44 protein-coding genes and 1 riboswitch (1 of these 45 running past the window's edge) are annotated in these 57,671 nt (G+C 65.6%); of the genes, 30 read left to right on the top strand and 14 right to left on the bottom strand.

Going from position 1 to position 57,671, the window contains the following annotated elements:
* Positions 1-251: 251 nt before the first annotated feature.
* The 3 genes from I6F38_RS23695 to I6F38_RS23705 all read right to left on the bottom strand — a co-directional run bounded on the left by I6F38_RS23695 (position 252) and on the right by I6F38_RS23705 (position 3,624).
* Positions 252-1,466, bottom strand: a complete 1,215-nt coding sequence (locus I6F38_RS23695; RefSeq protein ID WP_225161998.1) for an MFS transporter — start codon at positions 1,464-1,466, stop codon at positions 252-254.
* 117 nt (positions 1,467-1,583) lie between these two features.
* Positions 1,584-2,828: an MFS transporter gene (locus tag I6F38_RS23700; protein ID WP_225161999.1), complete on the bottom strand. Its 1,245-nt coding sequence runs from the start codon at positions 2,826-2,828 to the stop codon at positions 1,584-1,586.
* A gap of 304 nt (positions 2,829-3,132) precedes the next feature.
* Positions 3,133-3,624 (bottom strand): type II toxin-antitoxin system HicB family antitoxin, encoded by a 492-nt coding sequence (locus I6F38_RS23705; RefSeq protein ID WP_225162000.1) that lies wholly within the window; start codon positions 3,622-3,624, stop codon positions 3,133-3,135.
* Positions 3,625-3,847: 223 nt separating this feature from the next.
* Here I6F38_RS23705 and I6F38_RS23710 point away from each other — a divergent pair, with 223 nt between their 5' ends.
* Positions 3,848-4,495: a methyltransferase domain-containing protein gene (locus I6F38_RS23710; RefSeq protein WP_225162001.1), complete on the top strand. Its 648-nt coding sequence runs from the start codon at positions 3,848-3,850 to the stop codon at positions 4,493-4,495.
* Between the two features lie 52 nt (positions 4,496-4,547).
* Here the strand turns inward: I6F38_RS23710 and I6F38_RS23715 are convergent, their stop codons facing one another.
* The gene (locus I6F38_RS23715) at positions 4,548-5,222 is read right to left on the bottom strand and encodes a DUF938 domain-containing protein (RefSeq protein WP_225162002.1); all 675 of its coding nucleotides are present in this window, start codon (positions 5,220-5,222) and stop codon (positions 4,548-4,550) included.
* Between the two features lie 265 nt (positions 5,223-5,487).
* On the opposite strand from I6F38_RS23715, the gene soxX reads away from it, so the two are divergent.
* From soxX to I6F38_RS23755, 8 genes are all read left to right on the top strand, one after another.
* Positions 5,488-5,772, top strand: a complete 285-nt coding sequence (gene soxX, locus I6F38_RS23720) for a sulfur oxidation c-type cytochrome SoxX (RefSeq protein ID WP_225162054.1) — start codon at positions 5,488-5,490, stop codon at positions 5,770-5,772.
* A gap of 33 nt (positions 5,773-5,805) precedes the next feature.
* Positions 5,806-6,300, top strand: coding sequence for a thiosulfate oxidation carrier protein SoxY (soxY, locus tag I6F38_RS23725; RefSeq protein WP_168859289.1), 495 nt, complete (start codon positions 5,806-5,808; stop codon positions 6,298-6,300).
* A gap of 21 nt (positions 6,301-6,321) precedes the next feature.
* Complete coding sequence (soxZ, locus tag I6F38_RS23730) at positions 6,322-6,633, top strand: thiosulfate oxidation carrier complex protein SoxZ (RefSeq protein WP_057021236.1); 312 nt, start codon at positions 6,322-6,324, stop codon at positions 6,631-6,633.
* Entirely contained in the window at positions 6,630-7,490 is an 861-nt protein-coding gene (gene soxA / locus I6F38_RS23735; RefSeq protein WP_225162003.1) for a sulfur oxidation c-type cytochrome SoxA, read from the top strand. The genes soxZ and soxA overlap by 4 nt, the downstream gene beginning before the upstream one ends.
* Positions 7,487-7,801 carry a hypothetical protein gene (locus tag I6F38_RS23740; RefSeq protein ID WP_225162004.1) on the top strand — a complete coding sequence of 105 codons (315 nt, stop codon included), beginning with the start codon at positions 7,487-7,489 and terminating at the stop codon, positions 7,799-7,801. The genes soxA and I6F38_RS23740 overlap by 4 nt, the downstream gene beginning before the upstream one ends.
* A gap of 34 nt (positions 7,802-7,835) precedes the next feature.
* Positions 7,836-9,584 carry a thiosulfohydrolase SoxB gene (gene soxB / locus I6F38_RS23745; protein ID WP_225162055.1) on the top strand — a complete coding sequence of 583 codons (1,749 nt, stop codon included), beginning with the start codon at positions 7,836-7,838 and terminating at the stop codon, positions 9,582-9,584.
* Positions 9,581-10,018, top strand: coding sequence for a hypothetical protein (locus tag I6F38_RS23750; protein ID WP_225162005.1), 438 nt, complete (start codon positions 9,581-9,583; stop codon positions 10,016-10,018). The genes soxB and I6F38_RS23750 overlap by 4 nt, the downstream gene beginning before the upstream one ends.
* Positions 10,019-10,375: 357 nt before the next feature.
* Positions 10,376-11,416 (top strand): MBL fold metallo-hydrolase, encoded by a 1,041-nt coding sequence (locus I6F38_RS23755; RefSeq protein WP_225162006.1) that lies wholly within the window; start codon positions 10,376-10,378, stop codon positions 11,414-11,416.
* A gap of 199 nt (positions 11,417-11,615) precedes the next feature.
* Here the strand turns inward: I6F38_RS23755 and I6F38_RS23760 are convergent, their stop codons facing one another.
* From I6F38_RS23760 to I6F38_RS23770, 3 genes are all read right to left on the bottom strand, one after another.
* Positions 11,616-12,362, bottom strand: coding sequence for an ABC transporter substrate-binding protein (locus I6F38_RS23760; protein ID WP_225162056.1), 747 nt, complete (start codon positions 12,360-12,362; stop codon positions 11,616-11,618).
* Positions 12,363-12,631: 269 nt separating this feature from the next.
* A complete protein-coding gene (locus I6F38_RS23765; protein WP_225162007.1) occupies positions 12,632-13,405 on the bottom strand; it encodes an ABC transporter ATP-binding protein in 774 nt (257 codons plus the stop codon).
* The gene (locus tag I6F38_RS23770; RefSeq protein WP_168858598.1) at positions 13,402-14,445 is read right to left on the bottom strand and encodes an iron ABC transporter permease; all 1,044 of its coding nucleotides are present in this window, start codon (positions 14,443-14,445) and stop codon (positions 13,402-13,404) included. Before I6F38_RS23770 ends, I6F38_RS23765 begins: the two co-directional genes overlap by 4 nt.
* Positions 14,446-14,557: 112 nt before the next feature.
* Positions 14,558-14,756: riboswitch (cobalamin riboswitch) on the top strand.
* Positions 14,757-14,864: 108 nt separating this feature from the next.
* Here I6F38_RS23770 and I6F38_RS23775 point away from each other — a divergent pair.
* From I6F38_RS23775 to I6F38_RS23785, 3 genes are all read left to right on the top strand, one after another.
* Positions 14,865-17,147 carry a TonB-dependent receptor gene (locus I6F38_RS23775; RefSeq protein ID WP_225162008.1) on the top strand — a complete coding sequence of 761 codons (2,283 nt, stop codon included), beginning with the start codon at positions 14,865-14,867 and terminating at the stop codon, positions 17,145-17,147.
* Between the two features lie 112 nt (positions 17,148-17,259).
* Positions 17,260-17,433, top strand: coding sequence for a hypothetical protein (locus I6F38_RS23780; RefSeq protein WP_225162009.1), 174 nt, complete (start codon positions 17,260-17,262; stop codon positions 17,431-17,433).
* Between the two features lie 224 nt (positions 17,434-17,657).
* Positions 17,658-18,632, top strand: a complete 975-nt coding sequence (locus tag I6F38_RS23785) for an ABC transporter substrate-binding protein (protein WP_225162010.1) — start codon at positions 17,658-17,660, stop codon at positions 18,630-18,632.
* Positions 18,633-18,649: 17 nt separating this feature from the next.
* On the opposite strand, the gene I6F38_RS23790 is transcribed toward I6F38_RS23785, so the two are convergent.
* Positions 18,650-19,897 carry a hypothetical protein gene (locus I6F38_RS23790; protein ID WP_225162011.1) on the bottom strand — a complete coding sequence of 416 codons (1,248 nt, stop codon included), beginning with the start codon at positions 19,895-19,897 and terminating at the stop codon, positions 18,650-18,652.
* Positions 19,898-20,122: 225 nt separating this feature from the next.
* Here I6F38_RS23790 and I6F38_RS23795 point away from each other — a divergent pair, with 225 nt between their 5' ends.
* Positions 20,123-21,361 (top strand): MFS transporter, encoded by a 1,239-nt coding sequence (locus I6F38_RS23795; RefSeq protein WP_225162012.1) that lies wholly within the window; start codon positions 20,123-20,125, stop codon positions 21,359-21,361.
* 28 nt (positions 21,362-21,389) lie between these two features.
* On the opposite strand, the gene I6F38_RS23800 is transcribed toward I6F38_RS23795, so the two are convergent.
* A complete protein-coding gene (locus I6F38_RS23800) occupies positions 21,390-21,842 on the bottom strand; it encodes a helix-turn-helix domain-containing protein (RefSeq protein ID WP_028335315.1) in 453 nt (150 codons plus the stop codon).
* Positions 21,843-21,918: 76 nt separating this feature from the next.
* On the opposite strand from I6F38_RS23800, the gene I6F38_RS23805 reads away from it, so the two are divergent.
* Entirely contained in the window at positions 21,919-23,739 is a 1,821-nt protein-coding gene (locus I6F38_RS23805) for a chloride channel protein (RefSeq protein ID WP_225162013.1), read from the top strand.
* Between the two features lie 168 nt (positions 23,740-23,907).
* A complete protein-coding gene (locus tag I6F38_RS23810; protein WP_225162014.1) occupies positions 23,908-25,626 on the top strand; it encodes an amidohydrolase family protein in 1,719 nt (572 codons plus the stop codon).
* A 333-nt stretch (positions 25,627-25,959) separates the two neighbouring features.
* Here the strand turns inward: I6F38_RS23810 and I6F38_RS23815 are convergent, their stop codons facing one another.
* Positions 25,960-27,288 (bottom strand): MFS transporter, encoded by a 1,329-nt coding sequence (locus I6F38_RS23815; protein ID WP_225162015.1) that lies wholly within the window; start codon positions 27,286-27,288, stop codon positions 25,960-25,962.
* 222 nt (positions 27,289-27,510) lie between these two features.
* Between I6F38_RS23815 and I6F38_RS23820 the strand changes: the two genes are divergently transcribed.
* The 5 genes from I6F38_RS23820 to I6F38_RS23840 all read left to right on the top strand — a co-directional run bounded on the left by I6F38_RS23820 (position 27,511) and on the right by I6F38_RS23840 (position 33,149).
* Complete coding sequence (locus I6F38_RS23820; RefSeq protein ID WP_225162016.1) at positions 27,511-28,272, top strand: class I SAM-dependent methyltransferase; 762 nt, start codon at positions 27,511-27,513, stop codon at positions 28,270-28,272.
* Between the two features lie 36 nt (positions 28,273-28,308).
* Positions 28,309-28,962 (top strand): ABC transporter ATP-binding protein, encoded by a 654-nt coding sequence (locus tag I6F38_RS23825; RefSeq protein WP_225162017.1) that lies wholly within the window; start codon positions 28,309-28,311, stop codon positions 28,960-28,962.
* On the top strand, positions 28,959-31,418 hold the full coding sequence (locus I6F38_RS23830; protein ID WP_225162018.1) for an ABC transporter permease: 2,460 nt from the start codon (positions 28,959-28,961) through the stop codon (positions 31,416-31,418). The genes I6F38_RS23825 and I6F38_RS23830 overlap by 4 nt, the downstream gene beginning before the upstream one ends.
* Positions 31,408-32,493, top strand: a complete 1,086-nt coding sequence (locus I6F38_RS23835) for a lipocalin-like domain-containing protein (RefSeq protein WP_225162019.1) — start codon at positions 31,408-31,410, stop codon at positions 32,491-32,493. The genes I6F38_RS23830 and I6F38_RS23835 overlap by 11 nt, the downstream gene beginning before the upstream one ends.
* A 266-nt stretch (positions 32,494-32,759) precedes the next feature.
* Entirely contained in the window at positions 32,760-33,149 is a 390-nt protein-coding gene (locus I6F38_RS23840) for an MAPEG family protein (protein WP_225162057.1), read from the top strand.
* 383 nt (positions 33,150-33,532) lie between these two features.
* On the opposite strand, the gene I6F38_RS23845 is transcribed toward I6F38_RS23840, so the two are convergent.
* The 3 genes from I6F38_RS23845 to I6F38_RS23855 all read right to left on the bottom strand — a co-directional run bounded on the left by I6F38_RS23845 (position 33,533) and on the right by I6F38_RS23855 (position 39,378).
* Positions 33,533-34,723 (bottom strand): ABC transporter substrate-binding protein, encoded by a 1,191-nt coding sequence (locus I6F38_RS23845; RefSeq protein WP_225162020.1) that lies wholly within the window; start codon positions 34,721-34,723, stop codon positions 33,533-33,535.
* A 267-nt stretch (positions 34,724-34,990) separates the two neighbouring features.
* Positions 34,991-38,164, bottom strand: coding sequence for a multidrug efflux RND transporter permease subunit (locus tag I6F38_RS23850; protein ID WP_028344243.1), 3,174 nt, complete (start codon positions 38,162-38,164; stop codon positions 34,991-34,993).
* Positions 38,161-39,378, bottom strand: coding sequence for an efflux RND transporter periplasmic adaptor subunit (locus I6F38_RS23855; protein WP_225162058.1), 1,218 nt, complete (start codon positions 39,376-39,378; stop codon positions 38,161-38,163). Before I6F38_RS23855 ends, I6F38_RS23850 begins: the two co-directional genes overlap by 4 nt.
* Positions 39,379-40,209: 831 nt before the next feature.
* Between I6F38_RS23855 and I6F38_RS23860 the strand changes: the two genes are divergently transcribed.
* The 5 genes from I6F38_RS23860 to I6F38_RS23880 all read left to right on the top strand — a co-directional run bounded on the left by I6F38_RS23860 (position 40,210) and on the right by I6F38_RS23880 (position 50,670).
* Entirely contained in the window at positions 40,210-48,192 is a 7,983-nt protein-coding gene (locus I6F38_RS23860; RefSeq protein WP_225162021.1) for a cadherin domain-containing protein, read from the top strand.
* Positions 48,193-48,530: 338 nt separating this feature from the next.
* A complete protein-coding gene (locus I6F38_RS23865; RefSeq protein WP_225162022.1) occupies positions 48,531-49,031 on the top strand; it encodes a tail fiber protein in 501 nt (166 codons plus the stop codon).
* Positions 49,032-49,043: 12 nt separating this feature from the next.
* Positions 49,044-49,568 (top strand): tail fiber protein, encoded by a 525-nt coding sequence (locus I6F38_RS23870; RefSeq protein ID WP_076834878.1) that lies wholly within the window; start codon positions 49,044-49,046, stop codon positions 49,566-49,568.
* Positions 49,569-49,580: 12 nt separating this feature from the next.
* Complete coding sequence (locus I6F38_RS23875; protein ID WP_057021215.1) at positions 49,581-50,114, top strand: tail fiber protein; 534 nt, start codon at positions 49,581-49,583, stop codon at positions 50,112-50,114.
* Between the two features lie 7 nt (positions 50,115-50,121).
* Positions 50,122-50,670: a GNAT family N-acetyltransferase gene (locus I6F38_RS23880; protein WP_225162023.1), complete on the top strand. Its 549-nt coding sequence runs from the start codon at positions 50,122-50,124 to the stop codon at positions 50,668-50,670.
* On the opposite strand, the gene I6F38_RS23885 is transcribed toward I6F38_RS23880, so the two are convergent.
* The gene (locus tag I6F38_RS23885; protein ID WP_225162024.1) at positions 50,652-50,957 is read right to left on the bottom strand and encodes a hypothetical protein; all 306 of its coding nucleotides are present in this window, start codon (positions 50,955-50,957) and stop codon (positions 50,652-50,654) included. The genes I6F38_RS23880 and I6F38_RS23885 overlap by 19 nt on opposite strands.
* A 502-nt stretch (positions 50,958-51,459) precedes the next feature.
* On the opposite strand from I6F38_RS23885, the gene I6F38_RS23890 reads away from it, so the two are divergent.
* From I6F38_RS23890 to I6F38_RS23910, 5 genes are all read left to right on the top strand, one after another.
* The gene (locus tag I6F38_RS23890; RefSeq protein WP_225162025.1) at positions 51,460-52,614 is read left to right on the top strand and encodes an iron-containing alcohol dehydrogenase; all 1,155 of its coding nucleotides are present in this window, start codon (positions 51,460-51,462) and stop codon (positions 52,612-52,614) included.
* A gap of 87 nt (positions 52,615-52,701) precedes the next feature.
* Positions 52,702-54,252: an AMP-binding protein gene (locus tag I6F38_RS23895; RefSeq protein ID WP_225162026.1), complete on the top strand. Its 1,551-nt coding sequence runs from the start codon at positions 52,702-52,704 to the stop codon at positions 54,250-54,252.
* 81 nt (positions 54,253-54,333) lie between these two features.
* Positions 54,334-55,071, top strand: a complete 738-nt coding sequence (locus tag I6F38_RS23900; protein WP_225162027.1) for a DUF2270 domain-containing protein — start codon at positions 54,334-54,336, stop codon at positions 55,069-55,071.
* 71 nt (positions 55,072-55,142) lie between these two features.
* Positions 55,143-56,030, top strand: a complete 888-nt coding sequence (locus tag I6F38_RS23905) for a TauD/TfdA family dioxygenase (protein WP_225162028.1) — start codon at positions 55,143-55,145, stop codon at positions 56,028-56,030.
* Between the two features lie 415 nt (positions 56,031-56,445).
* A protein-coding gene (locus I6F38_RS23910; protein WP_225162029.1) for an ABC transporter substrate-binding protein crosses the window boundary here: on the top strand, positions 56,446-57,671 show its 5' portion. It continues 370 nt past the right edge of the window; only the first 1,226 of its 1,596 coding nucleotides appear in the window; the start codon lies at positions 56,446-56,448; its stop codon lies beyond the right edge, outside the window.

Below are 57,671 nucleotides of genomic sequence, written 5' to 3' on the forward strand. Positions count from 1 at the left end.
TGTTCACCCGTCGAGCACTCGCCACCATCGACCAGCCTCCGCCCATCAATCCCAGCCACCGCAAATGCAGAACATCCCCAAACCAGATGGAGTTCTGCTATGGATGACGTTCCCCGGACAGCCCTGCCCTGAAAGGGGGAAGGTCGGGATGGGGGTCAGCCGCAGGCGATGTTGCAAGCGGAGAGAGCAGATCCCCACCCGCTTTGCTCTGTGAGCAAAGCGACCTCCCCTTTTCAAGGGGAGGTGGAAAGCTACTTCCCTTTCGCCATGATCGTCGCCGCCGCGATCAGCTCCAGGCCAATGCAGCCGTAGAACGGCAGCGTGTAGCTGCCCGAGAGATCGCGCAGCAGCCCGACCACGCCGGGGCCGAAAGCGTAGGTGATCTGGTTGATCGCGGTGATCAGGCTGACCAGCACACCGAACGCACGCGGATCGAACTCGCGCTGCACGATCAGCGCCGGCAGCGTGATCAGATTGCCGACCGAGAAGCCGAACAGCGCGCAGGCGGCGATCTGCGCCGCGTCATTGTGCACATTGATGATGACGGCGAGCGCGACCGCCTGGCTGACAAAGGACAGCGCCGATGCCAGCCGCTGGTTGAGCCGGTCGATCACGAAGGAGAACGAGACCCGCCCGACCACGGCCATCGCGGTCAGGAGCGCCATCGCCACCGTGGCGCGCTCGCGGCCGATCACCTGATCGAGATAGGCGATCAGATGCACGATGAAGCCGACCTGGGCGAACAGCACCAGCGCGAAGGCAATCGAGACCGAGAGGAAGCGGATGTCGCGCAGCGCCCGCGCGCGCACCTGGGTCGCCGACGGCGCGTCGGCAGCGGCGGCCGTGACCGCGTGCAGATGCACCGGCGGTTGCCCGACGAAGATCAGGATGACAGGCACCATCACCACGATCAGCAGCCCCGCGGCCGCGATCATCGCGCCGGAGAAGCCGAAAGCGCCGATCCCCGCCACCAGCAGCGGAACGCCGACGATGCCGCCGAAGCTCGCGCCGTTCAGCGCCAGGCTGATCGCCATGCCGCGCTTCTTGTCGAACCACAGGCCGAGCGTGTTGGTGATGATGCCGAGGCTGGTGCCGGCCCAGCCGAACGCCAACAGCGCATCGGCAAGATAGAGCTGCCAGGGTTCGCGCACCTCGCCGATCGCAACCGCCGCGATCGCCATCGCGAAGGTTCCGGCGATCAGGCAGCCGCGCGCGCCGAACGCCTTGATCGCCTCGCTGACGAAGGCGACCAGCGCGGCGCCGAACAAATAGAAGAAGGTCGTGCCCGACGAGATCAGCGATGCCGGCCAGCCGTGCAGCCGCTGCAGCTCGGCGACATAGACGCTCTGGCCGTAGAAGCCCAGTCCCCAGCCGAAGGTCGCAAGCAGGAAGCAGACGACGACGATGCGCCAGCCTTCGTAGCCAAGCGAGGATTCGTCTGATAGCGTGGGTGAGGATGCGTCCATTTCTTGCTCTTGCTTCCGACATCGTCATGACCGGTTTTATCCGTTCTCACGATGTAAGGAGCCGTGCAAGCCGGTCACTTCGAAACGGATCGAAGTGTCAGCAACTGGCAGCAGGAATTAGATGTTGGGATCCGGGATTTCTTCCACCGCGCGCAATTTCGTACGTCGCTTGGCGAATGAAGCGAACGAGAGCACGGCAAGACCGAGCAGCACAGGCGGGAACACTACCCAGTTGACGGCATTCCAGCCGTAATGCGCGAGCAGCTGGCCCGACGAGAACGAGCCGATCGCCATCATGCCGAACACGAGGAAATCGTTGAACGCCTGCACCTTGTTGCGTTCCTGCGGCCGGTGCGTTTCCAGCACCAGCGCGGAAGCGCCAACAAAGGCGAAATTCCAGCCGATCCCGAGCACGAACAGCGTCGCCCAGAAGTGCGGCGCAGTGACGCCTGACAGTCCGATCATCGCGGCGACCGCCTCGAGCGCCAGCCCGAGCGCGACGATCACGGGCGCGCCGAACCGCGCGATCAAGGAGCCCGTGAAGAAGCTCGGGCCGTACATCGCAACGATGTGCCACTGAATGCCGAAATTGGAATCACTGACCGACAGCCCGCACATCTTCATGGCGAGCGGCGCCGAGGTCATCACCAGATTCATCATCGGATAGGCGATCACGCCGCACAGCGCCGCGGCAATGAAGCGCGGCTGCCTGGCGATCTCGAGCAGCGGGCGGCCGCCATGCAGGTCCGCCGCCGCAGGTTTCGGCGCGTCGACGCCCGAGAGCACCGCCATCGCCACCAGCGCGACCAGCGCCTGCATCACGAAGGAGAACGCGAACAGATAGGGCGGCCAGATGTCCATGGTCCATTGCACGAGCTGCGGCCCGAGCACGCCGGCGAACACGCCGCCGGCCATCACCCAGGACACCGCCTTGGGCCGGAACGCGACACTGGCGCCATCGGCGGCGGCAAATCGGTAGGACTGCGCGACGGCGCCGTAGAGCCCGCCGACGAAGGTCGCGCCGCAGAACAGCCAGAACGATGAATGCAGGATCGCCCAGGCGCCGAGCGCGCCGGTCAGCGTGCCGCAGAAGGTGCCGATGATGAAGGCGACGCGTCGTCCGTAGGCGCGCGAGATCGCACCGGTCGGCAGCGTGCCGGCGGCAAGCCCGAGCACATACATCGAGAGCGGCACCGTCGCGAGCGAGACGTCGGGCGCCAGCGTCGCGCCGACGATCGAGCCGGTGGCGAAGATCACCGCCGAATTGGCGCCGGTCAGCGCCTGCGCCGCCGCAAGCCGCCACACATTGCTGCGCGCCCGCGCGTCGTCGCTCGCCTCATCCGCAGCTGTCACGTCAATCATCGGTGGTCCCGCCCCGAAGCCCCGGCGGGAGCCCCCAATCGGGCGCACTATGGAGAGCGGGTCGAGGCCGATCAACCGGCGCAAACGGACGTACGCCATGCAGGAGGCGCACGGGGGGATCGCTTGCTCTCACAGAGTGACGTCACAGCAGCCCGGCACTTCTATCAGTACCGTCATCCTGAGGAGCGCGTAGCGCGTCTCGAAGGATGCACGGCCAACAGCCGGACCGTCGCCCCTTCGAGACGGCCGCTCTGCGGCCTCCTCAGGGTGACGGTGAGAGAGCTGTCGCTCGATGATCGATCGCCTACCGCGCCGGCTTCTTGCCAGGCCGCTTCTCGGCGCGCAGCGCGCCGGTCTTGTGCACCTTGGAGCGTGGCCCGACGAGGTGCGGCTTGTGAACGTGCCATTCAAGCGCAAGCGTCGCGGCGAAACCGAAAAAGCTGGAGCGGCTCATGCCGAGTCCGGCGGCATGCTTGTCGATCCGTGTGATCAGGCTCTTCGGCAAATAGACGTTGACGCGCTCGGACGGGTCGGGCGGATCGACGCCGACCATGAAGAATGCTGCAACGTCCGAGCCCTTCGGCGGCACGATGCGCTCGATCGGGGTCGGCTCCGGCAATGGCTTGCCCTGCTCGACCCAGCCGTCGACGGTTTGCGCCAGCGTTTGCTCGGCGCGCTCGATCGCGTCTTCCTGCGATCGTCCCGCGGCGACGCAGCCGGGAAAATCCGGAAACCACGCCCCGAACGCGCCGCGCGGACCGCGCTCCAGCACGGCCGGATAAAGCCGTCTCTTCATTCTGGCCTCCGTCGCCGCAGTATGCTATTTCACACACCTCGGTGTGTCAAATCACACAACACGCGACATCGTGGGAGCGCGCGGCAATGGACCCGCAAGCCGAACTCCGCATCGTCCGCGCGGCCTATGCCAAGCAGATCCTGGCCGACGCCAACACCATCAATCCGCGGCTGACGGAGGCCTTCGCCGCCATTCCCCGCGAGGACTTCGTCGGCCCGGGACCATGGATGATGCTGCGCTGGTGGAGCCGCGACTATGCGCCGACGCCCGATGCCGACCCGGTCTATCTCTCTACACCAACGATCTCGTCGCCTTGCGCCCCAAGCGGCGTCTCAACAACGGCCAGCCCTCGCTGCATGCCTATCTCATGCACCAGGCCGCACCTACCGCCGGCGAGCACGTGGTGCATATCGGTACGGGCACGGGGTACTACACCGCGATCCTCGCGCATCTGGTCGGACCGTCCGGCCGCGTGACCGGCATTGAATACGATCCGGACCTTGCGGCAGACGCTCGCGCCAATCTCGCCGCTTACGCAAATGTCGAGATCATCCAGGGCGACGGCACACAGGTCGCGTTCGAGTCCGCCGACGTGATCTATGTCAACGCCGGCTGCACCCGGCCTGCCACGCGATGGCTCGATGGGCTCGCCGCCGGCGGCCGCCTGATCCTGCCGCTGACTTCGGATGAGGGATTCAAGGGCGGCGCGCCGGAGCAGGTGGCGCGATCCGGCGCCGTGTTCCGGATCCGGCGCGAGGAGGCAGTCATTCCGCCGGGACGAGACGTCCGAAAAAACGCTCGCCGAAGCCTTCGCCCGCGGCGGCTGGCAGAAGGTGACGCGGCTCTATCGCGACGCCGGGATCCCCGATGAACGTTGCTGGCTGCGTGGGCCAGGCTGGTGCCTGGCTTACGATTGAGTGCGGCTACTCGCGGGCAAAGACCAAAATCATGTTGTTGGCCGGCATCTCGAAGCTGCCGGCGAGCTTGAGCCCGACGCGCTCCGCAAGCGTCTCGAGATCGGCGATATCGCGCACCCCCCACTCGGCGTCGCGCTCGCGCAGCGACGTGTCGAACACGGCATTGCTGAGCGCGGTATGCTTGCCGCCGCGCTTGAACGGGCCGTAGAGCAACAGCCGGCCGTCGGCGCGCAGGTGCCGCGCGGCGCCGGCGAACAGGCCCTCGGCCACGCGCCACGGCGCGATGTGGATCACATTGGCGCAGAAGATCGCGAGCAGTTTGTCCGGACCTTTGCCGTCCGGCGGCGCCGGCGACCAGGCCGGGTCGGACAGATCGATCGGCTGCGGCGGCCGGATGTTGGGAAGGGCGGCATGCGCGCGCCAGGCCTCGATGCTGCGCAGGTGCGCCGCATGGAGGTCGCTCGGCCACCAGGTGATGTCGGGCGTCTGACCGGCGAAATAGACGACATGCTGGCCGGTGCCGCTGCCGGCTTCCAGCACGTCGCCGGATTGGCCGGCGAGGTGACCTTTCAGAACTGCCCAGATCGGCTGATGGTTGCGATGGAACGCCGGCGCATCGAGCCGCCCGTCCGCCTCGACCAGCCGGCCGTCCTTGCCGAACTCCGCCACGAATTCCGCCACCGCGCTTCTCCCTACGCCTCAGCCGCATCTCAACCGCACAAACGTGACAGGCGGAAGGCGCAGGACATGCGCTCCAGTGCCGGACTGCCCCTGTGGCATTAACCCCGTCGCAACGCGCCTATTCTCCGTGTTGCCAGCCGATGGCCTTTGTGCTTTCCACTCTTTATATTGCGATGGGATCATCGAGATTGAAGCCCGGGAAACGTCCTTGATCGCCACTTTCTCCAAGCCAGCCTTCGTCCTGGCGCTGCTGGCAGGCACCGCCATGGCCGCGCAGGCCCAGTCCGCCGCCGAGGGACAGAAGCTCGCCTTCGACCGCGGCAAGGGCAATTGCCTGACCTGCCACGTCATCAAGGGCGGCGACCTGCCCGGCACGATCGGCCCCGAGCTGAGCGGCCTGAAGGCCAAATACGGCCGTGACGAGCTGATCGCGATCGTGACCGACGAAACCAAGCGCAATCCGCAGACGGTGATGCCGCCGTTCGGCCGAAACCGGATTTTGAGCGAGAAGGAAATCGACGCGGTGGTGGACTTCCTGCAGACGCTGTGACGCCGCGACCGTCGCTTGAGGAGATTTTTTTCGATGAACATCACGACCACCGAATTTTTCAAAGCGCGCCGCATGGTGCTGAAGGGCGCCGGCATCGCCGCGCTGATCGGCCTCGGGGGCATTCCGTTCGACGTGCCGCAGGCGCTCGCCGCCGCCAACGACAAATATCCCGAAGACGCATTCAAGCAGAAGAACGAGGCCGACGCGATCAAGGCGCTCTATGGCAAGACCGCCGAGCCGTCGGACAAGATCAAGATGGATGCGCCGGAGATCGCCGAGAACGGCGCGGTGGTGCCGATCTCCGCCACCACGACGCTGGCCGACGTCACCTCGATCTCGTTTCTGGTGAGCGAGAATCCGATCTCGCTGGTCGCCTCATACAGGATTCCGGCCGGCACGCTGCCGACCGTCTCCAACCGCATCAAGATGGCGAAGACCAGCAACGTCACCGCGATCGTCGAGGCCGGCGGCAAGCTCTACAGCGCCAAAAAGGAAATCAAGGTCACCGTCGGCGGCTGCGGCGGCTGAGTTCAATCAAGGGATAATCAGATGGCATCGAGCATTCGCGTGCGCGCCACGTCAAACGGCGACACCACCGAGGTGCAGGCGCTGATCCAGCATCCGATGGATTCCGGCTTCGTCAAGGACGCCAAGGGCGAGATCATTCCGCCGCATTTCATCCAGCAGCTCACCTTCGAATATGACGGCAAGCCGGTGTTCGTCGCCGACTGGGGCGGCGGCGTCTCCAAGGACCCCTATGTCAAGTTCGCCTTCAAGGGCGGCAAGAAGGGCGACGATCTGAAGGTCAGCTGGGTCGACAACAAGGGCGCGACCGACACCGCCACGGCGAAGATTCAATGACGCGGCGCCTCGCAATCCGCGCAACACTCGCCACGTTCGCGCTCGGCGTGCTGGCGTTCGCGCCGGCCGCGCGCGCAGCCGACACCGTCGATCCCGCCGCCGACAAGGCCGCGTTCCAGAAATTCTTCACCAGCAAATTCCCCAAGCTGAAGCTCGAGGATTTCGTCAACGGTCCCTATTCGATGAATGAGGATCTGCACAGGCAGTGGGAGGAGAAGGAGCAGTTTCCGCCCTACGAGTTCTCGCTCGAAGCCGGCAAGGAGATGTTCGCAACGCCGTTCAAGAACGGCAAGACCTACGCCGACTGCTTCCCGAACAAGGGCATCGGCATCCGCCAGAACTATCCCTATTTCGACGAGAAGGAAGGCAAGGTCGTCACGCTCGAGCTCGCGCTCAACCGCTGCCGCGAAGCCAATGGCGAGGCGCCGTTCTCCTATGTGAAGGACGACATGGCGGCGCTCACCGCCTACATGGCCTTCACCTCGCGCGGCAAGCCGATGGACATCAAGATCCCGAACGATCCGCGCGCGCTCGAGGCCTATCAGAAGGGCAAGGAGTATTTCTACACCCGCCGCGGCCAGCTCAATTTCTCCTGCGCCACCTGCCACATCCAGAGCCCGGGCGAACGGATCCGCGCCGAGGTGCTGGCGCCGGCGCTCGGCATCCTGAACGCGATGCCGATCTACCGCTCGGAATGGAGCGGCATGGGCACGACCAGCCGCCGCTTCACCACCTGCAACAGCCAGATCCGCGGCGTGCCGCTCAATCCGCAGGACGACGAATACCGCAACCTCGAATACTATTTGTCCTATGTCAGCAACGGGCTGCCGATTTCGGGTCCGGGAGCACGGCCATGAGCGCGGCCATCAAAGCTGTCCTCGCAGCATCAGCCCTGCTGATCGCAACTACGAGCGGCACCCTCGCCGCCTCCGAAGCCGACTACAAGGCCGCCTACGCCGCCGCCGAAGCCGCCAACAAGGAAGCAGGCAGCCTGCGCAACCAGTGGACCACCACCGCCTCGACACTATCTGCCGCAAAAAAGGCCGGTGAGGCTGGTGATTTCGATACCGCAGTCGCCAAGGCCAAGGAAGCCGAGGCACTGGCAAAGGCCTCGATCTTCCAGGCCACCAGCGAAAAGGAACGCTGGAAGGACATGGAAGTTCGTTAAAAGCGCGCAGGCCAGGGGCCGCGCGGAGAGAATGATGATCATCCGCCGCCGGGAATTCCTGAAAGCTGCGGCCGCCGCAACGCTGACGGCCGGCCTGCCGCGCCTTGCGCGCAGCGCCGATACCGCCAGCGTCTACGACCTCGAGCGGTTCGGCAACGCCCGCATCCTGCACATGACCGACACGCATGCGCAGCTGAAGCCGGTGTTCTTCCGCGAGCCCGGCGTCAATCTCGGTGTCGGCGCGATGGCCGGCCAGCCGCCGCACCTCGTCGGCAAGGCGTTCCTCGACCGCTTCGGCATCCGGCCCGACAGCGCCGACGCCTACGCCTTCACCTGCGTCGAATTCGAGAAGGCCGCCGGCCGCTTCGGCCGGCTCGGCGGCTTCGCCCACCTGAAGACGCTGGTCGACAAGCTGCGCGCCGATGTCGGCGAAAAGCGTTCGATCCTGCTCGACGGCGGCGACCTCTGGCAGGGCTCGGCGCTCGCCAATGCCATGAACGGCGTGGACATGGTGGAGGCCGCCAATCTGCTCGGCATCGAGGCGATGACCGGGCACTGGGAATTCACCTATGGCGAGCAGGTGCTGCGCGACAACCTCTCCCGCTTCAAGGGCGAGTTCCTGGCGCAGAACGTGTTCCTGACCGAGGAAGCCGCGTTCAACGACGCCAAGGCGTTCGACCCGGCCTCTGGACGGGTGTTCAAGCCGTCCTTCATCAAAGAGATCGGCGGCCATCGCGTCGCGATCATCGGCCAGGCCTTCCCCTACGTGCCGATCGCGCATCCGAAGCGCTTCACGCCGGACTGGAAGTTCGGCATCCGCGACGAGGAGCTGCAGAAGCTCGTCGACGGCCATCGCAACAACGACAAGGTCGAGGCGGTGATCCTGCTGTCGCATAACGGCATGGACGTCGACCTCAAGCTCGCCAGCCGCGTCACCGGCATCGACGTCATTCTCGGCGGCCACACCCACGACGCGATCCCGATCCCGATCACGGTGACCAATGCCGGCGGCGTCACGCTGGTGACCAATGCCGGCTCCAACGGCAAGTTCATCGGCGTGCTCGACCTCGATCTTGCCAAGGGGAAGGTCGCCAACGTCCGCTACCGGCTGCTGCCGGTGTTCGCCGAACTGCTGAAGCCCGATCCTGCGATGCAGACGCTGATCGACAAGATGCGCGATCCGCATGTCGACGAATGGAACAACAAGCTCGCCTCGGCCGACCGGCTGCTCTACCGCCGCGGCAATTTCTCCGGCACCGTCGACCAGTTGATCTGCGATGCGTTGCTGAACGAGCTCAACGCCGAGATCGCGCTGTCGCCGGGCTTCCGCTGGGGCATCACCACGCTCGCCGGCCAGCCGCTGACCATGGAAGACGTGCTGTCGGAAACCGCGATCACCTATCCGGAGACCTACGTCGCCAAGATGACGGGCAGCCAGATCAAGGATGTGCTGGAAGACGTCTGCGACAATCTGTTCAACGTCGATCCCTATTATCAGCAGGGCGGCGACATGGTCCGCGTCGGCGGCCTCGCCTACACCTGCACGCCCGCCGAGACCGTCGGCAAGCGCATTTCCGAGCTGAAGCTTGGCAACGGCAGGCACCTCGAAGCCGGCAAGCACTACAAGGTCGCAGGCTGGGCCTCGGTCAACCAGCAGAGCGGCGCGCCGATCTGGGATGTCGTCGCCAGGCATCTGCGCTCCGGCCGGCCGCCGAACCGCGACGAACCCGGCGTGACGCTGAAAGGCGTCGAGGACAACCCGGGCATCGCGAGGCACGGATGACGCGCCGCGCGCTGATCGCGGCATTCGGCCTTGCTGCGCTCGCGCTGGCGACGCCGCTCGCGCGCGCCCAGGTGGCGCCGTTGCAGGACAAGCCGTTCGCCGAGCACAAGGTCGTGCTGCAGCTCTCCGACAACGATCCGAGGAAGCAGGGCCTCGTCATCAGCGTCGCCAACAATCTGATGAGGCACTACGATCCCGACAAGGTCGCGGTCGAGATCGTCGCCTTCGGCCCGGGCATCGACCTGCTCAAGCCCGACAACCCGAACCGCAAGCTGGTCGAGAGCCTGGTCGCGCAGGGCGCGCGGGTCGACATCTGCCTCAACACCGTCGACACGATCGAGCGCGACAGCGGCAAGCGGCCGGACTACATCGCCGCCGCTACCCCCGTGCAGGTCGGCGTCGCACAGATCTTGCTGCTCACCGAGAACGGATAGACGCTGGTCCGGCCGTAACGGCCCTGTCGTCATTGCGAGCCAACGGGTCGCGCGAAGTCGCGCCCGCAGGAGCAGGGCTGGAGTTACGTGCGGCCGTAACTTCGTCTCTTCCACGACCTCGATGCATATCCCGTCATCCTGAGGCGCGAGCGGAGCGAGCCTCGAAGGATGCACGGCCCAGATGCCTTGTCCCATTCACGGAAAGACCCGGGCCGTCCACCCTTCGAGACGCGCGCAAGAGCGCGCCCCTCAGGGTGACGGGATCCGGCTGGGGTGGGGATGGATTTGCTTTGAACGGACCCTATCTATGGAATAATATCCTCCATGTGACTCGGCCCGGAGAATAGGTAAGCCGTCATGATCTTTCGCCAGCTCTTCGACAGCGTATCCGGAACCTACAGCTATCTGCTCGCGAGCCGCGCCGGCGGCGAGGCACTGATCCTCGATCCGGTGCTGGAGAAGGCCGATCGCTACTGCAAGCTGCTGCAGGAACTCGACCTCAGGCTGGTCAAGGCCGTCGATACGCACCTGCACGCCGATCACGTCACCGGCCTCGGCGAGCTGCGCGACCGCACCCAGTGCATCACCATCATGGGCGAGCAGAGCAAGGCCGACGTGGTGTCGATGCGCGTCTCCGACGGCGACAGGGTGACGATCGAGGGCCTTTGCCTCGAGGCGCTGTACACGCCCGGCCACACCGACGATTCCTATAGTTATTTAATGGGCGACCGCGTCTTCACCGGCGACACGCTGCTGATCCGCGGTACCGGCCGCACCGATTTCCAGAACGGCAGCGCACGGGCACAGTACGATTCGATCTTCAACCGCCTGCTGAAGCTGCCGGAGGAAACCATGGTGTTCCCCGCGCATGACTACAAGGGCGACACCGTCTCCACCATCGGCGAGGAGAAGCGCTACAATCCGCGGCTACAGGTCAAATCGATCGACGACTATGTCGAGCTGATGAACAACCTCAATTTGCCGAACCCGAAGCTGATGGACGTCGTGGTACCCGCCAACATGCATGTCGGCCTGCACCAGGACGAGCTCGCCAAGGAGGGCCTCTCCCTCAGCGCGCGCGACGCCATCGCGAGCCTCGGCCGCCCCGATATCCTGCTGGTGGATTTGCGCGAGAGCGGCGAGCGGGCCAAGCACGGCACGCTCGCGGGCGCGCTGCACGCGCCCTATCCGGGGATTTGCGCCACCCTGCAGCCCGGCGGCATGCTGCGCGAGGTCGCCGCCGCAACCGGCCGCCGCGTCGTGTTCTTCTGCGCCTTCGGCGAGCGCTCGGCGATGGCGGTGGCCGCCGCGAAGAAGGCGGGCCTGGCCAACACCGCGCATATCGATGGCGGCATCGACGCCTGGAAGAAGGCCGGCGGGCCGGTGGTGATGGGATAGTCTCATAACCCTTTAGCCCGCTCGCAAATATCTCACCGTCACCCCCGCGCAACGGCTTCGCCGTTGTCGCTGGAGGTGCGAGCGAAGCGAGCCTCGAAGGGCGACGGCCACACTCCTTCCGCGAACTCCTGGAAGTATCCGGGCCGTGCATCCTTCGAGACGCGGCTTCGCCGCTCCTCAGGATGACGGGTTTGGAAGGTCACTGCGTCACTCGCTGCAACTCTTCCGTCAGGCGATCCAGCGCATCCGCCAGCATCACGCCGCCGCACACGGTGAGCCGCTCCGGCAGCACGATGCGCTTGCTTTGCGGATAGAAGCGCTCCAGCGCGGGATGCAGCAGGAAGGCGCGACCGTCATCCTCGGCGCGGTCGCCGGCTTCCGACACCAGGATGAAATCCGGCCGCAGTTTTACGATCGCCTCCAGCGAAGCAAACCCGCCTGCGCCGACGCCGAGTTCGCCGGCGGCGTTGGAGAGACCGGTTGCCGCCAGCAGCGAGCTGACCAGGCTGCCGTCGCCGGGCACAAAGCCACGCCGCTCCAGCGGCAACACGCGGTAGTGATGCGCGCTCGCCGCCGCCCGCGCCCGGACGGTGGCCGCATCGAGGCGCGCGATCTCGGCCTCCGCGCGATCGGGGTGCTGCACCACATGGCCCATCGCGCGGATCTGGTCCTTCACCTCGTCCAGCGTGCGCGGCACCGTGAATTCGACGAGGTGCAGCCCGTGGGCCTTCAACAGATCACGGGTCGCGCGCTTGTCGAACAGGCTGACCACGACGAGGTCGGGCTTGAGCAGCAGCACGTCCTCGGCCTCGCCGGACAGGCGCGGAAAGTTTCGCGCCTTCTCCGCGGCCCAGGATTGCCAGGCATCGCGCGAGAAGCGGCTGAGGCCGATGATCTGGTCCGGGTCGGCCAGCGACAGCACGAGCTGGTCGCTGCAGACATTCATCGAGACGATGCGCGGTCCGGCGGCGAACGCGGCACCGGCGGAAATAAGCCACAGCACTATGGCGACCACCGCTCCAAGATGAAGCGAAGCGAGATGGCTGCCACGCTGACGCTGAGCCCCCTCTCCCGCTTGCGGGGGAGGGTTGGGGTGGGGGTTTCGCCGCGAGTCATATCGTGGAGAGAGCCCCCACCCGCTGCGCTCTTCGAGCGCAGCGACCTCCCCCGCAAGCGGGAGAGGTGCAGCGAGTTCGTGGCAATACTCCGGCCACATCACACGTCCGCCCATGGCACGATGACGACCTCGCGCTGAAATTCGGCGCGATAGGCGCTGACCCGGAACACGCTGGCGAGGACGCTCTCCGACAATGCCTCGACGGGCGCGCCCTGCGCGGCCAGCCGCCCTTCCGACAGCACCAGCACGTGATCGGCGAAGCGCGCGGCAAGTCCCAGGTCATGCGTCACCACGATCACCAGCACGCCGCTGTCGGCGACATTGCGCAGCTTCTGCATCACGTCGATCTGGTGGCGCGGATCGAGCGAGGCGGTCGGCTCGTCGGCGAGAATCACCGGCGCCTCCACCGCAAGCACCCGGGCCAGCGCGACGCGGCTGCGCTCGCCGCCGGAGAGTTCGGTGACGCGGCGATCGCTGAATTCAGTGACGTCAACCGCCTGCATGGCGCGCAGCACCGCCTCCATATCCGTCTGCGACAGCCGCGCCGGATCGGTCGCGCCGTGCGGATAGCGGCCGAGCGCGACGATGTCGCGCGCCGGCAGCGGCCAGTGCACCATGTGCCCCTGCGGCAGATAGGCGAAACGCTTCGCGCGCTCGCGCAGCGGCAGCGACGCCAGCGGATCGCCGCCGATCCGGATCTCGCCGCCCGACGGAATCAGCCCGGCCAGTGCACGCAGCAGCGTGGTCTTGCCGGCGCCGTTCGGGCCGACCAGCGCGACCAGATGGCCCGATGGCAGCGACAGCGAGATATCGTGCAGCACCTTGCGGCTGCCGAGCGCGGCATTGAGCGCGGCGGCGGAGAGCAGCGTCATGCCACACCTCCGCCGAGCGCGCGGCGTTCGCGCATGATGAGGTAGAGGAAGAACGGCACGCCGATGATCGAGGTCAGCACGCCGACCTTGATGTCCGAGGTCGAGGGGATGATGCGCACCGCGATGTCGGCCGCGAGCAGCAGCGCCGAGCCGGTGAGCGCGCTCGGCACCAAGAGCCGCGCCGGATCGTGACCGATCACGGGACGCATCAGATGCGGCGCGACGAGGCCGATGAAACCGATCGTGCCTGTCACGGCAACCGCGCCGCCGACGCCGAGCGCCACGCCCGTGATCACGAAGAGCCGCAACCGCCCGACGTCGACGCCGAGGCTCTGCGCCGCCTCCTCGCCAAGCGTCAGCGCGCGGAAGGCGCTCGCCTGGCTGAGCAGGATGGCGGCGCCCGCGACGATGAAGGGCAGCGCCAGCGCCACGTGCTGGAAGCTGCGGTCCTCCAGCGAGCCGAGCAGCCAGAACGCGATCTCCAGCACCACGAACGGATTGCTGGAGAGGTTCATCACCAGCGCGGTCGCCGCCCCCGCAAAGCTCGAGATCGCGAGCCCCGCGAGGATCAGGATCAACAGCCCGGCATTGCGGCCGGCGATCGCAAGCAGCGCGAACACCGAGCCGAACGCGGCGATGATCGCCACCACCGGCAGCGCGTAGGAGCGCACATCGGCGAGGCCCAGCGCGATCACCAGCACCGCGCCGAACGCCGCCGATTGCGGCGCGCCGAACAGCGACGGCGAGGCCAGCGGATTGCGCAGCAGCCCTTGCAGCGCCGCACCGGACAGCCCGAGAATGCCGCCGATCGCAAATGCCAGGATGGTGCGCGGCAGGCGGATCTCGCGCACGATCACCTGCGCCACATCGCTGCCGCCGCCGAACAGCGCCTCGATCACCGCGAGCGGCGACAGCCGCACCGGCCCGATGCCGAGCGAGAGCACGCACAGCAGGACCACGAGCGCGAGCAGCGCCGCGGTGGCGCCCCACCGGCGCCGCGCCGCGACCTCGGCCGCCAAGGCAAAATCCTGCACGCTCATCGGATCCATGCTCTTACAGCGATCGTCGTGGCAGACAAGCGACACTCGACAAAAACCGTGGCCGCACGGCCATTGCCCGACTTCCGCCGGATTGACTTTGCTACCCGGCCGAACCCTAGATGAACATGACGGTTCTTTCATGAGATGAAAAGGGAATGCGGTACGGGGAAACTTCCCCAACGCCGCGGCTGCCCCCGCAACTGTATGCGGTGAATCCTTCGTCACAGGCCACTGGGAATCTCGGTCCTGGGAAGGCGACGAAGGGTAACGACCCGCGAGCCAGGAGACCTGCCGTCAGCCGTGGTCACACGCGATGCTGCCGGTCGGGGAGTACAGGCATGAGCTTCACCTGATGCTGTGAGCACGATGGTGAGACTGGTTCGCGGTGACGTGCCACTGACGTTGCCGAGGCCTTGCTTATGTTCTCCTTCCCTTTCCATCGGCGGCGCCGCGCGCTTCTGCTCGCGTCGACGATGATCGCGCCGGCGACGATGCTCGCGCCGGCATTCCTTGTCTCCGCAGCGCGGGCGCAGCAGGCACCCGCTCCCGATCAGCTGCCGGCGATCGAAGTCACCAAGCCGGGCGACCAGAACGTCACGCGCGCCAGGCCGGCCGCTGACGAAGCGCCGGCGCCGCGACGCCCGGCGCCGGGCACCTCGCAAGGCAACAATACAGGCAGCGGAGCCGGATCGGGCACGACAGGGACCGGTGTGGCCACCGGAACGGGCGGCACCGGCGGCCGCCAGTTCGCCGGCATTGTCGGCACCTCCTCGGCCGTGATCACCGCCGACGACATCGCGCATTCGCCGGTGCAGTCGTTGCCCGAGATCCTCGCGCAGGTGCCGGGCGTGCAGCTGCAAACGCCCTATGGCGGACCGAACGGCGCCAAGACGTCGGTCGACCTGCGCGGCTTCGGCGCGTTCGCGACCGACAATACCCTCTTCCTGCTCAACGGCCGCCGCCTCAACGACGTCGACAAGGCCGGCTTCGACCTCACCACGATTCCGCTCGATTCGATCGAGCGCATCGAGATCACGCGCGGCAACAGCGGCGCGGTGCTCTACGGCGACAACGCGGTGGGCGGCGTCGTCAACATCATCACCAAGACCGGCGTCGGCGGCCCGCCGACGACGATGCGGGCCGAGGCCGGAGTTGGCTCGTTCAACACCCGCATGGCCGCGGTCTCTGCGGCGCTCAATTCCGGACCGTGGTCCACCTCGTTCTACGGCAATGGCATCAAGTCCGACGGCTACCGCGTCAACAATGCGCTCGACCAGCGCAACGCCGTCGGCAACATCAACTACACCACGCCTGATCTCACCGCCTTCCTCACCGTCACCGGCAGCGACCAGAAACTCGGCCTGCCCGGAGGACGGCTGGTCGATCCGTCGATCGGCGTCAACGAACTGCTCACAGATCGCCGCGGCGCCGCGACGCCCTTCGACTATGCCAACCAGCAGACCGCCAGCGTCACCGCCGGCTTCACCAGGACGCTGATGAACGGCGTCGACCTCATCGTCGACGGCGGCTGGCGGCAGCGCGAGACGCAGAGCGGCTTCTTCGGCACGGTGCCGACCATCAGCTTCGCCTCGACGTACAACGATGCCGCGCTGCAGACCTGGTCGCTGACGCCGCGGCTCAGCGTCAAGAATGTGATGCTGGGCATGCCGTCGACAATCCTGACCGGCATCGACTATTACGATTCGACATTCCGCGAGGCGCGCGGCGCCTATCAGGGCGTCGACCCGTTCCACATCTACAATATCGAGCAGCAGAGCGTGGCCGGCTATTGGCAACATACGCTGGGCCTGTTGCCAACGACCGACTTCTCCTACGGCGCGCGCGTCCAGAACACCAGCATCTCGGCGCGCGATCGTTACGACCCGAATGCGCCCTTTGCGTTCGATGCGCAGGCGGCGCCGCTCGACAGCAACGAGACGCAATACGCGCTGCATGTCGGCGTCGAGCATCGCCTGACCGACACCTTCTCGGTGTTCGGCCGCGCGGCGCGCGCGTTCCGCACGCCAGATGTTGACGAGCGCGTTGCATCAGGGCCGTCATTCGACCCGCTGACCTTCGCCCCGATCCCGCAGAATTTCCGGCTCAAGACCCAGACATCGCAGGACGTCGAGGGCGGCTTCCGGGTCAAGACCAACCTGTTTCAGGTCCAGACCAGCGTCTATCTGATGGATCTCGAGAACGAGATCCATTTCAACCCGGTGCTGTTCTTCAACACCAACCTCGACCCCACCCGCCGCTACGGCTCCGAGACCAGCGCGGCGCTCAAGGTCAGCGACAGCGTCACCCTGCGCGGCGGCATGGCGATCACCCGCGCCGTCTTCCGCGAAGGCATCTGGACCGGCAACGACGTGCCGCTGGTGTCGCGCTACACCGGCAATCTCGGCGTCACCTGGAATATCTGGCAGAACTATCTGGTGTTCGACGCCACGGTGCGGGCCTGGAGCTCGCGCATCATGGACAACGATCAGGCCAACACCCAGAGCCGGATTCCCGGCAACGCCACCGCCGATATCAAGCTGAGCGGGCAAGTTGACCGCTTCTTCTGGTCACTGAGCGTGAGCAACCTGTTCAACGCGCTCTACTACGACTACGCCATCGCGAGCACGTTCACCGATGGCCGCTTCTCGGCCTATCCGCTGCCCGGCCGAACCTACATGGTAAAGGCCGGCGCGACGTTTTAGAGCTATCCGGTGGGGCGAGGTGTGCCCCCGCCGTACCCTCTCATCACGTTACAAGCGTTCGCAAACTGGAGTAGAATTCCGGCAGCTGATTTGACCCGTGCAGGGGAAACGCATGGCCAAGGCCGGAAAGACGAGCAAGGACGGCGCGAAGACCAAAGACAAGGCCGACGATAAGTCGAAGAAGCCTCCGCCGCCCGCAGCGCTGCAGGACGACGAGTATTACGAGGATGGCGACATCGCTACGCCGAAGCTCGACCGCTACGGCAATGATGACGAGCCGTTGTGAGGCCCGGCGAATATCGATCGACAGATCCTGCGCGCAGTCGCGCGCGGCGGCCTCGTAGCTTGCGAGCTACCGAGCCCGGCTCGTCGTCGCCAAGCAGACATTAGGTCGCAGCGAGGTCGTCGGCCGGACCACCCTTCCGGATTGGTTGCCCACCCCCTGAATGCTAGGCTCGCATGGACGCTGGGTCCTTGCTGGGGGGCGGTGCCATGAGATTTGCGAAGGCAGTGCTCACGGTCTTCTGCATGATCGCGTCGATGTGCGACCCGTCCGATGCGCAACAGGCCCCCAGGAAAGTAGGAATCCTCGTCAACGGCAGCCCGTCGCCGCTCTTCGATTCCATCAAGAAAAATCTTCTGAGCGACTTCGCCGAGCGCGGCTATCTCGAAGGACACGACATCGTCATCGAGCCGCGATTTGCCGAATCGAAGCTCGAGCGCCTTCCGGGTCTCGCCTCGGAGCTGGTCGGTGCGAATGTGGATGTCATCCTCGCACTCGGCGGCCCGGCGTCGGTGGCGTCGCAGAAAGCCACGTCGACGATCCCGGTGATCTTTGCGATCGTGACCGATCCGGTCGCGTTGAAGCTTGTCGCCTCGATGGACAAGCCAGGAGGCAATGTCACGGGCCTCACCAACCTTGATCCGCAGCAGGCCAGCGACCAGTTCAAGCTTCTGAAGGAGGCATTCCCCGGGATCAAGCGCGTTGCGATTCTCAGTGATCAGACGATCCCCGGCGCGGACGAACGCGGGCTCGCCCCGATTGACCGCGCCAACGAGGCCGCAGCCAAGGCGCTGGGGCTGGAGCCGCAAATCGTGAAGGTCAAGGGTGCGGACGATCTGGAGGCCGCGATTGCCGGGATGGCAAAGGAGCGCGCGGAGGCGCTGCTGGTCCTGGAAGTGCCGGTGCCCTGGAGCAATCGAAAACGAGTCGGTGAACTGGCCATGAAGAACCGCTTGCCGGCGATGTTTCCCGGCGGCCAGGCGGACGCGTGCGGGGTGATTACCTATGGCGCCAACGTCGCCGATACGTGGCGCGAGTTTGCGACGTTCGCCGACAAGATTTTCAAGGGCGCGAAGCCGGGCGACCTGCCGGTCGGCGTCGTCACCAAGCGAGAGCTGATATTCAATCTCCAGGCGGCCCGTGCCGTGGGCGTCGAGATTCCACCGGAGCTTTTGAAGCGCGCAGACAAGATCGTGCAGTGAATTCGCACTGAGGGATACTAGCGGAAATCGCCGTTCTCGATCGCCTTGATGCTGCCGCGATCGAGCAGATGCGCGCCAAAGCCGCCGCGCGCCAGCGATGAGGCGATCTGCGGTGATGCCAGCAGCAGCACCGTCGTCATCGCAAGCGGCACGGCGCTGAGCCAGTCGAGCCGCACCGGCGTCAGCTCTTCGCTGCTTCCCCGATAGTGCCCTTCGCCCGCGGCGATGCGGCCGCATTCCCGAATCAGGTCACGTCGCGTGCCATCGCGCGACGCACTGCCGAGCAGCGCCTGCATCGCCAGATGCGTCCGCACCCCGGCGCGGCCCTCGGGCAGCGGCGCCGGAGTCTCGCCGCGCGAGACGCGCAGCAGCAGATCGACCAGATCGACGCCCGACTGAAAGGCGTTCATCGGCTCGACCAGCCGTGGGTTGCAGTCGATCAGCAGCGGCGTCGCGCTGTCGAGCGGCATGATGACGTCGACCGAGAGCGCACCGTGCCAACCAAGATGCGCGCCGATGGTCTCGAGGCCGGCGCGGATCGCCGGCCGGCTCACGCTCTCCTTGATCGCCTCGCCGCCGCCGACACCGGCCGCAATCTGGCGGTAGGCATGGAAGCCGACAAGTGTGCCATGGAAGAACACCGACTGTGCCTTCTCGACCGTGCCGGTGACCAGATCCTGCGCCAGCACCTCGCCGGCAAAATCGCCTGAGGACTCGAGGTCGTAGAGCGCGCGATTGAGATCACCAGCATCGCGCACGAACCAGACACCGCGGCTGGCGGTGCCGACCGACGTCTTGACAACGGATGGAAACCGCACCGCCTCGCGCAGCTCCTCGGCCGAGTTCACGATCCGGGTCGGGGGCTGCGGCAGCCCGAGCCGGTCGAGCAGCCGGCTGAAGCCGGCCTTGCTGTGCACGGCGCGATAGCTGGCGAAATCCGGCAGCGCGAGGCCGGTACGTGATGCCAGCCCCGCCGCGGCGCGGGCGAACAGAAATCCCTGTTCATGGGTCGGCAGCAGCACATCGAAATGCCGCGAGGCCAACAGGCGCTCGACGAAGCGCAGGAAGCCGGCCGGATCCGACCGCAGCGGCGGACAGTGGTGGTATTTGCGGACAAAGCGCGAGTAGCGCGCCAGGCACCAGCGCGAGGGGTCACAAACCTCGACGTGATGGCCGGCTAGGCCCAGGATCGTGATCGCCTCGCGGCCGGAGGTGCTGGAGCCCTCCGACACCAGCACGCGGAGCTGCTTTTTGGGATCGATCATGGCCGATCATCGCCGTGCCGCCGTGCTTTGTCGCCGCATTTAATGCCGCATGTGTCGATCCGGCACGCCCGCGTCGGGGGCAGCCATGCGCCCGCGTTCATGGACAATTAGCGGCCAATCTCTATTTTCGGCGGGCCCTGCCGGGCATTTTGTTTGACGCGTTTTCTCACGCGAACCGGTACCCACTTCGCTTGAAAACGCTATGGAACTGGGGTTTTCGACGACATGGTCGACGTTCTGGCCGCACCGCAGCAAGCGAAAGCCGACAGTGCGCTGCGCACGCTGACGGGGATTTCGGTCGCCCATTGGGTCAGCCATTTCCATATCTTCGTGCTGCCGATGCTGTTCCCGTTCCTGAAGCAGCAGCTCGGCGTCGGCTATGTCGAGCTCGGCCTGGCGCTGACGGTGTTCGCGGTGGTCTCCGGGCTGACCCAGGCGCCGATCGGTTACCTCGCCGACCATATCGGCGCGCGCAAGATCCTGTTGATCGGACTGACCGTCGGCGGTTGCGCGCTGATCGGGCTCGGCCTGCATCTCAGCTATACGTCGCTGATCGTCTGCGCGGTGCTGCTGGGCCTCGCCAACAGCGTCTATCATCCGGCTGACTATGCAATCCTCTCGGCGCATATGGACGAGGCGCGGATGGGCCGCGCCTTCTCGATCCACACCTTCGCCGGATTCCTCGGCGGCGCGGTTGCGCCCGCGATCATGGCGGCGCTCGTGGCCTCGATCGGCGGCCTCGGCGCGCTGATCGTCGCCGGCGCGGTCGGGCCGCTAGTGGCGCTGTTCCTGATCGTGCTCGGCATTCCCGATGCCGGCGCCAACAAGAACAAGTCAAAGGACGATGCGGCACCAAAGGCCAGCGTGATCACGCCGGCGCTGATGGTGCTGACAGCCTTCTTCACGCTGCTCAGCCTGTCGACCTCCGGCATCAACAATTTCGGCGTGGTCGCATTGATGGGCGGCTACGGCGCGTCGTTCTCGACGGCCAATATCGCGCTGACCGCGTTCCTCGGCGCCAGCGCGGCCGGCGTGCTCGCCGGCGGCTATCTCGCCGACTGGACCCATCGCCACAGCCAGGTTGCCGCGGGCTGCTTCGCGGTCAATGCCGCCCTCGTGCTGCTGATTGCGCTGCTCGACCTGCCGCCGGTGGCGCTCACGCTGGCGATGGGGCTTGCCGGATTCCTCGGCGGCGTGATCGCGCCGTCCCGCGACATGATGGTGCGCAACGCGGCGCCGCCCGGCGCCGCCGGCCGCGCCTTCGGCATCGTCTCCACCGGCTTCAACTTCGGCGGCATCGTGAGCCCGCTGCTGTTCGGCTGGATCATGGACCAGCACATGCCGCACTGGGTGTTCGGCGCCTCCGTGGTGTTCATGATACTGACCGTGCTGCTTGCTCTGGTCACCGAGCGCAAGCCGCAGGCCTCGGCGTATCAGGCCGAGACGGCCAGTCCGCGCGCCTGACGCGCGAAACGTCGTGCACGCGGCGCGATCATTCCGACCGTCGCGACAGCACCTGCTTCAGGAGCGGCTCGATCCGCGACAGCTCATCGAGGTGGACCGCCGACAATTCGGCGAGATGATCGGCCGCAAGGCCGGTTAATTTCAGCAGCACCCGCCGCTGGTCGGCGGGATCGAGCACGCGCTCGACCAGCCCGGCCTCGGACAGCCGGTCGACCAGTTCGACCGTGGTGTGGTGACGAAGCCGCAGCCGTTCGGCCAGATCGCCGACCGCAACCGGCCCGCCCCCCGGATACCCCCGGATCGCCAGCAAGGCCTGATGTTGCCGCGGCGTCAGGCCCGCGGCCTTCGCGGCGTCCTGGCTGAACTCCAGAAACCGGCGGATCAGATAGCGAAATTGCGACAGCGTTTCGTAATCGGCCTGGCTGGGAACCCGCTTCTGGTCCTGCCTCGGCGATTTCGACGGTCCTTTCAACGCTGCCATTCGATGTCTCCCGCTTGTAATTATATCGCAATGCGATATGACGCCGCGTCCACTTCACCCGAGCCTTACGCCACCAATGAGCGCCATTTCCACCAAATCGAGCGTCTCCGCCACGAACACCGCCCCAAACACCGCCAAAATCGGCGAGAAGGCCAGCCACCTCCTGAGCGACTTCACGACCGATCCGCGCGTCGTGGTGATCTCGGCGATCGCCGTGTTTGTCTCCGCCGCCGGCGTGCTGGCCGGGGCGGGACTGCTGCAGCTGATCAAGCTCGCCACCAACATCGCCTATTTCGGCCAGTTCAGCTTCGCCGACCTGAAATTGCAGGATTCGCCGCTCGGGCTCTGGACCGTGCTGGTGCCGGTCGCGGGCTCGCTGATCATCGGGCTGATGGCGCGTTTCGGCAGCGACAAGATCCGCGGGCACGGCATTCCGGAAGCCATCGAGGCGATCCTGCTCGGACGTTCCCGGCTCGATCCCAAGGTGGCGATCCTGAAGCCCTTGTCGTCGGCGGTGTCGATCGGCACCGGCGGCCCGTTCGGCGCCGAGGGCCCGATCATCATGACCGGCGGCGCGATCGGCTCGCTGATCGCGCAGATGCTCCCGGTCAGCGACAACGAGCGCAAGACCCTGCTGGTGGCGGGCGCCGCCGCCGGAATGACCACGGTGTTCGGAACGCCGATCGCCGCGATCATGCTCGCGGTCGAATTGTTGCTGTTCGAATGGACGCCGCGCAGCTTCATTCCCGTCACCGTCGCCGCCGTGGTGGCGGCGGTCGGACGCACCTTCCTACACATGCCCGCGCCGCTGTTTCCGTTCACCGGCGGCGTCGACATCTCGGTGCTGCAGCTCGGCGCCTGGATGCTGATTGGAATCCTCTCCGGGCTGCTGTCGGGCGTGCTCACCCAGCTGGTTTATGGCTGCGAGGACATCTTCCTCAAGCTGCCGATCCACTGGATGTGGTGGCCGCTGATCGGCGGCCTGGTGGTCGGCCTCGGCGGCTTGATCGAGCCGCAGGCGCTCGGCGTCGGCTACGACAACCTCGCGTCGATGTTGCAAGGCGATGTGGTGCTGAAGGCCACGCTGCTGCTGCTCGTGGTGAAGGCCGTGATCTGGTCGGTCGCGCTCGGCTCGGGCACGTCGGGCGGCGTGCTGGCGCCGCTGCTCATCATGGGCGGCGCGATGGGAACGGCGCTGAGCGGCTATCTGCCGCCGGCGAGCCCCGGCTTCTGGGCGTTGCTGGCGATGGCGGCGACAATGGGCGGCACGATGCGCTCGCCGCTGACCGCGACCTTCTTCGCGGTCGAGCTGACCGGCAACACCCATGTGCTGCTGCCGCTGATCGCGGCCTGCGGCACCGCGCACGGCGTCACGGTGCTTTTGATGCGGCGCTCGATCCTGACCGAGAAGGTGGCGCGGCGCGGCCATCATCTGGTGCGCGAGTACCGTGTCGATCCGTTCGCGCTGACCCGCGTGCGCGACGTCATGACCAAGGCGGTCGAGACCGTCGCCGACACCATGACGCTGCACGGCGCGGCCGCCCTCCTGACCAACCCGAAGACCGGTCACCCGAGCTTTCCCGTCGTCGACGCCAACCATCACGTGCTCGGCGTGATCGACCCGCCGTCCGTGCTGCGCTGGCGCCGCGCCGGCAAGCATCGCACCGCGACGCTCAAGCAGCTGCTGGCCGGCAGCAAGATCACCGTCGCCTATCCCGACGAATATCTCGACCGGCTCGCCGACCGCCTGATGCAGGTCAACGTCTCGCATCTGCCTGTGATCTCGCGCGAGGATCAGCGCCTCGTCGGATATATCGGCTGGAAGGACCTGATGCGCGTCCGCGCCAGGCTGCAGGCCGAAGAGACCCAGAAGACAGCGTTCTTCGGCGCGCGCTAGGTTCGCAGCGATTTGCCCGGCGGAACAAATTTCCGCCGGGCGGCAACGTTCGATCCCAGCTGGCAAATCAGCATCAGCGCATCCCAGAGCTTCATCGGCGCTGGTTGACAGCATCGGGGGCTGACCCATGATGCCGTCAACCAAAAAACAGCCTCGGGATGAAATACCATGACCTCGACCCCAGACCTCGTGATCCGCGGCGGCACCATCGCCGACGGCAAGGGCGGCGACCTCCATGAAGCCGATGTCGCGATCGCTGGCGGCAAGATCACCGACGTCGGCAAGGTCTCGGCGAAGGGCAAGGAAGAGATCGACGCACGCGGCAAACTGGTGGCGCCCGGCTTCGTCGACGTCCACACCCATTACGACGGCCAGGTGACCTGGAGCCATGACATCACGCCGTCGTCGCAGAACGGCGTCACCACGGCGATCATGGGCAATTGCGGCGTCGGCTTCGCGCCGTGCCGGCCGAGCGACCACACCAGGTTGATCCAGCTGATGGAAGGCGTCGAGGACATTCCGGAGCCGGTGCTCTCCGCCGGCATTCCCTGGGCGTGGGAGAGCTTCCCCGACTACATGGAGTGGCTGTCGAAGCGCAATTTCGACATGGATATCGGCGCGCAGCTGCCGCATGCGGCGCTGCGGGTCTATGTGATGGGCGAGCGCGGTGCGCGCCGCGATCCCGCAACGGCCGAGGACAACAAGGCGATGGCAGCACTCGCCGGCGACGCCGTGCGTGCGGGCGCGCTGGGCTTCTCGACCTCGCGCACGCTCAATCACCGCACCTCGACCGGCGACTACACGCCGACGCTGAAAGCCGGCGAAGATGAACTGACCGCGATCGCCGGCGCGATGCACGGCGTCGGCCGCAGCGTGCTGCAATTCGTGCTCGACCAGAGCACCGTGCACGAGGACCTGCCGATGATGCTGCGGGTCGCCGAGAACACAAGGTGTCCGATCTCGTTTTCAGTCGCCCAGGCCGACAAGGCGCCGCGGCGCTGGCGGCAGACCATGGATACCATCAATGAAGCCGCCGCCCGCGGCCTGTCGATCACGACCCAGATCGCGGCGCGGCCGGTCGGGCTGCTGCTCGGGCTCGAATTGTCGCGCAATCCGTTCCAGACCCATCCGAGCTATCGCGAGATCGCCAAATTGCCGCTGGCCGAGCGGCTCGCGCATCTGCGCCGACCCGAGGTGCGCGCGGCGATCCTGAGCGAGAGCGCGACGGCGACCGACGATCCGCTGTTCTTCCGGCCGAACTACGACAAGATGTATCTCTTGGGTAATCCGCCGAACTATGAGCAGCCGCCGGAAAACGCACTCGGGCCGCAGGCGCGGCGCCAGGGCCGTCAGCCGGAAGAGCTTGCCTATGACGCGATGCTGACCGACGAGGGTCGCGGCATGCTCTATGTGCCGTTCCTGAATTACGCCGACGGTAACCTCGATGCCGTGCATGAGATGCTGCGTGAACCGAGCGCCGTGCCCGGCCTCTCCGACGGCGGCGCGCATTGCGGCATCATCTGCGATGCCAGCTTCCCGACCTATCTCTTGACGCACTGGACGCGCGACCGCAGCCGCGGCGAGAAGCTCTCGATCCCGTTCGTGGTCGCGGCACAGTCGCGCAAGACGGCGCTGTCGGTCGGCCTGCATGATCGCGGCGTGATCGCCCCTGGCTTCAAGGCCGACGTCAACGTGATCGATTACGACCGGCTGCATTTGCACCCTCCGAAGGTGCATTACGACCTGCCGGTCGGCGGCCGCCGCCTCTTGCAACAGGTCGACGGCTATGACGCCACCATCGTGTCGGGCATCGTGACCCAGCGCGAGGGCAAGGCCACCGGCGCACGCCCGGGCAGACTGGTGCGCGGCGCGCAGGGGATGAATTGAGAGACACAGCGATCGGCGCGTAGCCCGGATGCAGCGAAGCGCAATCCGGGGCAGCTCTGTCCGCAGATGGCGCGGCCCCGGATTTCGCTGCGCTGCATTAGGGCTACAGAGAGCTCGACATTGATGCGAACTGCGGCCACCGCGTCACCCTCCCCTGGAGGGGGAGGGTCGCTGGGCATGTAGCAAAGCGGAATGCACAGCGGGGTGGGGTGACAGTCTCTCCACACGGATGCTGCCCGTGTTGAGAGATCACCCCACCCCGTCTCACATTTTGCTGCGCTCAATGTGATCCGACCCTCCCCCTCCAGGGGAGGGTGGAAGGCCACGCGCCCCTTACGTCGGCGACATCGCGCCTTTGATCGTGCCTGCCGGCTGCGACGTGCCGGTCAGGCGCGCCCGCTCGCTGTTCGGCCACAGCAGCAGCAATCCGAGCAGGCCGGAGCCGGCCATGATCGCGGCGTTGATGGTGAAGCCGGACATGTAGCCGCCCATCGGCGTGGCCGCGTGCTGGATCACATTGCCCATCACCATCGGCGCCAGGATGCCCGAGATCGTGTAGAGCGCGCCGTAGATCGCGATGATCGCGCCGCGCTGCGATACCGGCGTGAACTCGCCGAGCATCGGCGGGCACACCACATAGATCGAGCCGCACAGGCCGGAGCCGATCACCAGCAGCGCGATCATGATCCCGCCGGGCGGCGCATAGGGCAGCATCGCAAGAATGGCGCCGCCGACGATCAGCGGCACCGAGCCGAGCACGCCGCGGGCGCCGCGGGTGGTGAAGCCGCGCGTCAGCATCAGCTGCGAGATCCAGCCTGTCAGCAGCACGATCGTCGCGCCGAAGATCCAGGGCAGGATCGAGACGAAGCCGGCCTGGTGCTGCGAGAAGCCGAGCCCCTCGATGATGAAGGACGTGAACCAGGTGAGCCCGAGCGACAGCGCCCAATAGGCGCCGAAGGTTGCCACCACGCAGCCGATGAAGGTGCGCGAGGTCAAAAGCTTCCAATACGGAATCCGCGGCTCGTCGGCCGCCACGGCTGACGTCGACACCAGCGGCCCTTCCTTGCCGAGCGCGAACCAGGCGACCGCCCAGATCAGGCCAACGATGCCGAGCGCGCCGAAGGCGTGATGCCAGCTGTGATTGACGATGATCCAGTTCAGCGCGGGCACCGCGAGGATCACGCCGAACGCGGAGCCCTGCGACAGGATCGCGGTCGGCAGCGTACGCTTCTCGTCCGGAAACCATTTGTAGATCGCGTGCGCCGCGACCGAGAACGCCGGCCCCTCGCCGGCGCCGAGGATGATGCGACAGATCACCAGCGTCGTGAAGCTGACGGTGCCGACCATCGGAAACTGCGCCAGCGACCAGATCACCGCCAGGATCAGCAGCACCCAGCGAGTGGCGACGCGGTTGACGATGAAGCCGACCACGATCGCCGAGATCGAGAACAAGAGGAAGAATGACGAGCCGAGATCGCCGAACTGCTCCTGGGTGAGGCCCATTTCCTTCTTGATCGGCACGCCGGCGAGCCCGACCACGATCTTGTCGGCAAAGTTCACCACCATGAACAGGAATAGAAGGAAGGTGATTTGCCAGGCGCCCTTCGGCGTCCCCTTTGACAGCCCCTCTGACGTCCTCTTGGACGTCGCTTGCGTCGTCATGTCCGGCTCCCCGTCGTTTCGTTTTGGCTTCGTAAATCGGCCCCGTCCGGCGATGCTAGCCACGCCTCGCCGTGCAACGCAACACCGCATTTCCTCGGGGTTGTGCGCCCCGGAGCGCTTCTAACGGCCCGATCACGATCGCGTCGGTCGCGCCCGTGGAGCGGTGAACTGTCATGTCCCGACTGCTATGTTCAGGGCCAACGAAAAGCCCGGGGTTATTTCATGAACAGATTGATCCTACGTGCCACCGCTTGCGCTGCACTTGTGTCCGCCGCGCTGCTTGCCGCGCCTCAAGTCCGCGCGGCAGACGCCGCCAATCCCGACTACGCCGCGATCGTCGCCGCACCCGATCGCAGCGATGCGGATCGCCAGGTCGATCAGCGCCGGCAGCCGGCCAAGACGCTCGCCTTTGCCGGCGTCAAGCCGGGTATGACGATCCTCGACATGGCGGCGAGCGCGGGCTACAGCACCGAACTGTTGGCGCGCACCGTCGCCCCGTCGGGCAAGGTCTACGCACAGGATTCCGCGACCGTGCTCGAGCGCTTCGTCAAGGACAAGTTCGACACCCGCGCCAAGGCGCCGGCGATGAAGAACGTCGTCCATGTGGTGCGGGACTATGACGACCCGATCCCGCCCGAGGTCAAAAACCTCGACATGATCACCTTCTTCTTTTTCTATCACGACATCACCTATCTGCCGGTCGACCGCGCCGCGATGAACAGGAAGATGTTCGCCGCGCTCAAGCCGGGCGGCTTCCTCGTGATCGCGGATCACTCGGCCAAGACCGGCGCAGGCACCGGTGTCGCCAAGACGCTGCACCGGATCGAGGAGAGCACCTTGAAGCAGGAGATCGAGGCGGCGGGCTTCAAGCTGGTGGCCGAGGGCGATTTCCTGCATCATGCGGAGGACCCCAAGGACATTCCCGTCTTCAAGGCACCGGTGCCGATCGACGAGTTCGTCCTGAAATACCAGAAGCCGCAATGAGGCCCGGCCATCGCTTCATCTGACCAGACCGCCGCGGTGCTGCGCGTCACCGGCCTGACCAAGAGTTACCGCTCTGCCGGCGAAGACGTCGCTGTGCTGCGCGGCGTCGACCTTGCCGTTGCGACCGGCGAGAGCGTGGCGCTATCGGGCGAATCCGGCAGCGGCAAGAGCACGCTGCTGCATCTGATCGCGGGGCTCGATGCCGCCGACAGCGGCGAGATCGCCCTCGCCGACACCGTCGTCTCCGACCTCAACGACGCTGGCCGCGCCGAATTACGCCGCGACCGGCTCGGCCTCGTCTTCCAGCAATTCAATTTGATCCCGAGCCTGACGGTCGCGGACAATCTCGTGTTTCAGTCGCGCATCGCCGGCCGGCATGACGCCGCCTGGCACGACGAACTGGTCGAGCGCCTCGGCCTGAGAAGCCTGCTCAGGCGCTATCCCGAGCAATTGTCCGGCGGTCAGCAGCAGCGCGTCGCGATCGGCCGCGCGCTGGCGCCAAAGCCGCTGTTGCTGCTCGCCGACGAGCCGACCGGCAATCTCGACGAGGACACCGCCGACGAGGTGCTGGCACTGGCACGCGATCTGGTGACCCGCACCGGCTGCGGCTTCCTGATGGTCACGCACAGCGCGCGGCTCGCCGCGACGCTCGACCGCCAGGTCACCCTGCATGCCGGAATCGTCGCATGAGGCGCGCGCTCTGGATCCTCGCGGTGCTGCTCAGCCACTGGCGGCGGCATCCGATGCAGCTCGCGACACTCTTGATCGGGCTGATCTCGGCCACCGCGCTATGGAGCGGTGTGCAGGCGTTGAACCAGCAGGCCCGCATCGCCTATGACCGCGCCGCCGCGACCTTCGGCGGGTCGCGGACTGCAATGCTGGTCGCCAGGGACAGCGCGACCTTCCCGCAAACATTGTTCGTCGATCTGCGCCGCGCCGGCTGGCCGGTGTCGCCGATGCTGGAGGGCCGGGTCCAGATCGACGGGCGCAGCTTCCGCCTGCTCGGCGTCGAGCCGGTAACGCTGCCGTCCGAGGTCGGCAACGCGCCGGCCGTCGGACGCGGCAGCCTGCAAGCCTTCGTCACGCCGCCGGGCGAAATGCTGGTGGCGGGCGAAACGCTGCGCGATCTCGGCCTAAAGGAAGGCGAGCGGCCACAGGCCAACGGCACGAGCTTGCCGCCGCTGCGCGCACAGGCCGAGCTCGCGCCCGGCGCACTGATCGTCGATATCGGCATCGCGCAGGACATCCTCAAAATGCCCGGCCAGGTCTCGCGCCTGCTGGTCGGCAAGTCCAAAGCGCCGCACGCAGCGCTGGAAAGCGTGGCGGGTGACAAGCTCCGTCTGGTCGAGCCGAGCGCCGAGAGCGACCTCGAACGCCTCACCGACAGCTTCCATCTCAACCTCACCGCGTTCGGCCTGCTGTCGTTCTTCGTCGGCCTGTTCATCGTCAACTCCGCGATCGGCCTCGCCTTCGAGCAGCGGCTGCCGATGCTGCGCACGCTGCGCGCCTGCGGCGTCTCGGCGCGAATGCTCAACACCGTGCTGGTGATCGAGCTGGTGTCGCTGGCGCTGGTCGCCGGCCTCATCGGCCTCGTCTGCGGCTACTTCATCGCGGCTGCCTTGCTGCCGGATGTCGCGGCCTCGCTACGTGGGCTCTATGGCGCGCAGATCCCCGGACAGCTTTCGCTCAAACCCGTCTGGTGGTTCGCCGGCATCGCCATCAGCATTCTGGGCGCGCTCGCCGCAGCGGCCGCGAGCCTTGCCAAGGCGATCCGGATGCCGGTGCTGGCGACGGCGCAGCCGCAGGCCTGGCAGCAGGCGCAGCGGCGCTGGCTGATCATCCAGAGCGCGGCGGCACTCGCGGTGTTTGCGGTCGCCGCGGGCCTGATCTGGTTCGGCGATTCCCTGATCGCGGGATTTGCCGTGCTCGCCGCGCTGATGCTCGGCGCGGCGCTGATCCTGCCGATGGTCCTGCAGATTGCGCTGGCCTTCGGGCAGCGCAGCGCGCGGGCGCCGGTCGGCATCTGGTTCTGGGCAGACAGCCGCCAGCAATTGTCGGGACTGTCGCTGGCGCTGATGGCGCTGCTGCTTGCGCTCGCGGTCAATGTCGGTGTCGGCACCATGGTGGAAAGTTTTAACCGCACCTTCCTGGTCTGGCTCGACGGAAGGCTCGCCGCCGACGTTTACATCAGCGCCGCCAGCGATCAGCAGGCAAAGGAGATCAAGGCCTGGCTGCGCGATCGGCCCGAGGTTCAGGCCATCCTGCCGGGCGGCCGCGCCGACACCCAGCTCGGCGGCGCGCCGATCGAGGTGCTCGGCCTGCCCGACCACGCCACCTATCGCGACAGCTGGCCGTTGCTCGAAAACGTCGCGAATGCGTGGGTTCGGCTGCGGCCCGGCTACACCTGCCTCGTCAGCGAGCAGCTGTCGCGGCGGATGAAGTTGGCGATCGGCGATCATATCGAGGTGCCCGCCCCCGGCGGCAACTGGCCGCTCGAGATCGTCGGCATCTATGCCGATTACGGCAACCCCAAGGGCCAGATCGCGGTCAACTTCGCCGCGCTGACCCGGCGCTTCCCGCAGACACCGATGACGCGGATGGGTCTCCGCATGGCACCGGACAAGATCGCACCGCTGATCACCGCGCTGCAGGAGAAATTCGGCCTCGACGACCGCAACGTCGCCGACCAGGCGAGGATGAAAACAGAATCCAGGCGGGTCTTCAATCGCACCTTCTCGGTAACCGCCGCGCTCAACGCCTTCACCCTCGGTGTCGCCGGCGTCGCGCTCTTGACCAGCCTGCTCACGCTGGCCAATTCGCGGCTGCCGCAGCTGGCGCCGCTGTGGGCGATCGGCCTGACCCGGCGGCGGCTCGCCGCGCTCGAACTGTTGAAGACCATGGCGGTCGCGCTGATCACCGCCCTGTTCGCGCTGCCGCTCGGCCTGCTGGTGGCGTGGTGCCTGCTTGCGATCGTCAACGTCAAGGCGTTCGGCTGGCGGCTGCCGTTCCACATTTTCCCGCTGCAGCTGATCGAGCTGCTCGCGGTGGCGCTGGCCGCCGCATTCTGTGCCGCGGCGCTTCCGGTCGCGAGGCTGGCGCGCATGCAGCCCGCCAGCCTGATCAGGATCTTTGTCAATGAGCGCTAGCGGCACCATCACCCGTCGCGCCTTTGCCGGCGGTGCGCTGGGGCTGGCGCTCGGCGGCAAGACGTTCGCGCAGGGCTTCGCCGGGCTCGGCGAGACCGCGGAAGGATTTGCCGCCGTCACGCCGGGCAAGCCATTCACGTTCCCCGCGGACCACGGCCCGCATCCGGAATTCCGGATTGAATGGTGGTACGTGACCGCCAACCTGTCCGACACGAGCGGCGCGGCCTATGGCGCGCAGTGGACGCTGTTCCGCCAGGCGATGAAAGCGGGCGGACCGGCCGAGGGCTGGGCCAATCAGCAGCTCTGGATGGGCCACGCCGCCGTGACCAGCGCCGGCACGCACCGCTTCAGCGAAACCTTTGCCCGCGGCGGCGTCGGGCAGGCCGCTGTCGAAGCCACGCCGTTCCGCGCCTGGATCGACGCCTGGGAGCTGCGCGGGCGCGATGCGTTCGATGCGCAGCGCGTCGCGCCGCTTGAGCTCAAGGCCTCCGCCGCCGACTTCAGCACCGCGCTGCGGCTCGAGGCCGACCGCGCGCTGGTGCTGCAGGGCGACCGCGGCTACAGCCGCAAGTCGGATCGCGGGCAAGCCTCCTATTACTACAGCCAGCCGTTCTACAAGGCGTCCGGCCGCATCGTGATCGACGACAGACCGGTCAACGTCACGGGCTCGGCGTGGATGGATCGCGAATGGAGCAGCCAGCCATTGGCGGCCGATCAGACCGGCTGGGACTGGTTCTCGCTGCATCTGCCCGGCGACGAGAAGCTGATGCTGTACCGGCTGCGCCAGAAGGACGGCCGCGAAAACCTGTTCGGCAACTGGATCACGCCGGACGGCCGCTCGGCCGAGATCGCCGCCAGCGGCAACAGCATCGCGCCGCTCGCGACCACCGAGATCGACGGCCGCAAGCTGCCGACGTCATGGCGCGTCAACCTGCCCGCACGCGGCCTTGCCATCGAGACCACGCCGCTCAATCCGAAGGCCTGGATGGGAACCAGCTTCCCCTATTGGGAAGGCCCGATCCGCTTTTCAGGCAGCCACGCCGGAATCGGCTATCTTGAGATGACGGGGTACTAGGACGTGACGGAATTGGTCCGAATGGGGCCGCGGCATAACTGTGCTCCCTCGCCCCGTTCTTACGGGGAGAGGGTTGGGGTGAGGGGCCGTCTCCGCGTACTCGGTGACAGCTGGTCTCGCCGAGGTCCCCCTCACCCGGAACGCATCTGACGATGCGTTCCGACCTCTCCCCGCGCGCGGGGAGAGGTAAAGCGAGGCCGCATGTCACACCGGGCTTCGCTGACCCGTCATGACATCGGGGCCAATGGAAAGAGGAAATGCCTGACATGTACCACTACACCGCCATCGTCACCTGCCTTGCAGCCGCGCTGCACTTCTTCTTCGCGCTGCAGGTCGCCCGCGCCCGCGCGGTCTACGGGGTCAAGCTGCCGGCGATCACGGGAAATCCGGATTTCGAGCGCATCTACCGCATCCAGATGAACACGCTGGAATGGATGCCGATCTTCCTGCCGTCGCTCTGGCTGTTCGCGGTTTATGTCGGCGATACCGCCGCGGCGGCGGTCGGCGCGATCTGGGTGATCGGCCGCATCGTCTATTTCATCGGCTATCGCGAAGCGGTGGCAAAACGCAGCCCCGGCTTCGCCATCCAGGCGCTCGCCTGCGTCATCCTCTGGGTCGGCGCGATCGGCGGCGCGGTGTGGCGGCTGGCGCATTGAAGCTTCGATAGTCGCCACACACTCCGTTGTCGTCCCGGGCTTGACCCGGGACCCATAACCACAGGACCAAGTTTTGCGATGGCTGGGGCTCCAGCCCGACGCTACGATTGAAGGCGGTGGTTATGGGTCCCTGCTTTCGCACTAGGGCATTTACACATCTCTTCGAGGCTAGAAAACCGACTCATCATCAAGGGGTTAGCTACTAGGCGAGAGCCGAAATCGGCGGGCGCAACCCTAGTGCAGATGAGTAAGTTCTCTGCGGTTTTCGGCCAACTCTTTGAGAAGACTCCGGAAAGACTGCGGAGGATATGTATATACGCTAGTGCTTTCGCAGGGACGACGGTGATGTTGTGTCGTGAGCTGCGTGATACGCGAGCCACGCCTCACTTGGTCAGCGGGCAGCCGCTTTCCTTGGCGGTGAAGAAGGCCTTGTCGCCGGGCACCACGGCGATCTGCTTGTAATAGTCCCACGGCTTCTTCGACTCCGAGGGCTTCTTGACCTCGAACAGATAGAGGTCGTGCACCATGCGGCCGTTCGCGAGCACCTTGCCCTTGGCGAAGGCGTCATCGACCGGCAGCTCCTTCAGCTTGGCGGCGACCGCCTCGCTGTCCTTGGTGCCGGCGGCCTTCACCGCCTTCAAATAGCTCAGCGTCGCCGAATAGGTGCCGGCATGGATCATGCTCGGCATCCGGCTGGTGCGCTTGAAGAAGCGCTCGCTGAAGGCGCGCGAGGCGTCGTCGTGGTCCCAGTAGAAGCCCTCGGTGAGCACGAGACCCTGCGCCGCATCGAGCCCGAGACCGTGCACCTCCGACAGCGTCATCAACAGGCCGGCAAGCTTCTGGCCGCCGCGCACGATGCCGAACTCGGCCGCCTGCTTGATCGAGTTGGTGGTGTCGAGTCCGGCGTTGGCGAGCCCGATGATCTTGGCTTTCGAGCTCTGCGCCTGCAGCAGGAAGGACGAGAAGTCCGATGAATTGAGCGGCACGCGGACCGAGCCGACCACCTTGCCGCCCTTTGAGGTGACGATGTCGCTGGTGTCCTTCTCCAGCGCGTAGCCGAAGGCGTAGTCGGCGGTCAGGAAGAACCAGGTGTTGCCGCCCGCCTCCGTCAGCGCGCCGCCGGTCCCGACGGCGAGCGCGCGGGTGTCGTAAGCCCAGTGGAAGCTGTAGGGCGTGCAGGCATCGCCCGTGATACGCGAGGTCGCGGCGCCGACCACGATGTCGATCTTCTTCTTTTCCTTCGACAGCTCCTGCACCGCGAGCGCGACCGACGAGGTGGTGAGCTCGGTGATCATGTCGACGTTCTCGACCTCGTACCAGCGCCGCGCGATCGCGGTCGCAAGGTCCGGCTTGTTCTGATGGTCGGCGGTAACGATCTCGATCTTCTGTCCCAGCACCTCGCCGCCAAAATCCTCGACCGCCATCCGCGCGGCTTCGAGCGAGTATTTGCCGCCGTAGTCGGCATAGACGCCGGACTGATCGTTCAGGATGCCGATCTTGACGCCCTGGGCCATCGCCGGCGCCGCAAGCATCAGGCTGCAGGCCGCGACCGCGGCCAAAAATCCGGACTTCATTCTATGCTCTCCCAGCAGTTTCTATCAGGAAAATCGGCGCGACATTATTTTATAACCCCACGCCTGCCCATCTCTTTCCGCTCAGCCAAAAGTATGGGCTGCGTCGACAGCACTTGCTAACTTCCCGTCACCCTGAGGAGCGCGGAACGCGCGTCTCGAAGGGTCGACGGCCCGGCCGGTGGCCGTGCATCCTTCGAGACGCCTGCTTCGCAGGCTCCTCAGGATGACGGGGAAGGACTTGCTGCTGCGGAACGTTGGGTGCCGCCCTCAACCCGCCACGGTTGCCTTGGGCTCGGCCGGCTTGCCCTCGTTCTTTCCTTCCGCGAGGTTGCGTACCACCATGTAGAAGATCGGCGTGAAGATCAGGCCGAACAGGGTGACGCCGAGCATGCCGAAGAACACGGCAACGCCGACCGCCTGCCGCATCTCCGAGCCCGAACCGGTCGATACCACCAGCGGCAGCACGCCGAGGATGAAGGCGAACGAGGTCATCAGGATCGGCCGCAGACGGAGCCGGCAGGCCTCGATCACCGCGTCCAGCCGCGATCTGCCCTCGAGCTCGATGTCGCGCGCGAACTCGACGATCAGGATCGCGTTCTTGGCGGCCAGCCCCACCAGCACCACGAAGCCGATCTGGGTCAGGATGTTGACGTCCTGGCCCATCAGGCGCACGCCGATCGTGGCCGCGAACAGGCACATCGGCACGATCAGGATCACCGCGAACGGCAATGTCCAGCTGCCATATTGCGCGGCCAGCACCAGATAGACGAACAGCACGCAGATCGGGAACACGTAGAGGCCGGCATTGGCGCCGGTGACCTGCTGGTAGGACAGGTCGGTCCACTCGAACGAAAAGCCGCTCGGCAATGTCTGGTCGGCGAGCTGCTTGATGGTGTTGAGCGCCGTCGTCGAGCTCACGCCCGGTGCCGGCTCACCCTGCAGTTCGGACGCCGAGTACAGATTGTAGCGCGCGACGCGGTCGGGTCCCGAGACGTCCTTGAAGTCCACGATGCTGCCGAGCATCACCATGTCGCCGGCGACGTTGCGGGTGCGCAGCCTTGCGAGATCGGGGCTGTCTTTCCGGAACGGCAGATCGGCCTGCGCGGTAACGTGATAGGTGCGGCCGAACAGGTTGAAGTCGTTGACATAGGTCGAACCAAAATAGGTCTGGATCGTGTCATTAATGTTGGCGATCGGCACCCCAAGCTTCTGCGCCTTGACGCGATCAATGTCGACGAACAGCTGCGGCGTGTTCGCGGTGAACGGCGAGAACACCGACGTGAGAGACGGCGATTTGCGCGCGGCTGTCACCAGTTCATCGGTCGCGGAAGCCAGCAGTTCGGGTCCGCGCCCCTGCCGGTCCTGGACACGGATGGTGAAGCCTCCACCGGTGCCGATACCGGGCACGGCCGGCGGCGGAATGACGATGATGAAGGCGCCCTGGATCACCGACAGACGCTTACGCAATTCGGCCGTGATCGCGTTCGCCGTCAGCCCCTTCTTCAGGCGCGCCTCCGGCTCGTCGAATACCGGGAACAGCGCCGCGGCGTTGCCCTGCTGCGTGCGCGTCGCACCGGAGAAGCCGGCGAAAGCCGCGACGCGAACGATGCCCGGCGTATCCAGCGCGATCCGCTCGATCTCGCGCACGACAGCGGTGGTCCGCGCCAGCGACGCGGCGCCCGGCAGCTGCGCCGAGATGATGACGTAGCCGCGGTCCTGCGCCGGAATGAAGCCCTGCGAGGTGGTCGCGAGCAGCCAGCCGGCGCTGCCGATCAGTACGAGGTAGAGCGCAAGCATCACCACCGTATGCCGGATCACGAAGTCGGCCACCGATGCATAGCCGTGCGCGAGCCGGTCGAACACGCGGTTGAACAGCGCGGTGAAGCTGTCCCAGCCGCGCGCGATGATGTTCCAGCGCGCCGGCGGGCGTTTCTCCTCATGCGGCACCAGGATCTGCGAGGCCAGCGCCGGCGATAGCGTCAGCGAGCAGAAGCAGGAGATCGCGGTCGCGACCGCGATGGTGACCGCGAATTGCTGGAAGAACTGCCCGGAGATGCCGCCGAGGAAGGCGGTCGGCACGAACACCGCGCACAGCACCAGGGCGATCGAGACCAGCGCGCCGCCGACCTCCTCCATGGTCTTGAGCGCAGCGTCGCGCCTGCTCATGCCGTGCTCGAGATGCCGCTCGACATTCTCGACCACCACGATGGCGTCGTCGACCACGATGCCGACCGCGAGCACCAGACCGAATAGCGTCAGATTATTGATCGAGAAGCCGAGCGCGGCCATCACCGCGAAGGTGCCGACCAGCGACACCGGGATCGCGATGATCGGGATGATCGCAGGCCGCCATCCCTGCAGGAACACCAGCACCACGATGACGACGAGCGCCATCGCCTCGTAGATCGTCTTGATCAGCTCGTGGACCGATTGGGCGATGAATTCGGTCGGGTTGTAGCCGATATTGTAGTCGAGCCCCTTCGGGAAACTCGCCTTCATCCGCTCCATCGTGTCGGAGATGCTCTTGGCTGTGGCGAGCGCGTTCGATCCGGGCCGTTGCGTCACCAGCAGCGCGACGGCGGATTTGCGCAGCAGGAAGCTGTTGGTGGCGTAGGACAGCGCGCCGAGCTCGACGCGGGCGACGTCGCGCAGACGTACCGTGCGGCCGTCGGAGCCTGCCTTCACCACGATGTCCTCGAACTGCCTGATGTCCTTGAGGCGGCCGGTGAAGACGAGGTTCGGCTGGAATGCGCGATCGGCGATTGGCGGCTCGGCGATCTGGCCGCCGGCGATCTGCAGGTTCTGCGCTCGGATCGCCGCCAGCACCTCGGTCGAGGTCAGGCCGAGATTGGCGATCCGGTCGGGATCGAGCCACAGCCGCATCGAATAGTCGCGCGCGCCGAACATCTGGATGTCGCCGACGCCGTCGAGCCGCAACAGCTGGTCGCGGACCTGCAGCAGCGCGTAGTTGGAGATGTAGAGCTGGTCGAACGTGTCGTCGGGCGACAGCATGAACACGACCATCAGGATGTCGGGCGAGTTCTTGCGCGTGGTCACGCCGTTGCGCTGCACCTCTTCGGGCAGCCGCGGCTGCGCGATCGCGACGCGGTTCTGCACCAGCACCTGGGCCTTGTCGAGGTCGGTGCCGAGCTTGAAGGTCGCGGTGATGGTGAGCTGGCCGTTCGACGTCGCCTGGCTGTAGAGATACAGCATGTCCTCGACGCCGTTGATCTCCTGCTCGATCGGCGCGGCGACGGTGTCGGACACGGTCTGCGCCGAGGCGCCTGGATATTGCGTGGTGACGACGACGGTCGGCGGCACCACTTGCGGATATTCCGAGACCGGCAGCGTCGGATAGGCGATCGCGCCGACGATCAGCAGCACGATCGACAGCACCATCGCGAGGATGGGCTGGTTGATGGAGAGCCTGCCGAGATTCATGGTTTGGCACCTGCGGCGGGCTTGTCAGCGGCCGCGGGCTTGTCGCCTGCCGCGGGCTTGGAATCCGCCGGAGCCTGCGCCATCTTTGGCGTCACCTTGGCGCCGACGCGGGCGCGCTGCAGGCCGTCGACGATCACGTGATCCTCCGCCTTGAGGCCTTCGCGGACGACGCGCAAGCCATCGTCGAGCGGCCCGAGCGTGACCGCTCTTGCTTCCACCGTGTTGTCGTCCTTGACCACGAACACGATCTTGCGCGACTGGTCGGTGGCAACAGCGCTGTCCGGGATCAGCAGCGCCTCATAGGGCGAGGAGCCGATGATGCGGACGCGGCCGAACTGGCCGGGCAGGACCGACAGATCCTTGTTCGGAACGACCGCGCGGCTGCGCAAGGTCGCGGTCGAGACGTCGAGCCGGTTGTCGAGGAAGTCCATCTTGCCCTCATGCGAGGGCTTGGTTTCGCCGGTCAACGCGATCTGCACCGGGTTCGCCGTGTCGCGCGAGCTCGGCCGCCTGCCTTCGAACCACAGCTTGCTGTTGCGCTGATAGGTCGCCTCGTCGACGTCGAAATAGATGTAGATCGGATCGAGCGACACGATCGAGGTCAGCAGCGTCGCGCCGCCCTCGCTGCCCTGCACGAGATTGCCCGGAGTGACCAGATGCCGGCTGACGCGGCCGGTGATCGGCGCCAGCACATGGGTGAATTCGACATTGAGCTGCGCGGCCTTCAGCGTGCCTTCGGCCTGGGTCTCGGCGGCGCGCGCCGCCTGCAATGCCTGACGGCGCTGGTCGACGACCTGCTCCGAGACCGCGCTGGTCTGCACGAGGTTCAACCCGCGCTCGAGATCGCGCTTGGCAAGCTCCCCCTTGGCCCGCGCGTCAGCCAGCTGGCCTTCGGCCTGCAGCACGACAGCCTCGAACGGCCGCGGGTCGATGATGTAGAGCAGATCGCCGGCATGGACGATCGCACCATCCTTGAACTCGACGCTGTTGACGAAGCCGCCGACACGGGCGCGGACCTGAACCTCCTCGATCGCCTCGAAGCGGCCGGTGAACTCGTCCCAGTCGGTGACCGTGCGCTTGACCGGCTGCGCGACGGTCACGGGCGGCGGCGGAGGCGCGGCCTGCGATTGCGCGCTCTTGTTGTCGCAGCCGCCGAGCGCCAGCGCCGCCAGCAGCCCGATCGGCGCAAGGCCGAGCCAAGGCCTGAGCGGCAGGCCGCGTGAGGCATGGCGGCGAAGCGAATGACGCTCGACGCCGGTCACCGGAGCCACACGCCCCGTTCTGTCAATCGAACTCAATTCCCTCTCCCCAAGGATCAGTGCAGGGCTACGAAAGTCGCAATTAAACTTGCGGTGATTCAACGCGGATGGACCACCGCAATGTCGCGGCAGCGGACGTCACAGATGTAGCCGCTCCCCAGTCTGTTCAAGATGGCCGCCGGATCAAGCAAATAGTTGCGCAATCTGAAAGCCTTACGACGTGATCGCGAAGCCGTGACGACAGGAAGGGACAGATTCACTGGCCTTTCGGGTGAGGAGAGATCACAGACGGCTGCCGGGAATCAATCACAAGGCGAATCACCGACACATGTTCGTCACACAACGACAATTCCGCCTGCGGCGCAGAAACCACCGGGGGTCGCACAAGATTAAAAATGGTCGAGTTCCCACACTCTACCTCCCGCTGCATGGCCGAATCGTGGTTAACGGCGCGGTATCACGTGGACACACATTGACACTCGGAAGCATCGACAATACGGTCGTGGTTGCCAACCGGTAAATTTTCTTGGCCGCCGCGCTTTTCTCGAACATTCATTGGGCTTTTCTCGCGGCGTGAGTGAGTGGAAGCGATTACGTAATGGCAAGCGCATTTGAACTTGCTGATGTCGGGACTCCGCAACCGTCGCGGTGTCCGCATATTGCGAGCGGACCGGTGCGATCTCGGATCGCAAGTAGTCAACCTCAACGTGTGAACTGCTTCACACCTCGTCGTCCCCAAAAATTGTAGTTAGTTGATCGGCTTTCACGCCGATCGCGGGAGTGCTCATGACGACCATACCTGCCTATACAATCGGTGGTTTAACCCGCCCCGAGCTTCATCTCGATCCGAGCGGCAATATCATTCTGGATCCGGCCGCGCAGGCGTTCGTCAATACGTATGGTCTGCAATATCTTTACCTGGGTTGTCCTCCCGGCACGCCGTGGCCGCCCGTGCCCGGCTTCCTATCGCCTCCGACCGACGCCAATGCCGGCGCCAACACGGTTGTTGAGGGCGCCGCAGCCAATACATCGGTCGGCATCACCGCGCAATCCACCAGCCTGATCGGTCTTCCGGTCACCTATTCGCTGGCGTCCGATTCCTCGCATGGCGGCTTCAAGGTCGATCCGAATACCGGCGTGGTGTCGATTGCCGATCCCTCCAAGGTCGATTTCGAGAGCTCCGGTGGCAGCTACGTTGTCAATGTGCAGGCGACCGACGGTATCTTCGTCTCGTCGCAGAGCTTCACGATCGCGGTCAGCAATGCGCCGCCCTCGACACCGACCGACGGCAACGCCACCGCCAACGCCGTCAACGAGGGCGCCGCGGTCAACACCTCGGTCGGCATCACCGCGTCGTCGGCCGACGTCAACGGCCCCGGCGTCACCTACTCGCTGACATCGGATTCCTCCAATGGCGGCTTCAAGATCGATCCCACCACCGGCATCGTCACCGTCGCCAATTCCACCAAGATCGACTTCGAGACCGCGCCGGGCCACGCCTACACCATCACGGTCCAGGCCAGCGACGGCCATGGCGGCGTCAGCTCGCAGAGCTTCACGATCAACGTCAACGACGTGGCGGTCAGCACCCCGGTCGACATTAATGCCTCCGCCAACAGCGTCGTCGAAGGCGCTGCCGTCAATACGCTGGTCGGCATCACCGCCTCCGCGGTCGATCCGAACGGCCCCGCAACCACCTATTCGCTGACCGGCGACACCTCCGGCGGCGGCTTCACCATCAATGCCACGACGGGTGTCGTCACCGTCGCCGATCCGAACAAGCTCGATTACGAAAGCGCGCCGGGCCACGCCTACACCATCACGGTGCAGGCGACGAGCGGCGCGACCACGACGACGCAAACCTTCACGATCGGCGTGACCGACGCCCCGCCGTCGGCTCCCACCGACTCTGACGCCGCGACCAACACAGTGGTCGAAGGCGCCGCCATCGGCACCGCCGTCGGCATCACCGCGCACGCCACCGACATCAATGGCGGCACCGTGACCTATTCGCTGGTCGGCGATGCCCACGGCCTCACCATCAACGCCGCGACCGGCGTCGTCACCGTCGCCGATCCCACCAAGGTCGATTTCGAAACCGCGCCCGGCCACGCCTACACGATCACCGCGCAGGCCAGCGACGGCACGCAGACCAGCACGCAGACCTTTACCGTCAACGTCACCGACGTTGCGCCGTCGGCCCCGGTCGACAGCAATGCTGCCGCGAATACCGTCGTCGAAGGCGCGGCCGTCGGCACCACGGTCGGCGTCACCGCATCCTCGACCGACATCAACGGCCCGGCGGTAACCTATTCGCTGACCGGCGACACTTCCGGCGGCGGCTTCACCATCAACGCGACAACAGGCGTCATCACCGTCGCCGACCCGAGCAAGCTCGATTACGAAAGCGCGCCCGGCCACGCCTATACCGTTACCGCGCAGGCCAGCGACGGCACCCTTGCGACCTCGCAGACCTTCACCATCGCCGTCACCGAAGCCCCGCCGTCGACCCCGGTCGACAGCGACGCCAGCGCCAATGCGATCGCCGAAGGCGCCGCCAACGGCTCGACCGTCGGTGTCACGGCGTCGTCGATCGACGTCAACGGCCCGCCGGTGACCTATGCGCTGATCGGCGACACCTCCGGCGGCGGCTTCGCCATCGACGCGACAACCGGCGTCATCACCGTCGCGGATAGCACCAAGCTCGATTACGAAAGCGCTCCCGGCCACGCCTACACCGTCACCGCGCAGGCCAGCGACGGCACGACGGCGAGCTCGCAAACCTTTACGATCGCCGTCACCGACGTCGCGCCATCGACCCCGGTCGACTCCGACGCCGGCGCCAACACCGTCATTGAAGGCGCAGCCAACGGCTCGACCGTCGGCATCACCGCGTCGGCGACCGACATCAACGGTCCGGCCGTGACCTATTCGCTGATCGGCGACAGCTCCGGCGGCGGCTTCACCATCAATGCCGCAACCGGCGTCGTCACCGTCGCCGATTCGAGCAAGCTCGATTTCGAAAGCTCGGGCGGCAGCTACACCGTCACCGCGCAAGCCAGCGACGGCGCGCTGGCGAGCTCGCAGACCTTCACCATCAACATCGCGGATGTTGCGCCATCGACGCCGGTCGACGGCGACGCCGCCGCCAACAGCGTTGTCGAAGGCGCGGCCGCCGGCACTGCGGTCGGCATCACCGCGCATGCGACCGACGTCAACGGCCCGGCCGTGACCTGGTCGCTGATCGGCGACACCTCCGGCGGCGGCTTCACCATCGACCCGACGACCGGCGTCATCACGGTCGCCGACCCGACCAAGATCGATTATGAGGGCAGTGGCCCGACCCATTCTTATACGGTGACCGCGCAGGCCAGCGACGGCACGCTGGCGAGCTCGCAGAGCTTCACCATCGCCGTCAACGACGCCGCACCGTCGACCCCGGTCGATGCCGACGCCGGCACCAACACGATCGCCGAAGGCGCAGCCAACGGCTCGACCGTCGGCATCACCGCGGCGGCAACCGACGTCAACGGCCCGGCCGTGACCTGGTCGCTGATCGGCGACACCTCCGGCGGCGGCTTCACCATCAACGCGACGACGGGCGTCATCACCGTCGCGGACAGCTCCAAGATCGATTACGAAAGCCCGGCCGGGCACGCCTACACCGTCACCGCGCAGGCCAGCGACGGTTTGCTCTCGAGCTCGCAGACCTTCACCATCGCCGTCACCGACGTCGCGCCGTCGACCCCGGTCGATGCCGACGCCGGCGCCAACCGCGTTGCGGTCAACGCGCCGGTCGGCGCGGGAACCAGCGTCACGGCATCCTCGACCGACGTCAACGGCCCCGCCGTGACCTATTCGCTGGTCGGCGACACCTCCGGCGGCGGCTTCACCATCGATGCGACCACCGGCAAGATAACGGTCGCCGATCCCAGCAAGATCAACATTGCCGACCCGTCCTATGACGTCACGGTCGATGCGAGCGACGGTACGCTGCACAGCCAGCAGACCTTCACCATCGCCGTCGTGGTCGACCAGGCGCCGGTCGTCACCGCCGGCCACACGCTGAACTACACCGAGAACCAGGCCGCGACCGTGATCGATTCGGCGATCACCGTCACCGACGGCGACGACGCCAATCTGGTGTCCGCGACGGTGCAGATCACCGGCAACTACGCCAACGGCCAGGATGTCCTCGGCTTCACCAACCAGAACGGCATCACCGGCTCGTTCAATGCCGCGACCGGAACGCTGACGCTGACCGGCTCCTCCAGCGTCGCGAACTACCAGGCCGCGCTGGCGTCGGTGACGTACATCAACACCAGCGACAATCCGTCCGGGCTGGCGCACACCGTCACCATCACGACCAATGACGGCACGCTCGACAGCTCGCCGGTCACCGACACCATCAACGTCACCCCGGTCAACGACCCGCCCGTCGTCACCGCCGGTCACACCCTCAATTACACCGAGAACCAGGCCGCGACCGCGTTCGACCCGGCCATCATCGTGTCCGACGTCGACAACACTACGCTGACCGGCGCGACGGTGCAGATCACCGGCAACTACGCCAACGGTCAGGACGTCCTCGCCTTTACGTCCCAGAACGGCATCACCGGCTCGTTCAATGCGGGAACCGGCATGCTGACGCTGACAGGCACCGCCAGCGTCGCCGATTATCAGGCGGCGCTCGCCTCGGTGACTTATCAGAACACCAGCGACAACCCGTCGGGCCTGGCGCGCACCGTCACGATCATCGCAAGCGACGGCACGGCGACCTCCACGCCGGTCACCGGCACCATCAACGTCACGCCGGTCAACGATCCGCCGGTCACGACCGCCGGCGGCACGCTGAACTACACCGAAAACCAGGCCGCGACCGTGATTGATGCGTCGGTCAACGTGACCGACGTCGACAGCGCCAACCTGACTGGCGCGACGGTGCAGATCACCGGCGGCTTCGCCGCCGGCCAGGACGTGCTGGGCTTCGTCAACCAGAACGGCATCACCAGCTCGTACAATTCCGGGACCGGCGTGCTGACGCTGACCGGCTCCGCCAGCGTCGCCAACTACAAGGCCGCGCTCGATTCCATCACCTATTTCAACTCGAGCGACAACCCGTCCGGGGCGGATCGCACCGTCAGCTTTACGGTCACCGACGGCACCGACAGCAGTAACACCTCGACCTCGACCATCCATGTCACCCCGGTCAACGATGCGCCGGTCGTGAGCTTCGGTGCCATCACCGGCTTCTCCGAGCCGCCGAACGGCACGCCGGCAGCGAACTCGACGCCGGTCACGATCACGCCGAACCTGACGATCACGGATGCCGAAGGCAACAACCTGACCGATGCGACCTTCGTTCTGAACAATCTGAAGCCTTCGGATGCGCTGTCGATCGCAGGCCACGCCGGCAACAGCGGCGATATCGGCGGCATCCACTTCGAGATCACCAGCACCGCCGGTACCGAAACGATCAGCTTCACCGGTACCGACACGCTTGCGCACTACAATGCGGCGCTGGACCTGATCCAGTTCAACAACACCAGCGAAAACCCCGACACCACCGCGCGCTCCTACAGCCTGACCGTGCACGATGACGGCGGTACCGCGAATGGCGGCAGCAACACCGGGACGGGATCGACGACGGGAAGCGTCACCGCGGTGGACGACGGACCCACCGCGTCGGTGCCGGCGGACAATTCGATCGGCACGGCATTCTCGCACACCGACTTCGCGATTTCAGGACTTTCGGTCGCCGACATCGATGCCGCCAGCGGCAATGTCACGGCGACGATTGCCTCAAGCCATGCGAACCTGACCTTCAATACCGCCGGGCTCGCCAGCTCCACCAACAACAGCAGCCACACGGTGACGCTGACCGGCACCGTCGCACAGGTCAACACCGCGCTGGCGACCTTGACATACAACAGCGACGACGGCTTCACCGGCTCGGATACCGTCACGCTGAACATCAACGACAACGGCAACACCGGCACCGGCGGGCCGCTCACGTCGGGCGCCCAGACCTTCCACGTCGGTGTCGTCCCGCAGGTGTTCTATATCGACAACTCGCCCACGGCGCTGGCCAACAGCGCCAATCTCGGCACCGCGGCCGATCCATACACCTCGATCGCCGCCTACAACGCGGCGAATCCGGCCGGCTCTGGCGACTATGTCGTGCTGAGGTCCGGCACCTATACCGAGGCCAACGGCATCAACCTCGCCAATGGCGTCAACCTGGTCGGCGGCAGTCACTCCCTGACGTTCACCAATCCGGTGACCGGCGCTGTGGTGACCGCCAACACTGCGACCGGCACCGATCCGGTCATCAAGGTGACCGGCGCCGACAACGGCATCGACCTGCTCGGCACCTCGGGCCACAGCATCAGCGGCGTCAGCATCGATACCTCGGCCTCGACCGGCATGGGCATCAGCGACGACAATAACAATGTCGGCACCGTCACGATGTCCGACATCACGGTCAAGACTGCCAGCGGCACCGGCATGAGCTTCACCCATGGCGGCACCATCACGCTGACCGGCACCAACAATTCCATCACGTCGGGCACCGGCACCGCGCTCGATGTCGAGAACACCCAGATCGGCTCGTCCAACCTCATCCTCAAGAGCATCACCTCGAGCGGTGGGTCCAACAACGGCATCATCCTCTCGAATACCGGCACGGCCGCCGGCAATGGCGGCCTGCACATCACCGGCGACGGTTCGACGGCGGGCAGCGGCGGCACCATCGCCAACAAGACCGGCGCCGACGGCAGCACCACGCAGGGCAGCGGCGTCTATCTGAACAACACCAGGGACGTTCAGCTCTCCTACCTGGCGATGCACGACTTCCAGAACTACGGCATCGTCGGCACCAGCGTCACCGGCTTTGCCCTCGGCAACACCACGGTGACCGGCACCAACGGCACCAACGTCGGCGGCATCGGCGAGGGCGACGTCTACTTCACCGGCCTGTCCGGCACGGCGTCGGTAACGAATTCGACCTTCACGGGCGCAGCGCTCGATGCGTTCCACGTCTTCAACAACAGCGGTCAGACACTCAACCGCATCACCATCACCGGCTCGACCTTCGCGACCAATTCTGCGGCCGGAAACAGCTCGGGCGATGCCCTGGTGTTCCAGGCCACCGACGGAACATTCAACGCGACCGTTCAGAATTCGACATTCACGTCGGCGCGCGGCGACCTGTTCCAGCTCGATCTGCACGGCGGCGTCAGCTCGGACCTCGTGCTGAACGGAAACAGTTTCTCGAACAACAACCAGAATATCGTCTCGGGCGGCGGCGGCATCACCATCAGCTCCGGCGGGACCGGCGACCACGCCAACCTGACCTTCAACATCGCCAACAATACCATGCGTGATGCCCTCGGCACCGCGCTCGGCATCAGCACGGGATCAGGAGCAAGCTCGTTCAACGGCACGATCGATTCCAACACGATCGGCGTCGCCGGCGTCGCCAACAGCGGCTCCGCCCAGGGCAGTGACATCGGCTTCGTCACGATGGGCGGGGCCAATTCCAGCGTCACGATCACCAACAATGATCTGTATCAGTACAACAACGACGGAATCGAACTGCAGACCGGTGACGCTGCGAACGGCGGCAACGCCCTATTGACCGCGATCGTCATGGGCAACACGGTGTCCAACCCGGGTGCGTTCGGCGCTCATGGCTTCGAACTTAATGCCGGCACGGTCGCGGGCGATGCGCAGAGCGTCTCGCTGACGCTGGGCGGCACCGGCGCCCAGGAAAATCAGTTCCTCGGTTCGGGCGCGACCGGCACCGATATCCGGCTGCGCGATCGGTTTGCCACGACCGTCGGCCTGCACTCGGGCGACGGCTCGTCCTATGGCGGCGGCGCGACCGATACCGCCGCGATCTCGAGCTACGTCCTGGCGCACAATACGGTCACCACGGCGCCGACCATCAGCGTCACGGCGGGCAGCACCAACGGCTTCGGCTCGTCGCCGCTGCTCGCCGCCGATGGCGGCGTGCAGGCCGCCGTCGCGACCCCGGGTGAAACCCACCTGACGCAAAGCCAGCTCGACTCGGTCGTCTCGGCGGCCATTACCCAATGGGCAAAGGCTGGCGTGGACGCGGATCAACTGGCCGCGCTGCATGCCGTCACCTTCAGCGTCGCTGATCTCGCCGGCCGGGTGGTCGGCCTGGAAAGCGCCGGCCACATTACGATCGATGCCGATGCCGCCGGCCATGGCTGGTTCGTCGATTCGACACCGTTTGACAATTTTGAGTTCACCCACGCGCTCAATGCTTCCGGCTCCGATCTGCAGACCGATTCGTCGACGGCCGCAGCCGGTCATCTCGATCTATTGACCGCCGTGGTCCATGAATTGGGGCACGTGCTCGGCCTCCCCGACCTGACGTCGTCATCCGATGTCAACGACCTGATGTATATCAGTCTCGCCGACGGCGAGCGGCGGCTCCCAACCGCCGCGGATGTCACGCAGGCCAATGTGGGATCGGCGAAGGCGATGCCCATGCAGAGCAACACATCCTCGGCTCTGAACCGCGACGGCTTCGACTTCTCGTCGTTCACCCAGACGCCGTCGCAGGCCAGCACGAGCCACGCGGACCCGGCCGCGAACACCCAGACCTGGTCCGATCTGTTCAGCGGGCACGCCAATGCCGGCACCCCATGGTGGGTCGGCCATGAGGCAACGTTTGCCGCCATGGGCGGCACGCCGACCGACAACCACGCCCAGTTGCACCATGACCTGATCGTCTGACCGGGCACCGTATCGACTACACAACGCCTGCCGAAGCGTTCCGGCAGGCGTTGCCTCAGATGGATGGGATCCACGCTTCCGTCGACCCGGCAAACTTTAATCGCCTCATGATGTCCGCCTGGACATGTCCGATTCGTGACAACGGTCCCGTCAGCAGCGATACCGTCTCGTCGCGAACTGCGAATGGCTCGCGCGGCCGCGGAATCGAAAAAATCGCGGAAACCCGACAATCGTTGAGGTTGCACTAACCGCAAAACACGCTATCGTGCAGACGTTGCGCACGCAGCATCATTGCTTCGAATTTTTCACAAATCGTACGACGTATTCGCGGAGGACCGATGGCCGATCCGTTTCTTTCCGAAGTCCGCATGATGTCGTTCGGCTTTGCGCCCAAGGGTTGGGCATTTTGCAACGGCCAACTGCTTCCCATCGCTCAGAATCAGGCACTGTTCTCGTTGCTAGGTACGACCTATGGCGGGGACGGGCGCGTCACTTTTGGCCTGCCCGACCTTCGAGGCCGGGTGCCGATAAGTATGGGCCCCGGCTATACGCTCGGCCAACGCGGCGGCGAGGAGAGCCACACGCTCACGATCAACGAGATGGCGCAGCACAATCATTTGGCCAACGCCACCAACAGCAACGGTAGCCAGCCGCTCGATTCGGGGGCCTATCTCGGTGCCTTCAACAACGGCTACAGCACGTCGACGACCGACATCACCCCGCTCAATCCATTGACCGTGGGCAATGCCGGCGGCAGCCAGGCCCATCAGAACATGCAACCGTTCCTGACGATCAATTTCAGCATTGCCCTCCAGGGCATTTTCCCCTCGCAGAATTGACGAGAAGCGCCGATGTCAGAATCCTATTTAGGCGAAATCCGTATGTTCGGCGGCAGCTTTGCCCCGGTCGGATGGAATTTCTGTGACGGCAGCCTGTTGGCGATCTCCCAGTACGACGCGCTGTTCAATCTGATCGGCACCACCTATGGCGGCGATGGCCAATCCACCTTCGCGGTCCCCGATCTGCGCGGCCGTGTGCCAATCCACACGGGCACCGCCAGCAGCGGCACGACCTATGCCATGGGGCAGACTGGCGGCGTCGAAAACGTAACACTCACGACGCAGACGATCCCGCAGCATTCGCACGCCTTCATCGCCGCGAAGCAGACCGGCACCGCGTCGAACCCGCAGGGAAATATTCTCGATCAGACGACCGGCACAATCGCGATGTATATCGACGGCCAGCCGCCCGACGGGCCCATGGCAGGCGGAATGCTGACGAATACCGGCGGAAACCTGCCGCACAGCAATTTGCAGCCGCTGCTTTGCGTCACCTTCATCATTTCGCTGTCCGGCATTTTCCCGAGCCAGGGCTAGGAGCGCGACACCATGGCCGACCCCTTCGTCGCCGAAATCCGCATCTTTCCGTTCAACTTCGCTCCCAAGGGCTGGGCCTTCTGCAGCGGCCAGATCCTGCCGATCTCGCAGAACACGGCGCTGTTTTCGCTGCTCGGCGTCACCTATGGCGGCAACGGCACCTCGAATTTCGCGCTTCCCAACATGCAGGGCAACGCACCGCTGGCGCCCGGACAGGGCCCGGGGCTGTCGCTGTATGACCTCGGCGAGACCATCGGCTCCCCCAATGTGACGCTGCTGCAAAACCAGATACCGCAGCACAACCACCCCGTGAACGTCGGTACTCAGGACACGGCCGACGTTCAAGTCCCGAGCCCGACCCGCATCCTCGGCAAATCGGCCAACGCGTTCGCCTACGTGCCCGGGAGCCCGGCGCCAACACTGACGCAGATGAACGCCACCATGATCGGCATGACGGGCGGCAACCTTCCGCACAACAACATGCAGCCTTACCTCACGCTGAACTTCTGCATCGCACTGCAGGGTGTCTTCCCGGCGCGAGGCTGAGCTCGTTTTGGCTCTCGACGCACCAGGCACCATTACGCCCGCCTTCGGCTGGGCGCGCGCGGCCGAAGTCGGTTGCGGCTTTCGCCGCCTGTCGGAGGCGGACCTGCCGTTCCTCCGCCGCCTCTATGCCTCGACGCGCGCCGAGGAACTTGCGCCGGTGCCGTGGAGCGAGGCCGACAAGGCCGCCTTTCTCGAGCAGCAATTCCGCGCCCAGCACGCCCACTACCAGCAGCACTATCCGAACGCCGATTGGCTGGTGGTCGCGCGCCAAGGTGAAGACGTCGGCCGGTTCTATCTCGAACGCTGGCCGAGCCAGCACCGCATCATCGACATCGCCTTCCTGCCGGAGCATCGCGGCAGGGGCTACGGCGAAGCGTTGCTGCGCGACGCGATCGACGAGGCGAAGGCCGCCGGCAAGGACGTCTCGATCCACGTCGAGAAGCTCAACCCGGCGATGCGGCTCTACCGGCGGCTCGGCTTCATCACCGAGGAAGACAAGGGCGTTTACGACCTGATGCGCTGGCGGGCGGCAGAGCGTCAGGTGAAGATCGCCTGATAACCATTGCCGTCCGCGACCGGACCGATCGGCACCAGGAACATCTCGATCACGCCCAATGCCGGATGCCGCACCGGATAGATCGCCTGCGGCAGCCACGCGCCCTTCGGCGCCGTGAACAGCAGCGAGAACGCGCCGCCCGGCCGGCCGCTGTTGCCCGCGGGCTCGACCTTGGCGAGCTTCAGCGGCACGACGCGATCCCTCTCCGCCTGCATCGCGAACTCCGCATCTTGATGCGGCGTGAAGTCGTCAATATGCAGTTTCGCGAGATCGACGGTCGATGTCATGCGCACGTCCCTGTTGCTTTCGAGGTGTAACACACGCCGCGATGTTGCCGTCAAGATTTCTGCCGGTCATCCGATTTCGACCTGAAGCTTTCACCGTCATTCCGGGGCGCCCTCTGCTTCCAGGGGGAGGCAAGTAAACGCAAGACTCGGATGCAACGCGCCGCGAGGATGCGGATGTATGACTCACGCGAGCGCCACATATTCGATGTCGTCCCGGGCAAGCCAACGGGTCGGCGCGAAGCGCCGCCCGATGACAGGCTCCGCGCGACCCGGGACCCATAACCACCGATGCCAATTGTTTAGCCAGCGCTCGGGCCACAGCTCACTTCAACAACGCAACCCTGTGGTTATGGGTCCCTGCTTTCGCGGGGACGACAGCGGAATGGGCGGCGCGACCGCATCAAACCACCGGCAGGACCCTGATGACGGCCCCGATTTCCTCCGCTAACCTCGCCGCAAAGGTCCGCCAGCAAGGCGGACCGTGTTGAGGGAGGACAGGCGCGTGCATCGAGGCCGTGTCGTATTCGGCGCCATGGACGAGGTCGTGTTCGGGCGGCCCGCGCGTGAGGCCATCGTCGAGCAACTGGACCGGATTGGCGCCGAGCGCGCCTTTCTGATGGTGTCGGGCACGCTGAACCGCGAGACCGACGAGATCGAAAAGGTTCGCGCGGCGCTTGGGCGCCGCTGCGTCGGCACGTTCGACAAGATGCCGGCGCATACGCCGCGCGCCGCGGTGATCGCGGCGGCGGAGCAGGCGCGCGGCGCGAAAGCGGATTTGATCGTCACGATCGGCGGCGGCTCGATCACCGACGGCGCCAAGGCGGTGCAGCTTTGCCTCGCCAACAACGTCACGACGTCCGACGGCATCGAGACGATCCGCACCCATGGCGGCGTCTCGCCCGCGATGAACCCACCGACCGTGCGCCAGATCAGCGTGCCGACCACCATCGCCGGCGGCGAGTTCTCGTCGATCGCCGGCGTCACCAACGAGGCCAAGCGGCAGAAGGAGATGCTGCGCCATCCGCTGGTGATGCCGCGTGCCACCATCCTCGATCCGGAACTGTCGGTGCACACGCCGGAATGGCTGTTCCTGTCGACCGGCATCCGCGCCGTCGACCATTGCGTCGAAGGCATCTGCTCGCGCGAGGCGCATCCTTATGGCGATGCGCAGGCGCTGAAGGGGCTGGAGATGCTGGCGGCCGGCCTGCCGCGGGTGAAAGCCGACCCGAAGGATATTTCGGCGCGAATGGATTGCCAGATCGGCACCTGGCTCTCCACCGGCCCGCTCGCCTCGGGTGTGCCGATGGGCGCGAGCCACGGCATCGGCTACGTGCTCGGCGCCGAATTCGACGTGCCGCACGGCTATACCTCGTGCGTGATGCTGCCCGCGGTGATGCGCTGGAACAAGCGCGACAATGCCGACCGGCAGGCGCTGGTCGCGGCCGCAATGGGACATGCGGGCGCGGACGCCGGCGACGTGCTCGACCGCTTCATCCGCGACCTCGGCATGCCGCGCACCCTGCAGGAGGTCCACGTCGGCCCCGAGCATTTCGACCGCATCGCAAAGCAAGCGATGCGAACGCCCTGGGTGCCGCGCAATCCGCGCAAGATCGACGATCCATCCCAGGTTCGCGAGATTCTGGAGATGGCTGCATAGAGCGTTTTCGAGCGAAGTGTGTACCGGTTCGCGTGAAGGAAACGCGTCAAACGAGAACAAGCACGATCAAGGGGGATCTGGAGTTCGATGTACACCGGCAAGCATGCTTACCTGCGCCCGCTGCAACCCGCTTTCATCATGGCCGGGACTGGCGAGACCGTCACCTATCGTGAGCTCGAGGCACGCTCCAACCGGCTCGCGCATCTGTTCCGCAAGCAGGGGCTGCGGCGGCTCGACCATTATTCGATCTTCATGGAGAACACCAACCGCTACCTCGAGGCCTGCGGCGCCGGCGAGCGCGCCGGGCTCTACTTCACCTGCGTCAACTCCTACCTCACGGCGGGCGAACTCGCCTACATCCTGACCAACAGCCAGTCGCGGATCCTGATCACCTCGAAGCTGAAGCTCGACATCGCGCGCGAGGCGCTGAAGGAGTGCCTGCGGGTCGAGCTCTGCATCGTGGTCGACGGCGAAAGCGAGAGCGATCGCATTATCGGACTGCGAGAGGCCACCGCAGGCCTGCCGTCAACGCCGATCGCGGACGAATTTGCCGGCACCGCGATGCTGTATTCCTCCGGCACGACCGGCCGGCCCAAGGGCATCGTGCGGCCGCTACCGGAGCAGCCGCCGTCGCAGAACCTGCCGCTGTTCGATTTCCTGACCAAGCTTTGGCACTACCGCGAGGGTATGGTCTACCTCTCGCCGGCGCCGCTCTACCACTCGGCGCCGCAGGCCGCGGTCAATCTCACCATCCGGATGGGCGGCACGGTCGTCATCATGGAGAGCTTCGACCCGGAGCGCTATCTGCAGCTGGTCGAGCAATGGGGCATCACCCACAGCCAGCTGGTGCCGACCATGTTCTCGCGTCTGCTGAAACTGCCCGAGGAGGTTCGCGCCCGCTACGATCTGTCGACCCTCGAGATCGCGATCCATGCCGCCGCGCCCTGCCCGGCGCTGGTCAAGGACGACATGATCAAATGGTGGGGCCCCATCATCCACGAATATTACGGCGCGACGGAGGGGCTCGGCTTCACCGCCTGCAACAGCGAGGAGTGGCTCGCGCATCGCGGCACCGTCGGCAGGGTCCTGCTCGGCGATCTGCATATCCTCGACGAGAACATGCAGCCCTGCCCCAAGGGAACGCCGGGCACCGTGTGGTTCAAGACCGCCACGCCATTCGAATATTTCAACGACCCCGCCAAGACCGGCGAGGCGCGCTCGGCCGACGGCAGCATGAGCACGGTCGGCGACGTCGGCTATGTCGACGACGACAACTTCCTCTATCTCACCGACCGCGCCACCTTCATGATCATTTCCGGCGGCGTGAACATCTATCCGCAGGAATGCGAGAACCTCCTGATCACCCATCCGAAGGTCGCCGACGCCGCGGTGTTCGGCGTGCCCAATGTCGATCTCGGCGAGGAAGTGAAGGCGGTGGTGCAGCCTATCGACGGCATCGCGCCGGGGCCGGAGCTCGCCGAGGAACTGATCGCGTTCTGCGCCGGCTCGCTGTCGCGCCAGAAGGTGCCGCGCTCGGTGGATTTCGAGGCCGAGCTGCCGCGGCTGCCGACCGGCAAACTCTACAAGCGCCTGCTGCGTGACCGCTATTGGGGCAACAAGACCTCGCGGATCGTGTGAGCGGCGGTGCGGCATCCGGACTGATGCTGCCAACCAAGCCGACGGACGCAACGGACTCGCCGGTCGCGCGGATTTCGCGCTATGCTCCGGGATCGTAAGCCAGCTTCGCCGGAGGCCGCCATGCCATTGCCCCAGCCGCGCGAGCCGGAGCCGGTGCAGGCCGGAAGGCTCGAATTCACTGCCGCCGAGATCGGTGCACTCGCCCATCTCTATCGTGGCGAGATCTATCGCAGCACGGTCTGGCGCACCCGTCTCGACAGCTCGACCAACTGGGCGGTGGTCACGACCGGGATCGCGCTGTCGGCGACCTATAGCAGCGCAGAGGCTTCGCCCTTGCCGATGGTCCTGGTCGGACTGCTGGTAACCGTGTTCCTGCTATTCGAGGCGCGGCGCTATCGCTATTTCAACGTCTGGCGCGCCCGGGCGCGGTTGCTCGAAACCGATTTCTACGCGCCGATGATCCGCGGCGAGGGCCCCACACCGAACGCAGCCTGGACCGAACTGCTCGCCAACGACTACCGCCGCCCCAGCTATCACATCAGCTATGTCAGAGCGATCGGCCGGCGCCTGCGACGGACCTATGGCTGGATCTTCGCGATCCAGGCCATCGCTTATTACGGCAAGCTGGCGATCCACCCGCTGCCGCTGACCACGATGGGCGCGATCTGGGACCGCGCTTCGATCGGTCCGATTCCAGGAACCATCGTGATTCTGGCCGGTATCGCCTTCCACTCCAGCTGGGCGCTGTTCGCCTTCATTACACATCGCATCGAGGTCGCCGACCGGCGCACGCGGCACAATCTGATCGCAATGGGCTGAGGGGCCGCGTTGCCGATGGCGGGCTTTTCCCCTAACCTCGCCGCAACAACAAAGAAAAGGGAGGACTTGCGATGGAAGTGATCCCACTGAAACCTGGCTTCGGTGCCGAGCTGCGCGGCGTCACGCTGTCGGACGTTGCCGCCAGCGATACCGCCTATGCGGCGGTGCGCGCGGCGTTCGAGGAACATTCGGTGCTGGTGTTCCGCGGTCAGGAGGTCAGTGACGACATCCAGCTCGCCTTCTCGCGCCGGTTCGGTCCGCCCGAGGTGACCAAGGTCGGTTCGATGGGCACCGGTTCGCATTTCGTGATCCTCTCGACCTTCGGGCCCGACGGCAAGGTGGTTCCATCCGATCACCGGCAGCAGCTGCGCGCCAGGGCCAACCAGCTCTGGCACACCGACTCTTCCTTCAAGCAGGTGCCGGCGCTGACCTCGATCCTGTCGGCGCGCATCATTCCTGAACATGGCGGCGAGACCGAATTCGTCTCGATGCGGCTTGCCTTTGAGCGGCTCGACAAGGACGCGGCAAGTCGGCTGGAGAACGCGTTCGCCTGGCACTCCTACGCGCATTCGCGCAGCAAGGTGGCCACCGGCCTCGCAACGACTGAAGAAGTCGACGCGCTGCCGCCGGTATGCTGGCGCATGGTCTGGCGCAATCCCATCAACGGCCGTGGCGCGCTGTATCTCGCCTCCCATGCCTATGGCGTTGAGGGCATGGATGCCGAGGCCGGCAGGGCGCTGATCGAGCAATTGACCGAAGCCGCGACCGCGCCCGGCGTCAGCTATCTGCATCAATGGAAGCAGGGCGACGTCGTGATGTGGGACAACCGGGCCACCATGCATCGCGGCCGCCCCTGGCCGGCGCATGAGGGCCGCCTGATGATTCGCACCACGATCTCGGCGACCGAGGCCGATGGCGTCGCCAACATGCACCTGCCCTCGCCGCAGGCGGCTGAGTGAGGTGAATGCGAATGTTTCCCCGTCATCCTGAGGTGCGAGCGGAGCGAGCCTCGAAGGATGCACGGCCGCCAGCTGGGCCGTCGATCCTTCGAGACGCGCTTCGCGCTCCTCAGGATGACGGAGAGCGTGTGCAGTGCGCGGCTTACATCGGCGACATACTGTCGCTGATTGCAGCCCGCTTCACGCCGCATACATCGGCGTCGGCAACCGAATTCAAACGGAGATTCGCCGCTGCATAGCAAAACAACCCAGGTTCCCCGCAATCACAGCCATTATTCCCGATCCGTGGAAATTTTAATGTTGTGGGGTCATCCGAATTGCCAATCCCCGCGCGATCCTCGCTGGTTGCCCGACAGCCTCACCGTGGTATCGTCGATGCCAATCGGCCATTGAGACCGAAATGTGGGAGGGGACCATGCGGAGCGTGCAAGCGCTGGCCGTCGCGGTGTTGTCTGTGCTGATCATCAGCGACATTTCACGCGCAGCCGAGCCGAAACCGGGCGGTATCTTCAGGATCTATCACCGCGACAGCCCCGGCAGCGCCTCGATCCACGAGGGCGCGACCTATTCGCTGAACGTTCCGTTCATGCCGATCTTCAACAATCTCGTCATCTTCGATCAGCACATCGCCCAGAACAGCACCAGCACGATCCGGCCCGAGCTTGCGGAAAGCTGGGCCTGGAGCGGCGACAACAAGACGCTGACCTTCAAGCTGCGCAAGGACGTGAAATGGCACGACGGCAAGCCGTTCACCGCCGCCGACGTCAAATGCACCTTCGACATGCTGATGGGCAAGTCGCAGCAGAAGTTCCGGCAGAACCCGCGCAAGTCCTGGTACGAGCAAGTCGAAGAGGTCGCGACCAACGGCGACTATGAGGCGTCGTTCAAGCTGAAGCGGCCGCAGCCGGCGCTGCTGTCGCTGCTCGCCTCGGGCTACTCGCCGGTCTATCCCTGCCATGTGTCGCCGGCCGAGATGCGCACCAAGCCGGTCGGCACCGGCCCGTTCAAGTTCGTCGAGTTCAAGGCCAACGAATCGATCAAGCTCACCAAGAACCCGGATTACTTCAAGAAGGGCCTGCCTTATCTTGACGGTATCGAGTTCACCATCATCCCGAACCGCTCGACCGCGATCCTCGGCTTCGTCTCCGGCAAGTTCGACATGACGTTCCCGACCGAGGTCTCGATCCCGCTGCTCAAGGACGTCAAGTCGCAGGCGCCCAATGCGGTCTGCGTGGTGGAACCGAACAACGTCTCCACCAACATCATCATCAATTCGACCGCGCCGCCGTTCGACAATCTCGACATCCGCCGCGCGCTGGCGCTGGCGCTCGACCGCAAGGCGTTCATCCAGATCATGTTCGAAGGCCAGGGCGACATCGGCGGTACCATGGAGCCGGCGCCGGACGGGCTGTGGGCGATGCCGAAGGAGATGCTGGAGCAGATCCCCGGCTACGGTCCCGACATCGAGAAGAACCGCGAGGAAGCCCGCAAGCTGATGCAGAAGGCGGGCTATGGCCCGGACAAGCACCTGCAGATCAAGGTCTCGACCCGCAACATCGCGGTCTATCGCGATCCCGCGATCATCCTGATCGACCAGATCAAGAGCATCTACATCGACGCCGAGCTCGACGTCGTCGACAC

Origin of the sequence: Bradyrhizobium sp. BRP56, assembly GCF_020194035.1 — a bacterium.
GTDB classification, from domain to species: Bacteria; Pseudomonadota; Alphaproteobacteria; order Rhizobiales; family Xanthobacteraceae; genus Bradyrhizobium; species Bradyrhizobium australafricanum.

Excerpts from the sequence above, each read along its gene's own strand:
- I6F38_RS23695 (WP_225161998.1), bottom strand. The coding sequence starts at position 1,466 with ATGGACGCATCCTCACCCACGCTATCAGACGAATCCTCGCTTGGCTAC.
- I6F38_RS23700 (WP_225161999.1), bottom strand. The coding sequence starts at position 2,828 with ATGATTGACGTGACAGCTGCGGATGAGGCGAGCGACGACGCGCGGGCG.
- I6F38_RS23705 (WP_225162000.1), bottom strand. The coding sequence starts at position 3,624 with ATGAAGAGACGGCTTTATCCGGCCGTGCTGGAGCGCGGTCCGCGCGGC.
- I6F38_RS23710 (WP_225162001.1), top strand. The coding sequence starts at position 3,848 with ATGGATGATGCTGCGCTGGTGGAGCCGCGACTATGCGCCGACGCCCGA.
- soxX (WP_225162054.1), top strand. The coding sequence starts at position 5,488 with ATGGCCGCGCAGGCCCAGTCCGCCGCCGAGGGACAGAAGCTCGCCTTC.
- soxY (WP_168859289.1), top strand. The coding sequence starts at position 5,806 with ATGAACATCACGACCACCGAATTTTTCAAAGCGCGCCGCATGGTGCTG.
- soxZ (WP_057021236.1), top strand. The coding sequence starts at position 6,322 with ATGGCATCGAGCATTCGCGTGCGCGCCACGTCAAACGGCGACACCACC.
- soxA (WP_225162003.1), top strand. The coding sequence starts at position 6,630 with ATGACGCGGCGCCTCGCAATCCGCGCAACACTCGCCACGTTCGCGCTC.
- I6F38_RS23740 (WP_225162004.1), top strand. The coding sequence starts at position 7,487 with ATGAGCGCGGCCATCAAAGCTGTCCTCGCAGCATCAGCCCTGCTGATC.
- soxB (WP_225162055.1), top strand. The coding sequence starts at position 7,836 with ATGATCATCCGCCGCCGGGAATTCCTGAAAGCTGCGGCCGCCGCAACG.
- I6F38_RS23750 (WP_225162005.1), top strand. The coding sequence starts at position 9,581 with ATGACGCGCCGCGCGCTGATCGCGGCATTCGGCCTTGCTGCGCTCGCG.
- I6F38_RS23755 (WP_225162006.1), top strand. The coding sequence starts at position 10,376 with ATGATCTTTCGCCAGCTCTTCGACAGCGTATCCGGAACCTACAGCTAT.
- I6F38_RS23760 (WP_225162056.1), bottom strand. The coding sequence starts at position 12,362 with ATGAATGTCTGCAGCGACCAGCTCGTGCTGTCGCTGGCCGACCCGGAC.
- I6F38_RS23765 (WP_225162007.1), bottom strand. The coding sequence starts at position 13,405 with ATGACGCTGCTCTCCGCCGCCGCGCTCAATGCCGCGCTCGGCAGCCGC.
- I6F38_RS23770 (WP_168858598.1), bottom strand. The coding sequence starts at position 14,445 with ATGAGCGTGCAGGATTTTGCCTTGGCGGCCGAGGTCGCGGCGCGGCGC.
- I6F38_RS23775 (WP_225162008.1), top strand. The coding sequence starts at position 14,865 with ATGTTCTCCTTCCCTTTCCATCGGCGGCGCCGCGCGCTTCTGCTCGCG.
- I6F38_RS23780 (WP_225162009.1), top strand. The coding sequence starts at position 17,260 with ATGGCCAAGGCCGGAAAGACGAGCAAGGACGGCGCGAAGACCAAAGAC.
- I6F38_RS23790 (WP_225162011.1), bottom strand. The coding sequence starts at position 19,897 with ATGATCGATCCCAAAAAGCAGCTCCGCGTGCTGGTGTCGGAGGGCTCC.
- I6F38_RS23795 (WP_225162012.1), top strand. The coding sequence starts at position 20,123 with ATGGTCGACGTTCTGGCCGCACCGCAGCAAGCGAAAGCCGACAGTGCG.
- I6F38_RS23800 (WP_028335315.1), bottom strand. The coding sequence starts at position 21,842 with ATGGCAGCGTTGAAAGGACCGTCGAAATCGCCGAGGCAGGACCAGAAG.
- I6F38_RS23805 (WP_225162013.1), top strand. The coding sequence starts at position 21,919 with ATGAGCGCCATTTCCACCAAATCGAGCGTCTCCGCCACGAACACCGCC.
- I6F38_RS23810 (WP_225162014.1), top strand. The coding sequence starts at position 23,908 with ATGACCTCGACCCCAGACCTCGTGATCCGCGGCGGCACCATCGCCGAC.
- I6F38_RS23815 (WP_225162015.1), bottom strand. The coding sequence starts at position 27,288 with ATGACGACGCAAGCGACGTCCAAGAGGACGTCAGAGGGGCTGTCAAAG.
- I6F38_RS23820 (WP_225162016.1), top strand. The coding sequence starts at position 27,511 with ATGAACAGATTGATCCTACGTGCCACCGCTTGCGCTGCACTTGTGTCC.
- I6F38_RS23830 (WP_225162018.1), top strand. The coding sequence starts at position 28,959 with ATGAGGCGCGCGCTCTGGATCCTCGCGGTGCTGCTCAGCCACTGGCGG.
- I6F38_RS23835 (WP_225162019.1), top strand. The coding sequence starts at position 31,408 with ATGAGCGCTAGCGGCACCATCACCCGTCGCGCCTTTGCCGGCGGTGCG.
- I6F38_RS23840 (WP_225162057.1), top strand. The coding sequence starts at position 32,760 with ATGTACCACTACACCGCCATCGTCACCTGCCTTGCAGCCGCGCTGCAC.
- I6F38_RS23845 (WP_225162020.1), bottom strand. The coding sequence starts at position 34,723 with ATGAAGTCCGGATTTTTGGCCGCGGTCGCGGCCTGCAGCCTGATGCTT.
- I6F38_RS23850 (WP_028344243.1), bottom strand. The coding sequence starts at position 38,164 with ATGAATCTCGGCAGGCTCTCCATCAACCAGCCCATCCTCGCGATGGTG.
- I6F38_RS23860 (WP_225162021.1), top strand. The coding sequence starts at position 40,210 with ATGACGACCATACCTGCCTATACAATCGGTGGTTTAACCCGCCCCGAG.
- I6F38_RS23865 (WP_225162022.1), top strand. The coding sequence starts at position 48,531 with ATGGCCGATCCGTTTCTTTCCGAAGTCCGCATGATGTCGTTCGGCTTT.
- I6F38_RS23870 (WP_076834878.1), top strand. The coding sequence starts at position 49,044 with ATGTCAGAATCCTATTTAGGCGAAATCCGTATGTTCGGCGGCAGCTTT.
- I6F38_RS23875 (WP_057021215.1), top strand. The coding sequence starts at position 49,581 with ATGGCCGACCCCTTCGTCGCCGAAATCCGCATCTTTCCGTTCAACTTC.
- I6F38_RS23885 (WP_225162024.1), bottom strand. The coding sequence starts at position 50,957 with ATGACATCGACCGTCGATCTCGCGAAACTGCATATTGACGACTTCACG.
- I6F38_RS23895 (WP_225162026.1), top strand. The coding sequence starts at position 52,702 with ATGTACACCGGCAAGCATGCTTACCTGCGCCCGCTGCAACCCGCTTTC.
- I6F38_RS23900 (WP_225162027.1), top strand. The coding sequence starts at position 54,334 with ATGCTCCGGGATCGTAAGCCAGCTTCGCCGGAGGCCGCCATGCCATTG.
- I6F38_RS23905 (WP_225162028.1), top strand. The coding sequence starts at position 55,143 with ATGGAAGTGATCCCACTGAAACCTGGCTTCGGTGCCGAGCTGCGCGGC.